The sequence below is a fragment of the Ancylobacter sp. GW821-FHT10E12 genome (genome assembly GCF_058809335.1).
The window spans coordinates 114,163-170,937 of the sequence record NZ_JBXASN010000006.1 but is presented as its reverse complement, the minus strand read 5'-3'; the positions used below and the strand labels follow the sequence as shown (position 1 = coordinate 170,937).

Here is a 56,775-nt window from a genome sequence, read left to right as displayed (position 1 = left end):
CATAATCATTGACGACAAAAATTTCCGTGAGCTTCGGCCGCTCCGGGGTGCCTTCACGTGCAAAGACGCCTGTTACCCCGCCGGCGTTCTGATCAAAGCCGATGCGGTTCGCCCAGGGGCCTTTCCAGCCATAAAGCGACATGTCGACATGGATGACTCCGGGTTTTAGTTCAGCCATCTGTTCGGCCGTCAGATTGAAGGCCTCAAGATAGCCGGGGCGGCGATTGGAGAAAAAAATATCGGCGCCTTTGATCAGAGATTGTAGGCGCTCCATTTCGCTCGACCGCCCGAAGTCGAGAACCGAGGAACGCATTCCGACATTCGCGGTATAGTAGACCAGATCCATCTCGAAGTCGTTCGGGCGCCAGAGGTTCAGCACGTCGGCCCCATGATGGGCGAGGGCGCGGCCCAGACCAGAGCCGGCGATGACATGACCCAGACCGAGCGCACGCACGCCGTCCAGCGGCGTTTTGGGGTTGGGACTGAAGGGGACCGGTTCGCTCTCGCCGATTTTCTCGATTTCGACCAGCGGCATGTCTTTGAGGTATTGGAACTGCTCCTCGGCAAGGAACTCCTCGACAGTGCGGATCATCGTCGCCTGCAGTCCCGCCCGGTTGGCGGCTTCCTCGAGCGCTGGCGCGTCCCACCGTCGCACCGCAGCTCCCACCGCCCGCGAATCATCGTTGCAGCCGAGAAAAGCGAGTGCGGCCGTCTTGGTGCGGGGATAGATGTTGAGGAGTTGAATCCAGCGACCCTCGCGAGTCTGGTACATATGGCTTGGCATGAACGGATTGGAGGGATCGGACGGCGCGCCGGGGGCATAGCCGTTCAGCAACTCCCATTTCCGGTCATAAAACGGGCAAAGCCGATGCAGCACCTGCCCCAGATTGACGGACAGATCCTGTCCTTCCCCGGTGCGCACCCGCCAGATGTTGGCGAAGGCGACGGCCTTCGCCATCAGCGATACAGCTGCCATCGTCGCAAGGGGCCACGGGCTCGAGATGATCGGATCGCGTCCCGTGAAGCGGATCTCTCCTCCCGCGTCCTCCGGCGTGAAGCCGAGAGGGGCCAGAACCTCACGCAATTCGCTCAGCGCATCGATGTCCTTGTCCGAGGTGAGCGGTCGAGCGAGCGCGGCTTTGATACGATCTTCAATGGCGTTCATGGTTATCTTCCTAGCATCCGTCCATCGTCGCTCACGGCAGCGGCGCGGCCGCGGCCTTGAGCGACAGGAGTTGAACGAGAATGTCGTCGCGGGCGTCCGTGAGGGTGGCGAGCGATCGGCCGGCCAGTTCCTCCCCGACCCCCTCGATAGCCTTTGCCCTGACTTCGGGCGTGAAGGAGATGTCGCCAAGATCGCGCCACCAGCTTTCGATCGGCGGCCCCAGATGATCGATTACGTGGCCGATACCGGCTTCGCCACCGGAGAGATGCAGATTGAGGAACGGTCCGAGCAACGCCCAGCGCAGGCCCGGACCGTGCGCAATGGCCGTATCGATGTCGGAGACGCTCGCGACGCCCTGATCGACGAGATAGAAGGCCTCGCGCCACAGGGCCGCTTGCAGGCGGTTGGCAATATGCCCCTTGACCTCCCGCCGGATGTGGATCGGCTTCTTGCCTGCCGCCTTGTAGAAGGCGAGAGCGCGCTCGATTGCGTCCGGCGCCGTCTCCTTCCCGCCCACGACTTCGACAAGCGGGATCAGATGCGGGGGATTGAACGGATGGCCGAGCACGACGCGCGAGGGATTGCGCGCCGCTCCCTGCACGTCCGAGATCAGGATGCCGGATGAAGAGGTGGCGATGAGGACGTCCTCCGCGACGGCAGCGGAAATTTCGGCCAGCAGATTGCGTTTGATATCGACCCGCTCCGGGCCGTTTTCCTGGACGAAATCGACATCGGCGAGCGCGGCCACATCCTTGCTGAAGCTCAAGCGCTCTTTCGACGCGCCCTCCGCAAGTCCGATCCGGGTGAGCGGTGACCAGAACTGATCCACCAAGGCACACAGCCGGCGCTCGGCGCCCTCGGCAGGATCGGTTGCGACGACGTCGAAGCCCCGAGAAAGATAGTGGGCCGCCCAGCTTGCGCCAATCACGCCGCAACCAACAATGCCAATCCTCTGAACCTCGCTAGATGTTTTCGCCATTTCCTTCTCCTGCTGGCCGGCGTGCATTCGATCCGCTGCTTGACTGCGCCGGAAGTGACCCGATTGGTCGGTAGGAGGATCAGAGGTTGGGCTCGAGCCGTTTCCAAGACAGGTTGGCGAGCTTCATCGTGCCATTGAAGGGCATCGGCTTGTCAGGGGCGAGATGAAGCATGTCGTCAATATGGGCAACGCGGACTTGGCGCTGCCCGCGCCAGTTTGGAAAGAAGCACACGAACATTTCGTGTTCGAGCAGCCCTCGGCCTTCGTCGAGATAGAACGGCCCGCTATAGGCGATATAGGTCTTGCCGGCCTCCTCGTACTCTTGAGGAGTTCCGGCATAAGGATCGCTAGATCCAAAGCATTTCCTACCTGCTACCCCCAGTTGGGCAGACATGTAGCCGTCGGGCGTGTATATGATGATGCCATCAGGATGCTCGCCCATGGGGAATACTTCGATTCCCGTCTCGACATCGCGTTCTGTATAAGAGACAAGCTTCCAGGCGCCAATCAGGTCACTTCTCTTGATAGGTTTCATTTGGCCTCTCCTCATTGGAGGGAGATAGGCGCTAGTACCGCTTCCGACAAAGACTTGTTGGCGCTGGCATCCATGCCTGATAGGTATAGCTTCATGGAGCTCAGGCATATTCGCTATCTTGTGGCGGTTGCGGATGCAGGCAGCCTCAGCGAGGCTGCGCGCTCCCGCTTGCACACAGCGCAGCCATCTTTGAGCCGGCAACTGCATGAGTTAGAGTTGGAACTCGGCGTTCAGCTTCTGGAGCGCCGGGCGCGTGGAGTCAGTCTGACGCGGGCGGGGTCCATCTTTCTCGAACATGGACGGCGCATTCTTCATCAAGTCGATGATGCGATCGCTGCGACACGCAACGCCCCTGCCTTGTTGCGCGTAGGCAGCCTTCCCGGCCTGGAACCCGAAATTCTACCGAGGATACGGGCGTTGGTCGGCGCCGATGGAAGGGCCGTGGACGTGCGCGTCACGGGTGCTTCTTCACCGCGAATGCTCGAAGAACTACGCGCGGGCAATCTCGACATGGCGTTCATGCGCCAGGATGAGGATGCACCGGACATCCATTTCATTATTGTCGGAGAACATCGGATCGTCGCGGTTCTTCCCGTGGATCATCGGTTGGCCGGCAGGGACACGCTGGCCTTTTCCGATTTGGTGGGAGAGTCCTACATCGCCGTAAGTCGCAAGGCTGCGCCGTCCATACGAACCGCTATAGATGCCTGGGGCCAGCAGAGAGGTCTCGCTTTAGAGCCCATCCATACTGCCGCAAACATTGCATCGGCTCTATCGCTGATGCTGACGACGCGCGCATTTACTCTGATGCCGGAGTACGCCGCAAAGCTCGCCTCATCCGAGATCGTGACACGACCCCTTGTCGATGGTCCGCATCCATTGCCGCTCGCGATAGCTTATCGCCCAGCGAACGGCTCGGCTGTCCAAACACTGGTCCATACGGTCGCTAGCAGTTGGATCTGACGTGCCAAGGCTACCCGGAAACAACCATCGGATTTTTCGAAGTGTTGGCGTGTGAGCAGCGCTTCATCATCTTGGAACTCCGGAGCCAAGGGCAATTCGAGCATGCTGCTAGAAGGCGTCGTAGACCGCTCCCGCAAAGACTTCCGCTGTCGCCAAGTCCCCTGCCCGAGGCGGTTCCCGTAACCAGTCGACCCTGGCAGAGACCCCAAGGAAGACAACGCGCCATTCATCTTGAGATCAGAACCGGCACAGGTATTTGCGCCAATAAGGTCCGTGTCACACCACCGAGTACAAGTTCACGCAACCGGGCATGACTATAGGCGCCGACGACAAGCAGGTCCGAAGAGCTCTGCACGGCGTAGCGAAGAATAACCTCAGCGATCGGAGCACCGTGCGAAGCGATCTGTTCGACATTAACATGTGCACCATGCCGCGCCAATTGCAGACCTATGTCGGCGCCGGGTTCTTCGCCGTGTCGGTGGTTCGCGACCGGACCCACCACCAGCACCGTGACGGATTCGGCCGCGACAAGGAAAATCATGGCGTCTGATACGGCGCGCCGCGCCTCGCGAGTTGCGTTCCAACCGATCAAGATGTTGTCGCCGATGGTCTCGCCTTTCCAGGCGTTGGGAATCACGAGAAGTGGAACACCGCTAGCTAGCAGGATCCGTTCGGCGGACATGTCGTCGGGAAGGCCATGCGGCTCGGGATGCCCCACGATGACGAGATCGGAATGCAACGAGTTGAGGATCGCATCCTCCTCGGTTTTCCCTCGACCAATTGCACGAAACTCTCCGAGCACATTCAATCGGCTGCAGAGAATGCTAAAGTCTTTCCCTAACCGATCCGCAGCCGCTTCGGCGTCAATATCGCGTTGCCGCTCATGGGCGATGACCTGTGCAATTGCCTTCTCGCCACGGGCATAGGATGCGGAAGGATGCACCGTTACGCCAGCAAAAATCACGTGAACACCGATGAGATGGGCGTTCCAGCGCTGAGCGAGGGCGGCTGCGTGGAGCGCCCGCCTCTTCCCAGACGCGCTTGGGTCGAGAAAGACCGTGATCGTCTTCGGATCAATAGGCATAGTTGCGCCCGCCCGTTGAATGACGGCGGGGGCCGCGGTCACCTCCGAAGTCATTCTCCGGATTCGGGCCCGTCTTCACGGCGCGCCAGAACGTCCGCACGGCGTGCTGAATGTTGCTTTCGATGGCTTGCGCAAGGTTCTCTGGTGGCAAACCCGCGAGCACGCGCAGATGCAGTTCGCCACGGACGATATCAAGGAACTGGGTGGCCATGCGCTTGGGATCGTCCACACGGATGAGGCCGTGGCTTGCCCAGATACCGAGCGCCTCGGCTACGCAGGCCGTCACACGATCCTGGCCGGCATTGTAGAACCTCTTGGCCAGATCGGGAAAGCGCGGCCCCTCCGCTAGGATTAACCGATAGAGCCCAATGACCGCCGGACTCATCACCACACCCATGTATTGACGTGCAATGTCCGTCAAAGTCGCGGGGACGTCGACACTCTCGGTCGCTGTGCTAGGAAAGCCGGCAAGAAGACGTTCAGTTCGTTCATCGACCAAAGCGCCGAAGAGGCCTTCCTTGCCGCCGAAGAAACTATAGATGGACGCTTTGGATGCTCCCGCGCGAGCAACCACTAGTTCGATCGTCGCGCCTGCATAGCCATGTTCGAGAAACACCACGGTGGCGGCGTCAAGTATCTGGATCCGCCTCGTCTCGCCGCGCGGCCGGCTCTGTCGGGAAACGACACCGCCCACTACAACTCCTCCCGATAATAGTAATGTACGTTACGTTCTATATCGGCCGAATCTGATGTAGTCAATGAGCAATAAATGTCTCCGGTACGCACCTTCGACGGCGGGGGGCACGTCCGTCAGGCTCAGGTCGCTAATCGTAGCGCTGCCAAGGTTGCCGACGTGCTCAAGCGCAATACGGCATCCGAGTCCGGTGAGGTTGCTCAGTCTGCTCACATCGCGGGGGCGGGAGCCGCGGCTATTGCAATCTTCCTGTGATGGCTCGAAGCGACCTCGGGAAACGTCAGACCGAACTCGCTCGGCGCATTCGTGTGATCTCGTGGAGGCCTTCGGCTAAGGCTCAGCTTGCGGCAAGATCGCACGCAGGGTTCCGGCCGCCGTAGAATCGTCGAAGGGCGAGGGTATTGGCAAGATCGTCACCGCGGATACAGGCAAGCGCTTGCTTTGGGGAGCTTGCTATCACCTGAAAGCTAGAGGACGTCCCCGACTTGGTGGCTCCGGTCGATGAGATTTTCAACGGCGGTTCGGCGGAAGACGGATTGTGGAACGTCGTCCGTCCGATCGGATCGCTGCCGAGCCCGCGCGGTATCGGTATTGTCGAGGGCGACGTGGACGGTACTGCCGACATCGCGCTGAACAACGCCTACGTCGATCCGCGCCTTTTCGGCCGTGCGTCCATCCGCATCTGCTGCAGGTGGTGTGGGAAGGGCGTCGCTCCGGGCCGGCAAGATCAACGCAGCAGCGGACGAAGCTCCGCCTGCGTCGCCAGTAACGCCGGCAGGAAGCGGGGAACGAGTTCCGTCGCCGGGACCTGCAGCGCGGAGACGCCGATATTGATGGCCGCCACCACCTTGCCGGCGGCATTCAGGACCGGCACGGCGATGGAGCACAGGCCGAGCTCCAGCTCCTGATCGACCAGCGCGTAGCCCTGTTCGCGCACGCGGGCGAGCTCCGCCGTCAGCGCGTCGTGCGAAACCTTGGTGAAGGGGGTGAGCGCGCGGATTTCCGAACGGTCGAGGATCGCCTGCGCCTCGCCCTCGGGCCGCGCGGCCAGCAGCACCCGGCCCATCGAGGCGCACCAGGCCGGCAGGCGCGAGCCCGGCGTGAGGTTGATCGACATCACCCGCTTCTGCGAGGCGCGGGCGATATAGACGATCTCCGTCCCCTCCAGCACGCTGGCCGAGGCGCTCTGGCCGACCTTTTCGGCCAGCGCGTCGAGATGGGGCTGGATCAGGCGCGGCAGCGGCGTCGCCGCCAGATAGGCGTGGCCCAGCCGCAGCACCCGCGGCGTCAGCTCGAAATGCTTGCCGTCGTAGCGGGCATAGCCGAGCTCCACCAGCGTGAGCAGGCAGCGGCGGGCGGTGGCCCGGTCGAGCCCGGTGGCGCCGGAGATGTGGGCGATGGTCAGGCGCGGGCTGTCGGCGTCGAAGGCCTCGATCACCTTCAGCCCCTTGGCGAACCCGCCGACGAAATCGGTCTGCTTCATGCGCGCTCGCGAATGTGCGTTATATGAACAAATCTCACATATCGCACATATCGCTTGCTGTCGAGCCCGCCCCGTCCTATCTCTCGTCGCATCGAAGACGTCCGGCATCGCGGACGCACGCCAGGCTTTGGAGACAGCCGGTCCCCTGCGGGTGGATGCGGCTCCAGCGGAGACGGCCCATGGACAAGACGATCGGGGACGTGGCGCACGCCGTCTCCGGCATTGGCGACGGCGCCAGCGTGATGATCGGCGGCTTCGGCGGCGCCGGCGCGCCGATCGAGCTGATCCACGCGCTCATCGACAGGCGCCCCCGCGGCCTCACCGTCATCAACAACAATGCCGGCAATGGACGCATCGGCATCGCGGCGATGATCGACGCCGGCATGGTGGCGAAGATGATCTGCTCCTTCCCGCGCTCCTCCGATCCGCGCGCCTTCACCGAGCTGTATCTGGCCGGCGGGATCGCACTCGAACTGGTACCGCAGGGCACGCTGGCCGAGCGCATCCGCGCGGGCGGGGCGGGCATTCCCGCATTCTACACGCCCACCGCCTTTGGCACCGAGCTCGCCGAGGGCAAGGTCATCGCCGAATTCGACGGCCGGCACTATGTGCAGGAGCGCTGGCTCAAGGCCGACTTCGCGCTGGTCAAGGCCGAGCTGGGCGACCCGCAGGGCAACCTCACCTACAACAAGGCGGCGCGCAATTTCAGCCCGCTGATGTGCATGGCAGCGGCGACCACCATCGTCCAGGTGTCGCAGATCGTGCCGGCCGGCGCGATCGACCCTGAGGCCGTGATCACCCCCGGCATCTTCGTCGACCGGGTGGTCGAGGTCGCCCATCCCCAGCAGGAAGAAGAGCTCATCCGGGCCGGAGCGGTCTACGCATGACGACCATCGACACCCGTGTGAACAGCCGGCTCAGCAACGCGCAGATCGCCTGGCGGGCGGCGCAGGACATCGCCGACGGCGCCTATGTGAATCTCGGCATCGGCTTCCCGGAAATGGTGGCGAGCTATCAGCCACCGGGCCGCGAGGCCATCTTCCACACTGAGAACGGCATTCTCAACTTCGGTGAGCCGCCCGCGCCGGGCGAGGAGGACTGGGACCTCGTCAACGCCGGCAAGAAGGCGGTGACGCTGAAGCCGGGCGCCTCCTTCTTCCACCACGCCGACAGCTTCGCCATGGTGCGCGGCGGCCATCTCGACGTGGCAATCCTCGGTGCCTATCAGGTGTCGCAGAATGGCGATCTCGCCAATTGGCGGGTCGGCAGCACCGGCGTGCCGGCGGTGGGCGGCGCCATGGACCTGGTGCACGGCGCCCGGCAGGTCTTCGTGATTACCGAGCACCTGACCAAGGCCGGCGAGCCGAAACTGGTCGAGGCCTGCAGCTTCCCGCTCACCGGCGTCGCCTGCGTCACCCGGATCTATACCAGCCACGCGGTGGTCGACATCGCCGATGGGGGCTTCGTATTGCGGGAGAAACTGCCGGCGGTCTCCCTCGACGCGCTTCAGGCCATGACCGGGGCCAAGCTCCATCTCGACGGCCCGGTCGCCGATCTCGTCGCCCCCGAGCTGTGAGGACATCATGAGCGAAGCCTATATCTGCGACTATGTCCGCACGCCGATCGGCCGCTTCGGCGGTGCGCTGGCCTCGGTGCGGGCCGACGATCTCGGCGCGGTGCCGCTCGCGGCGCTGATCGCCCGCCAGCCCGGCGTCGACTGGGAGGCGGTGGACGACGTCATCTTCGGCTGCGCCAACCAGGCCGGCGAGGACAACCGCAACGTCGCCCGGATGTCGCTCCTTCTCGCCGGCCTGCCGGTCTCGGTCGGCGGCACCACCATCAACCGGCTGTGCGGGTCGGGCATGGACGCGCTCGTCACCGCCGGCCGCGCGATCAAGGCGGGCGAGGCGGAGCTGGTCATCGCCGGCGGCGTCGAGAGCATGAGCCGCGCGCCCTTCGTGCTGCCCAAGGCCGACAGCGCCTTCTCGCGCAAGGCGGAGATCTACGACACCACCATCGGCTGGCGCTTCGTCAACCCGCTGATGAAGGCGCAGTACGGCGTCGATTCCATGCCGGAAACCGGCGACAACGTCGCCATCGACTATCAGGTCTCGCGCGCCGATCAGGACGCCTTCGCCGTGCGCAGCCAGGAGAAGGCGGCGAACGCGCAGGCCAATGGCCGGCTCGCCCGTGAGATCACCCCGGTGAGCATCCTGCAGAAGAAGGGCGACCCCCTGCTGATCGACAGGGACGAGCATCCGCGCGTCACCAGCCTCGAGGCGCTGGCCAGGCTGAAGCCGGTCAACCGGATCGAGGGCGCCACCGTCACCGCCGGCAACGCCTCCGGCGTGAACGATGGCGCGGCGGCGCTGATCGTCGCTTCCGAGGCGGCGGCGCGCCGGCACGGGCTCACCCCGATCGCCCGCATCCTCGGCGGCGCCAGCGCGGGCGTGCCGCCGCGGGTGATGGGCATCGGCCCGGCACCGGCCAGCCAGAAGCTGCTGGCCCGCCTCGGCCTCACGCCCGACCAGCTCGACGTGATCGAGCTCAACGAGGCCTTCGCCAGCCAGGGGCTCGCCACGCTGCGCCTGCTCGGCATTGCCGACGATGATCCGCGCGTCAACCGTAATGGCGGGGCGATCGCGCTCGGCCATCCACTCGGCATGTCGGGCGCGCGCATCGCCGGCACGGCGGCGCTGGAGCTTGCGATTTCCGGCGGCCGCCGGGCGCTGGTCACCATGTGCATCGGCGTCGGCCAGGGCATCGCGGTGGCGCTGGAGCGCGGATAGGGCGTTGTTCTGAGCGACGCAGGCCCGAGGTTCGCGCGTGATGCGGCGGTTCGCCCGCCGCCGGTCCCCGGGACATCGTCGCGGACAACCCGAGGCGCAAGCGGCTGTCGCGGCATGGCCTGTCGAGCAGGCGATGTCGCGGTCGAGCTCGCACGCCATGCTTTGAAAGACCACAGCCTGGAATGAACAAAGTCGCCCCCGTGTCAACGGGGACGTTTAACAATCCACCTCCCCTATTCCTGACATTTTGACCGCGATTTCTCAAGGTAATTTTTCCTTCGATACTCAACGAGTATCGATATATACCTAATTGATCTTTGATCCGGCCTGAAACCGGATGTACCTCCATCATGAGAGCCGCCGCCTGTTCGGAGGAGCCCAAACCTCCGCATAGGAAGAAACGCGGCCTCAGGAGGAGCCATGCCAGCCACTCATCGGACGGGGATCGACGGCCCACACTTATCCGGAGGGCCACGGCCAGGACAGCGTAACGCCTCGCTCCGGCACATGGTTGGATGTCGCGGCGTTTCGGCGGTCACCGCGCCACGCCCGCCGAGGAACCTCCGCCCTGTTCCTTTCGCCAGCCTCCTCTCATGGCCGCACGCGTGCCTCTGGTGACGCCGGCGCCGGGCCGCAGCCCATCGCGCACGATGCCGCCCGCGCGCCGGCATGACCCGCGTCGCCTTCGGCCGCTTCCCTAACCAGCCGACTGCGCCTGCCCAACGTCGCGTTCGCACCCATCGCCCACAGTCATAAAAAATGAGGAAACCTCCGATGCCAAGCAGTCTTCCGCAGACGCGAGATATCAAGGATATCATTGACGCGGGTTCGATGACCGGCCGCCGGTGGGCGGTCGTCGGTCTGTGTTTCATCATCGCCCTGCTGGACGGCTTCGATACGCAATCGATTGCCTTTATCGGGCCGGCGATCGCACAGGAGTTCCAGATGAATCCCGCCGATATGACGTGGGTCATCACGGCGAGCATCATCGGCATGGCGATCGGCGCGATCGGGCTGGGAAGCTTCGGCGACCGCTTCGGCCGCCGCAAGGCGGTCATCATCGCTGTCTTCTTTTTCGGCATTTTCTCGCTCGCGGGAGCTTACGCGACGTCTCCCACACAGATCATTGTCCTGCGTTTCCTCATTGGCCTCGGCATGGGCGGAGCGACGCCCTCGCTGCTCGCCCTGGCGAGCGAATACAGTACCGCGTCCAAGCGGGGTATCATGATGACTGGCGTGCTTCTCGGCCTACCTGCCGGCGCCATGTTGGGAGGACTGATCGCGGCAAGCTGGCTACCAGTCCTCGGCTGGCGCGGCATCTTCATGCTCGGCGGCGCGTTGCCCCTCGCGCTCATGGTCGTTATCTACTTCCTGCTGCCGGAATCCCCCGCCTTTCTCGTTTCCCGCCAGCAGAGCGGGGGACAGCAGAAGGCGAAGCGCCTTCTGGAGCAGATGACTGGGCAGGCCATTCCCGCCGACGTGCAAGTGGTGAGCCCTGCCGAAGTCGAGCATGGGGCGTCGATCACGGGCCTGTTCGAGGAGCGCTATCGAAACGTCACGCTGGCGATCTCGGCAATCTACCTCTTCAACTGGATCGCCTGGTTCCTGCTCCTTCAGTGGCTGCCCACGGCGCTGACGACGCTGGGCCTTGAGAAGGCGCAGGCAGCCTATGGTACCGTGGTGGTCAATGCCGCATTCATTCTCATGGCTCTTCCGCTGTCTTGGATCCTGCCGAAGGTCGACCCGCGGAAACTGCTCACCGTCATGTTCACGGTCGGTATCGCGGTTGCGGTCGGCCTCGGTTTGGCGGGGGACCGCTGGGCGGTGGTGTTCGTCCTGATCGCATTGGCCGGATTTGGCATCGGCGGGCAGCAACTCGTGCTCAACTATTTGATTGCCGGCGCTTATCCAACCCAGCTGCGCGCGACCGCCACGGGCTGGGGCATCGGTATCGGCCGCACGGGCGCCATCGTCGGCTCCGCGACCGGAGGGCAGTTGCTGTCCAGCGCCGGCCCGTCGGGATATTTCATGGCCCTGGCCATTCCCCTCGCCGTGGCGGCGTTTGCCACCTTCACCGTGCGCACCACGCACCGGGAGAAAGGGGGCGTGGCCGCGGCCTCTTCGCACTGATGCTCTGGCCGTCCGGTCGGGTCGAAGCGACCAGACCGGAGCCTCCGCGGTCTTCCGAACAATGCCACCCAGGAAAGGGGTACACGTGTCAGACCAGAGCGCCCGCTCTCGACGCTTCGAGGGCATGAGCCTGATTGTTACCGGCGCAGCCCAGGGAGTGGGCAAGCAGGTAGCACTTGATGCCGCGCGGGAAGGCGCCAGTCTTCTCGTCGTCGACCGTTCACCCATCGTGGAGGAGGTCGCCAGCGAGATCGGAAACACACATGGTGCCGGCCGCGCGGTGGCGATGGTGGAGGACCTCGAGACCTATGTCGGCAACGAGCGCGTCATGGCGCGCGCTCATGGCGCTTTCGGTAAGATCGATGTTCTGGTGACGAATGTCGGCGGCGCGATCTGGATGAAGCCGTTTCAGGAATTCGACGAACACCAGATCACGGCCGAGATCAGCCGATCCCTGTTCCCGACATTATGGGGATGCAGGACCGCGCTTCCCTACATGCTGCGCCGGGGCCGCGGCGCGATCGTGAACGTATCCTCCATCGCCACCAAGGGCATCAATCGGCTTCCTTATTCGGCCGCCAAGGGAGGCGTGAACGCCCTCACAGCTTCGCTTGCGTTCGAACTCGCAGGAACAGGCATTCGCGTGAATGCCGTCGCTCCCGGCGGCGTGAGCGCGCCGCCTCGCCGTGTCCCGCGGGGAACCGATCCGGTGTCCGAACAGGACAAGGTGTGGGCGCAGCAAGTGGTGGATCAGACGATCCGGTCGACGCATCTCGGGCGGTATGGCGAGCTGCATGAAATCGCGGCGGCGATATTGTTCCTCGCCTCCGAGGAGGCCTCCTATATCACCGGGACCGTTCTGCCTGTTGGCGGCGGAGATCAAGGTTAGCCAGCGCGAATGTGGTCATGGGCCGATTCGTCAGGACCGTCCCGGGGGCTGGTCGCTGCCGGCTGTCCGGTGAGGGATAGATGCGACGGGAGATTGTGCTCAAGGCTCAGCCAGGGCGGATTCTCCGCATACATCTCTCGGATCAGGTCCTTGACCAGGTCGATATAGTGCGAGCTGTCGCCGACCCGGTGATACAGGATGATCGGCGAGGTGGTCCGTTCGCCCTCGAGCAGCCGGTAATGCACGTCAGAGCGCATCTGGCGGGCGGATGAGGGAATGATGCATACGCCGGCTTCCGCGGCGACCAACCCGAGAGCGGTCTGGATCTCGCGAACCTCCTGCACCTCGGCCGGGCGGGCGTCATGACCATGCACCAGGTTGAGCACATGGTCGGCATATCCCGGCCGCGGTTCCTTGGGATAGACGATCAGCTTCTGGCCCGTCAGAGCCGCCACTGGCAGGGGACCGGCATGCTCTGCAAGCGGCGTACCCTTCGGGATCGCGGCCACCAGGCGTTCTTCGCGCAGCACGATCCCGACGACGTTCGGGTCGGTGTGATGCATGCGGCCGAAACCGATGTCGATACGCCCTTCCTTCAGGGCGGGAATCTGCTGGACCGACATCATTTCCAGCACCTGGATCTCGAGGTCCGGCGCACGCTGTCGGAGCTTTCGAACCAGCGACGGCAAGCCGCCATAGAGGGTGGAGGCGACAAATCCGATCGATAAAACACTGTTCTGGTTCAGTCCGACGCGCCGCGTCGCCGTTCGCATCTGCTCGACACGGCCGAGCACTTGCAGGGCCTGCTCGTAGAACAAGCGGCCAGCCTCGGTCAGCCGGACAGGTCGGCTGTTGCGCATGAGGAGGGCGACGCCAAGCTCCTCCTCCAGCGACTGGATTTGGCGGCTCAGGGGCGGCTGGGCGATGTTCAGCAGCTGGGACGCCCTGGTGAAATTGCGCTCGCGGGCGACAGCGACGAAGTAGCGAAGCTGGCGAAGGTCCATGCTTTGAGCTCCGGCCGGCGCACATCAAGCACCGCGTTTTCGGTATGTTGCAGCGCGGGAAGGCACGGATTTTCTAGGTTCTTTCCGTGCGCCATACCTTATCAGTATAATTAGAAACATAAAAGGTTTTGGACGTCCACACCTTGCCCGTCGCAAGGTGCGGTGATGAACACGACCTTTGCACATGCTGCCCCGGTCTCACCCCTCCGCCCTGTCATCGAGCGGGTGGAAACCGTTCTGGTCGATCTGCCGACGATCCGACCGCACAAATTGTCGGTCGCGACGATGAACGGCCAGACCCTGATGCTCGTGAAAATTCACTGCTGCGACGGGATCGTCGGCATTGGCGAGGGCACCACCATCGGCGGTCTTGCCTATGGCGGGGAAAGCCCCGAAGGCATGCAGCTGGCCATCGAGACCTATTTCGCCCCGCTGATGATCCGCGAGGACGCGACCGCCGTGCGCGCGCTCATGCTGCGCATCGGCAAGATGGTCAAGGAAAACCGCTTCGCGAAATGCGCGGTGGAAACCGCGTTGCTCGATGCGCAGGGCAAGCGGCTCGGCCAGCCGGTCAGCGAGTTGCTGGGTGGTCGGCTGCGTGATCGCCTGCCGGTGGCGTGGACTCTGGCGTCAGGAGACACCGCGAAGGATATCGCCGAAGCGGAGAGGATGCTCGATCTGCGCCGGCACAAGATCTTCAAGCTGAAAATCGGGGCGAAGACGCTGAATGAGGACATCGCCCATGTCGCCGCCATCAAGCGCGCATTGGGTGACCGCGGCGCGGTGCGCGTCGATGTCAACATGGCTTGGAGCGAGACAGAGGCGACCTATGGCATGGCGGCGCTCGCCGACAACGGCTGCGAACTCGTCGAACAGCCGGTCAGCTCCGCCTCTGCACTGGGGCGTCTTATGAGGCGCTTTCCCGTGGCGCTGATGGCGGACGAGTCGTTGCAAGGCCCCGAAACAGCGTTTGAGATCGCCAGGAACAGCGGCGCCGACGTGTTCGCAATCAAGATCGAGCAAAGCGGCGGACTGTTCGGCGCCCAGCGCGTCGCGGCGATCGCGGACGCGGCCGGCATCGGCCTCTATGGCGGGACGATGCTGGAAGGCGCCGTCGGCACCATCGCGTCGGCCCAGCTGTTCTCCACCTTCGACCATCTGCAATGGGGCACCGAGCTGTTCGGGCCGTTGCTTCTGACCGAGGAAATCCTCGCCACCCCGCTCGACTACAGCGACTTCGAGCTGACGGTCCCGCGCGGACCGGGGCTGGGGATCGAACTCGACGACGATCGCGTCGCGTTCTTCACGCGCGACAAGCTCCGCAAGACGACCGGTGTTGCCGTGTAGGGAGCGGCAACAACCGGGTCCACGAGAAGCGCGAACGCGCCACATGACCAGTGGAAAATTACCTTTCAAGGGAGGAACGCCATGACAGAGGTTGTCGAAAAGACCACGGATCTCGATCACCTGCTCGCCACGGCGGTGCAGGACGACAAGGAGGCGGGCGTCTTCCGCTGCCGCCGCGACATCTTCACCAATGAAGACCTGTTTGAGCTGGAGATGAAGTACATCTTCGAGAGCAACTGGGTCTACCTGGCGCATGAGAGCCAGATTCCGGAGAAGAACGATTACTATACGACCTATATCGGTCGTCAGCCGGTGGTCGTGACCCGCGACAAGAATGGCGAGCTGCACGCGGTCATCAATGCGTGTGCGCATCGCGGCGCCATGTTGTGCCGGCGCAAGCACGGTAACAAGGGAAGCTTCACCTGCCCCTTCCACGGTTGGACCTTCGCCAACACCGGCAAGCTGCTCAAGGTCAAGGACGAGAAGAACACCCAGTATCCGCAACAGTTCGACACGGACGGCTCGCACGACCTTCGGCGCGTGCCGCGCTTCGCGAGCTACCGGGGTTTCGTGTTCGGCAGCCTGAACGCAGACGTGGCGTCGCTCGAGGATTATCTCGGCGAGACCAAGGTCATCATCGACCAGATCGTCGACCAGGCCCCCAACGGGTTGGAGGTCCTGCGCGGCAACTCGTCCTACATCTATGACGGCAATTGGAAGCTGCAGATGGAGAACGGCTGCGACGGGTATCACGTCAGCTCGGTCCATTGGAACTATGCCGCAACCATGGGGCGCCGCAAGGAGGAAGGCACGAAGGCGGTCGACGCGAACGGCTGGAGCCGCTCGATCGCCGGGGTCTACGGCTTCGAGAACGGCCACATCCTTCTGTGGACCAACACGATGAATCCCGAGGTCCGCCCGGTCTATGGCCACCGCGACGAGATCGTTACCCGCGTCGGCAAGGACAAAGCGGAATTCATCGTCAACCAGACGCGCAATCTCTGCCTCTATCCGAACGTGTTCCTGATGGACCAGTTCAGCACGCAGATTCGCGTGACCCGCCCCATCAGCGTGGACAAGACCGAGATCAGCATCTTCTGCTTCGCCCCGAAGGGCGAAAGCACGACCGATCGGACGCTCCGCATCCGCCAGTACGAGGATTTTTTCAACGTGTCCGGCATGGGCACGTCCGACGACCTCGAGGAATTCCGCGCCTGCCAGGCCGGCTATGCGGGGATTTCCGCGCTGTGGAACGACCTGTCGCGGGGCGCGCCTCTGTGGATCGACGGCCCGGACGCCAATGCGAAGAAGATGGGCATCCAGCCCCTGCTGTCCGGCGAGCGGAGCGAGGACGAGGGACTGTTCGTCCGCCAGCACGAATACTGGGCCAAGGTGATGCGCACCGCGCTCTCCGCCGAGAAGAGCGGAGTTGAGGCATGAGCATTTCCTATGAAGCCGCGCGGGCCTTCTTCTACCGGGAGGCGCGTCTGCTGGACGATCGCGAGTGGGACGAGTGGCTCACCTGCTATGCGCCCGACGTCGCCTATTGGATGCCCGCCTGGGACGACGACGACCGGATCACCGAAGATCCGCAGTCGCAGATTTCGCTGATCTATTATCCCAACCGCGACGGCCTCGAAGATCGGGTCTTCCGCATCAAGACCGAGCGCTCCGGTGCATCCACGCCGGAACCGCGCACCAGCCACAACGTGAGCAATATCGAGTTGCTCGCAGCCCGAGCGGATGAGGCCGACTTTCGGTACAATTTCCTCACGCTCAACCATCGCTACAAAGTCACCGACCAGTTCTTCGGCACGGTGTTCGTCACCTTGCGCAAGAGCGAGGCCGGCCTGCTCATCTCGAACAAGAAGATCGTTCTGAAGAACGACTACATCCGCCAGGTCATCGACGTCTATCACATCTGAGAGGCGTCGCCGGCCGGCATAGGGAGTGTTCTATGTCCAGCTACAGGATCGCACTGAACTTCGAGGACGGAGTGACCCGCTTTGTCGAATGCAAGGCGGGAGAAAAGGTGCTCGATGCTGCCTTCCGCAGCAAGATCAACCTACCGATGGATTGCTCCGACGGGGTTTGCGGCACGTGCAAGTGCCGCGCCGAAAGCGGTGAATACGATCTTGGCAGCGACTATATCGACGATGCCCTGACGCAGGACGAGGCGGCGCAGGGGCTGGTGCTGACCTGCCAGATGATCCCGTCGAGCGATTGCGTCATCAACGTTCCCGTCAGCTCGGTCGCTTGCAAGACCGGGCAGCAGACATTCGCTGCCACGGTGGCACAGGTGACGCTGCACAACGATGCCGCGATCGTGCTCGAGTTGGACGTGGACGCCGCCGCGCCGGCGCCGGTCTTCCTGCCGGGGCAATATGTCAATATCGACGTTCCGGGCAGCGGCCAGAGCCGGTCCTATTCCTTCTCCTCAGCGCCGGGCGCAGGGCGGATCGCCTTTCTGATCAAGAGGATTCCCGATGGGGTGATGAGCGGCTGGCTGGCGCGCGCCAAGCCGGGCGACAAGCTCAACCTCACGGGCCCGCTGGGGAGCTTCTATCTGCGCGATGTCCACCGCCCGCTTCTTCTCCTCGCCGGCGGCACGGGGCTCGCCCCCTTCCTGTCGATGCTGGAGGTGCTCGCCCGCGCCGGCTCGCAGCAGAGGATCCATCTGATCTACGGCGTCACCCGCGACCTCGACCTGGTGCTCGTGGAGGCCCTGGAGGCCTATGCGGCGCAACTGCCGGGCTTCAGCTACACGACCGCGGTGGCCGACGCGGCGTCCAGCCATCCGCGCAAAGGCTGGGTAACGCAACACATGCCCGAGGACATCGTCCGCGAGAGCCATCCGGATGTCTATCTGTGCGGCCCGCCTCCGATGGTCGATGCCGTGCGGAAGTATTTCGACGCCAATGGCGTCGAGCCCAACAGCTTTCACTACGAGAAATTCACACCGAACGTCGCGTTGAAGGAAAGCGCATAGGAACGCTTGAGAATTTCAGCGCGGAGAATCTCCGCGACAATGAACAATCATAAAAGCTTCAGGAGGGACAACAATGCGAAACATCGAGGTGACCGAGGCGATCGACAATACGCCGTTCGGGGGATTCCAGTGGATGGTGGCGGTCGTCTGCGGTCTGCTGCTGATCGTCGACGGCTATGACGTCTTCGTCGCCGGCACCGTGTTGCCGGCACTGATGACGGAATGGGGTCTGAGCAAGCCGCAGGCGGGCACCCTGCAGGCATGGGCGCTGTTCGGAATGATGTTCGGCGCCCTGATCTTCGGCTCGCTGGCCGACAAGATCGGACGGAAGATGGGCATCGCCATCTGCTTCGTCCTGTTCACCATGTCGACGCTGCTCGCCGGCTTCGCCAGCTCTCCGACCCAGTTCGGGGTCTTCCGCTTCATCGCGGGCCTGGGATGCGGCGGTCTGATGCCCAACGCGGTGGCGCTGATGAACGAGTACGCGCCGAAACGCCTGCGCAGCACCATGGTCGCCGTGATGTTCTCCGGCTATTCGGTGGGTGGCATGGTCGCGGCCGGCCTCGGGATCGGATTGATCCCGAACTACGGCTGGAAGCCGATGTTCTTCGTCGCCGCGTTCCCGCTCCTGATGCTTCCCCTCATCCTGTGGAAGCTACCGGAATCCCTCGGCTTCCTGATCAGGCAGGGCAAGCAGGAGCAGGCCAGGGAAATCTATGCGAAGATCGCGCCTTCCGCGCCGCTCGGCGCCGATGATCGCCTGGTGTTCACCGAGAGCAAGGGGGCATCGGCCTCGGTGGCCGAACTGTTCCGCCATCAGCGCGCGGTGAGCACGCTGATGCTGTGGGCGGCGTTCTTCTGCTGCCTGCTGCTTGTCTACCTGCTGTCCTCGTGGCTGCCGAAGGTGCTCCAGGAAGTCGGATACGCCGAACAGGCCAGCCTCCTGAGCCTGTTCTCGCTCAATTTTGGCGGTATGCTCGGAGCGATCATGGGCGGCTGGCTCGGCGACCGGTTCGGCTTGCCGAAAGTAGTGGTCGGCTTCTTCCTCGCCGCCGCGGTGTCCATCGCCCTTATCGGCTTCGGCCTGCCGACTCCTCTGCTGTTCACGATGGTCTTCATCGCCGGCGCCACGACCATCGGCACGCAGATCCTCCTCTATGCCAGCGTGGCGCAGCTCTACAATCTCTCGGTACGCTCCACGGGCCTCGGCTGGGCCTCCGGTGTCGGGCGCATCGGGGCGATCGTCGGACCCACCCTCGGGGGCGTGCTTCTGGCACAGGAACTTCCACTCCAGCACAACTTCCTGATCTTCGCCACTCCGGCGGCGCTCTCCGCCCTGGCGATGCTGGTGTTCGCGGTGAGCAATGTGCGCCGCTCCGCAGCCGTCCAGGTGGCGGCGGCTTAATGAGCCAGCAAGCGGCAGGCCCGGAGCGTTTCGGGCCTGCCGCTTCGATTTGACGGCCTGATCAAGGTCACCGAGTGGGGCAGGAGGAACAACGGAGATGCTTTTCCATGTGCGAATGGACGTGAATCTGCCACTCGACATGCCGGCGGGCGTCGCCAATGAGATCAAGGCACGCGAGAAAGCGTATTCGCAGGAACTGCAACACAGTGGCAAGTGGCGACATATCTGGCGCATTGCCGGCGAGTACGCGAACTACAGCATTTTTGACGCAAAGGACAATGCCGAGCTGCACGAGATCCTGATCGGCCTGCCGCTGTTTCCGTACATGAAGATTTCGGTGACGCCGCTATGCCGTCACCCCTCGTCGATCCGTGAGGACGACGCCTGAAGCCAACCGGCGCGGCGGGTCTCCGTGAGAACCCAGCCAGCGCATCCAAAGGAGGAAGCAAGGATGAGCGTGAAGATTTACGACAGCAATGACGTGCAGGACTTCCTGCGCGTCATTGCCAATCTCGATGGCGCTGGCGGCAACGAGCGCGCAAAGCAGCTCGTGCATCGCATCGTGTCCGACCTGTTCAAGACCATCGAGGATTTCGACCTCACCCCGGACGAAATCTGGGCGGGCATCAACTACGTCAACAAACTCGGGGCCGAGAGCGAGGGGGCCCTGCTGGCCGCGGGTCTGGGTCTTGAGCACTACATCGATCTGCGCCTTGATGCCGAGGACAAGGAGCTGGGCATCACCGGCGGCACCCCGCGTACCATCGAGGGTCCGCTCTACGTGGCCGGCGCCCCGATTGCCGAGGGCAAGGCGCGGCTCGACAAGAACCCCGACCCGGATGCGGCTCCGTTGCGCATCCATGGCACCGTCACCGGCCCGGACGGCGCGCCGGTCGCCGGCGCGCTCGTCGAAATCTGGCATTCCGATTCCAAGGGCTTCTATTCGCACTTTGACCCGACCGGCCGGCAGAGCGAGTTCAACCTGCGCGGCGCGATCCGGACCGGCGCGGACGGCAAGTACGAAGCGCTGACGAAGATGCCGGCCTCCTATGGCTGTCCGCCGTCGGGGTCGACCCAGACATTGCTGAACCAGCTCAACCGCCACGGCAATCGCCCGGCGCACGTGCATTTCTTCGTCACCACCGACAAGTTCCGCAAGCTGACGACGCAGTTCAACATCGAAGGCGATCCGCTGATCTGGGACGACTTCGCCTTCGCTACGCGCGAGGGGCTGATCCCGCATGTCGTGGAGAAGAACGACGGCCGGGCCGTGGGCTTCGACGAGGATGCCTACAGGGACATCGAGTTCGATCTCGAACTGACCCCTCTCGTCCACGGCAAGGACAACCAGGTCGTCGAACGCGCCCGCGCCGCGGCCTGAGCGCTCGATCCGGCGGCAGCGCCCAGGCACTGCCGCCGCCCCCATCACGCATTATCGGGAACAGCCATGCGCCATTGAAGCCGTGACCATGTTGCCGGAACGACCGGAGAGCCGCGGCATGCCCGACGACGCCTTTCTCGCATTGCCCACCCACAATCTGCACTTCCGCGTCGCGTGCGAGGCAGCGCCCTCTTCGGCACCGTGGCTGCTGTTCTGCAATTCCCTCGGCACCGACCTTCATATGTGGGACGCGCAGACGACGGAGCTGGCGCGGCATTTCCGCGTGTTGCGCTACGACCGCCGCGGCCACGGCCAATCGACCACGCCGCTGCCGCCCTATTCGCTCGCCGATCTGGGCCGCGACGCGCTGGCATTGTTGGACGCGCTGAAAATCGAGCGTGCCCATTTCTGCGGCCTGTCGATCGGCGGGCTCACCGGGCAATGGCTGGGCATCCACGCCGGCAGCCGGCTCGACAGGATCGTGCTCTGCGCCACCGCGGCGAAGATCGGCACCGCCGAGAGCTGGAGCGCCCGCATCGCCGCGGTGCGGGCAAACGGGCTGGCGGCCCTGGCCACGGCAACCGCCGAGCGCTGGTTCTCCCCCACGTTCAATGCCGAACACGCCGACGTGGCGGCGAAGATCCTGGACAGCTTCGTGAAGGTCAACCCCGATGCCTACAATGGCTGCTGCGCGGCACTGGCAAACGCGGATCTGCGCGAGCAGATCCAGGCGATTTCCAACCCGGTGCTGGCAATCTCCGGCGACGACGACCAGGTCTGCCCGCCATCCGACCTCGAATACATCGCCGACAAGGTCCGGGCAGGCCGGCACGTCTCGCTGCCGGGCCGGCACATCGTCAATCTGGAATCGGCAGCGGCATTCAATGCGGCGTTGCTGGGATTCCTGAGGAGCTGAGCGCCCGCCGATGGACAGCCGAACCCGCGAACAAGCACAGCATGATCTTGTGTCGGTGCTGCCGAACCGAGCGCACGACCTTGCCCGCTTGCGGGAGTTGGCCGCCAGCGGCGAACCCGTCGTCACGGTGATCGGCAAGTACAACCACGGCAAAAGCCGCCTGCTCAACGAGCTGGTAGGTCGTGACGTCTTTGCCGTGGCCGACAAGCGCGAGACGGTGAAATTGTCCGAGTGCCTGCATCACGGCGTGCGCTGGCTGGACGCACCGGGCCTGGATGCGGATGTCGGCACCGAGGATGACTGCCAGGCGCTGCAAGCCGCCTGGTTGAAATCGGACATCCGGTTGTTCGTCCATTCTGCAAAGGAGGGCGAGCTGGACGCGAAGGAACTGGCGTTGTTGGAAGAGCTGCGCACGGACGCGCTTCGCACCCATCGCCAGACCTTGTTCGTGCTCACTCAGGTGGACCAGCTGGCCGACGAGGGAGAGCTCGGAAAAGTGCGGTCGGCCATCCATGATCAGGCGGCCGACACCGCCGTGCATGCCGTCTCCGCCACACGCCATCGCCAGGGCGTCGAGGGTGCGAAGGCGCTGCTGGTGGAAAGGAGCGGAATCCCTCTGCTGCGGGCGTTGCTGGAGGAAGCAGTAGGTCGCGTCCCTGATGCGCGCGATCATGAAGCCCGGCTGCTGTTCGGGGAAATCCACGAGGAGCTGGAGCAGCTTCACGCCCGGCAGCAGCAGACGCTGGGATCCTTGCGGAGGAACCAGGTCCAGCAGCGCCAGAGCTTCGACGAGGGGCTCGACGCGATCCTCGACAAGGTCGGGCGGGACGTCGAGGAGGTCGTGGATGCTCCGGTTCCAGACTATGCCGTGGTCAAGGACACCGCACAGGACAAATACAAGCTGACCCAGGCGAAGCTGGAGCGCGCGCGCATCCAGATTGCCTACTCGCGTGCCTGCATTCAGATCGACAGCTTCCTGGTCGGGCACGGCGTGGTCGGCTTGCCCAAGGAACAGCAAATCGCCGCCGGCAGCCTGAACACCGTCATGGTGGCCGTCATGGGCGTGTCGGTGAAATTCCGAAAGGACCTGCGCAGGCGGTTCTGCGAGGCGACGGGCCGCGAGGGCATTCGGTGCGCATTTGCCTATTATTATGAGCTGTCCAAGGACAGAAACGCGTTGAGAACGGCGATTGCGGATGTCGAAGCGGCCGGCGCCGCGGCGGCGCGTGCCTTGACCGCCTTACAGGCAATGGAAACGGATGCATGAAAGCGGATACGAGCTGCGAGCAGCGCTTCATCGCTGAAATCGATGCCTTCGAGTTCCTTGAGCAGGATCTCAAATCGGTCCTGCGGCGACTGAATGACTGGCTGGCGCAGTTCTCCATGGACCTGCGGGCCAATCGTCTGACGGGCTCGGGATTAAGTGAGAATAGTGCGCTAGCCCGCCAGATCAAGGCCATTGACGCCATGCTGCATACCGCCATGTCGACGTGGTCGCGCCAGTGGACCGACCTGCAGCCGGCCTTGGGGCTGGCCGACAGCTTCGACGACAGGGCCATCCTGCTTGTGTTCGGCAAGTTCAATGCCGGGAAGAGCTCCTTCTGCAACTTCCTCGCCGATCGCTTCTCCGCGCAGGGCAAAATCGTTCGGTACTTCCACCTCGATGCCGGCCGCATCGTGGAAACTACGGAACGCTTGAGGGAGGGCGTGACCGAGACCACAGCCCGGCTCCAGGGCGTACTCCTGGGGGAGAAGCTCATGCTGGTGGACACGCCAGGTCTGCATTCGGTGACGCAGGAGAACGCGGCGCTGACCCAGCACTTCACGGACAGCGCCGATGGCGTGCTGTGGCTCACGAGCTCCGCGTCGCCGGGTCAGGTGCAGGAACTTGACGAACTGGCCCGCGAGCTTCGTCGTGCCAAGTCGCTGCTGCCCGTCTTGACGCGCAGCGACCTGTACGAGGAGGACGAGGTCAATGGCGAACTGGTGAAGCGCCTGCGCAACAAGACCGCCGAGAACCGCGCGCTGCAGGAAGCGGACGTCGTTTCGCGCGCGCGGGAAAAGCTGGCGGCAATGGGCGTGAAGGTGACGAAGCTTAGACCGCCGGTCTCCATCTCGGTTTACATGGCGCGCGAGCCGCGGCAGATGCCGGCGGTGATGAAGGAGGCCGGATTCGAGCGTCTCTACGCTGCCTTGCTGGCCATCGCCGAGTCGGCGCTTGCCTACAAGGGGCGCAAGCCGGCCGAAGTGCTGCTGCACCATCTGGAGGAAAACGTGATGGGCGGGCTGCACGATCGGTTGCTGCCGGCGCTGGCCGAATTGAAGGAAGCCGCACGCGAGTCACGCGGCCGACTGGTCCAGCATCATGACACGATCAGCGAGTCGACATGGCGCGAGGTGGTACCGGCCCTGGTCGAATTGCTGGAACGTCACGCGGCAGCGCGCGACGTGAAGGCCGTTTGCCGGGAGCTATCGCGATCGCTGTTTGGCGCGTTTCTCCGGGCGGAACGGGAGTATCTGGGCGACTACACGGTTCGCTCCGATGAAGCACGTGCAGAAATCGAACTTGCGACGGACATCAGCTTTGAAGCGGTTGCGGTCGAAGCGGGAGGCCTGTGCGAAGTCGTAGGCGTTGATTATGCGCGCCTGTACGCCGAGCTGGAAAGGCAGGTGCGCGCCCGCCTGCTGGCATTGACCAGCGCGGCTCTGGATCAATGCCAGCGTTCGCTCGCTGGCCTGATCCAGAGCGTCACACGCAAGGAGAGCATCCTGCGCGACTACGAGTGGCGGCTGCTCGAAATGAAGGCCGAACTTCGCGCGGACATGGCCTGACGCGGCAATCCGAAGCAGAGACGGAGGGAAGACGCCCGGCACGTCACCGAACTAGATTCACCGTTGGATACGCTGTTCGCGGGGGAAGGAGTATTTGCCATGGACTGGGAGAGCGTGACCGATCACGAAGCTCGCAGCCGGGTTGAGCGGCCGGAGGATCCCATCGGCGATTTCCTCCGCGTCCCCAACATGGCCCATTGGCGCGCTCCTTCTGTCTCAGTGCGCCACGAAGCCGCCGTCGACGGGGAGCGCCACGCCCAGCACGAAGCTGGCGCCCGGGCTGCACAGCCAGAGCACCGCCTGTGCGACCTCCTCGGGCCTGCCCATGCGACCGATGGGCTGCTCCTTCAGAAATTCCTTCATCGCGGCGGGATCGATTTCATCGCCCATCGGCGTATCGATGCAACCGGGGCAGATGGCATTAACGCGGATGCCCTCGGCGACGACGTCGAGCGCGGCGCTCTTGGTGAGACCGATCACGCCGTGCTTGGTCGCGTGATAGGCCGCGCGGCCCGGAAGACCGACAAGTCCGCCCAGCGACGAGCAATTGACAATCGCGCCTCTGCCCTGCTTCTTCATCTGAAGAAGCTCGTGCTTCATGAACGTCCAGACGCCTCGCAGGTTGACCGCGTTGACGCCGTCGAACCCTTCGGCCGTTTCCTCGACCATCGGGCACATCGGCCCCAGGATGCCGGCATTATTGTAAGCCATGTCGAGCCGGCCGAACTCGGCAACGGTGCGCGCGACGGCGGCCTGCGCCTGCGCCTCGTCGGAGACGTCGCAGACGATGCCGATCGCCTTGCCGCCGGCGGATGTCAGCTCGTCGACGGTCGCGAGGAGCTTCTCCTCGTTGCGGTCCACGAGCGCGACCGCCGCGCCGGCCTCTGCAAACGCCTTGGCGGTGGCGCGGCCAATGCCGGTGCTGGCACCTGTGACGAGCGCGACCTGCCCCGTGAAATCGTAGCTGGGGTTCATGGCGTCTTCCTTTCGTTCACGCAGTCAGCGTGGCGTTGTCGATCACGAAGCGGTATTTGACGTCGCTGCGCTGCATGCGGTCATAGGCCTCGTCGATCTGCTGGATGCGGATCATCTCGATCTCGGCGACCACGCCGTGCTCGGCGCAAAAATCCAGCATCTCCTGCGTCTCGGCGATGCCGCCGATCATCGAGCCCGCGATTGACCGGCGCCTGAAGATCAGCGGAAAGACATTGGGCGACGGGTGCGGACGCTCGGGCACGCCGACCAGGGTCAGCGTTCCGTCGCGCTTCAGGAGGTTGGTGTAGTCATCGAGATTGTGGCTCGCCGCGACGGTGTTCAGGATGAAGTCGAAGCTCTCGGCATGGGCCGCCATCTCCTCGGCGTTCCGCGACACGATCACCTCATCGGCGCCGAGGACCTTGGCGGCCGCGCGTTTGCTCTCGGAATGGGTCAGCGCGACCGTATGTGCGCCCATGGCATGCGCGAGCTTGATGCCCATATGGCCGAGGCCGCCAATACCCACGATGCCCACCTTCTTGCCCGGCCCCGCTTTCCAATGGCGGAGCGGCGAATAGGTGGTGATCCCCGCGCACAACAGCGGCGCGACCGCCGCAAGCTGCTCCTCGGAGTGGGTGACCTTCAGGACGAATTTGTCGTTCACCACGATCCGCTGCGAGTAGCCGCCGAGCGTATGCCCCGGCGGATCCGCGATCGGCGAGTTGTAGGTGAAGGTGGCCCCGTGCTGGCAATATTGCTCCAACCCGTCATCGCAGGCGAGGCAGTGCTGGCAGCTGTCCACCATGCAGCCGACGCCCACGGTATCACCGACCTGGAACCTACCGACGTCGCGGCCGACTGCGGTGACATGGCCGACGATTTCGTGGCCAGGCACGCACGGATAGATGGTGCCGGCCCATTCCGAACGAACCTGGTGCAGATCTGAGTGGCAGACGCCACAGAAGGCGACATCGATCTGCACGTCGTGGGGACCGGGCGCGCGGCGTTCAATGCCGATGGGTTCAAGCGGCCGGTCGCCGGCATAGGCTCCATAGGCTTTGACGGCCATGGAAAGACTCCTGATTGCGATAGGACTTGATGAGGCGTCGCGACAGGCGGCGTCAGCGTCCGACCGAACATAGAAGCCGGGACGCTCGTTGATTATCTGCCTGAAGTGGCATGCGCTTATGAGCACGCCTCATCATTCTCAGCGAAGGCGAAACTGATTGTTGCGCGCGGGCAAGGGGAGGTACTGCAATGATCCATGCTTGCTTCGCAGACAAGCTGCCAGGAGACTTGGGGCGCGTATCTCAGTTTGCAGTCGCAGGAAGCCCAAGCCTGCGCCGTAGCTCAGTCGCTGACAGATGCGCTCGCCAACCGGGTCCCCCCTGCTCGAAGACCCTTGCCGAGGCCAGGTTTCCGACGATGACCGGATCACAGCCTGCGTCGACGACAAGGCCGGCGCCAAGTTGCATGGCTTCCGGGTCATCGCTCGCGACCGGAACGCCGACGCGGCCGCTACTGCGCGTGCCTGACCCTTCAATGACGGTAGCATCCACGCAGCTGAAGGCTCTGACCAGTCGAGCCCCGGCAAGATACTTCGCCATCGTTTCGGCGACGCCGTTCGCCCGGGCTTCTCGGATCAGGTCGCTCGATCCTCCGGACAGAGGAGGATTGCAGGCGTCCACAATGATCTTACCGTTGATCGACTGACGCAGATCGCGGCCGAGCTGTGGAACGGCTTCGAACGGGACGGCAAACAGCAGCACCGACCCAAATTCGGCCGCGGCCGGAGGAAGGCCCACGGATGCGCGCGAACCGAGCTGGTGTGCCATCGGTTCCAATTCCTCGGGATGGCGGGACGAGAACATGACTTCATGGCCGGCCCGAACCCAAAGTCGTCCGACCGTGCCCCCCAACGATCCCGCCCCGATCACACCGATACGCATCGGCGGAAGTGCTCGGGCGCGAGCGGGAAAGAGGACAGGCAGCGCGGCGAGCATGCCGAGCGCACCGATGGTCGATCGACGTGAGATGGACATGTGTTCATTCCTCTCGATTTGGGATGGGCACGGGCTTTGCGTGCCTCGTCAGTAAACCTTCGCCGGGCATGGGATCGCGGCGAGCGACGCGCGCTCTTCTGCCAGCCGCGCTTCCTTCCGGGTGTGTGTCCGCCCCAACCAAAGGCTCAGCGCCAGCCAGATGAGGGACAACGGCACCGCGATGATCGAGATCTGGGTGATGCTGAGGCCAAGGCCCATCAGCCCGGCATAACTCCAGCTCCCGACCTGATCGCCCCCGCGATAGATCACCGTGTCGATGAAGTTCTTCGCCTTGTAGCGGTCCTCCCGCACGCTGGACGTGAACAGCACTTCCCGGGCCGGACGGGCGAGTGCAAAATTGCTCACCCTCCTGCTGACCTGGGCGACAACAAAGACGCCAACCGTTGGGTAGGCGGCGAGTGTGCTGAAACCCAGCACGCTGACCAGCGGAAGCGCGCAGAGCGTGGCCAGCACGCCGAGCCAGCCCATGAGCCGGCCGGTGAAGAAGAGCTGCAGGATCAAGGTGATCGCGTTCACCCAGAGGTCGATGCCGGCGAAGAAAGCGGTTCTCGCCGCACGGTCGGGGAAGTTCGCCTCAGCGATGCTGGCCTGCTGGAAATAAAGAACGGTCGAGGTGACCGAATAGATCAGAATGAAAATCGCAAGCCCCAACAGATAAGGCGAGCGGAAGGTGTGAACGAGCCCGGCGAATATGCCGCCGCCCAGCGGCGTGTGGGGGTCTTCGGTCTTGATGGGCTTGTGGAAAGTTTCGCTGACGCGCGACAATTTGCGTGAGGCGAGTACCGCGACCTCGATCAGCAGGATGGAGATCACGAGAAGCCAGGTTCGCCCGACCTGCTCGATCAGGCCCGCGGTGAGTGCCGATCCGATCAGACCGCCAAACGTCGCGCCCGCTGCGAGAACACCGAACAGCCGCTTGCCTTGTTCTCCATCGAAGATGTCAACGATGAAGGACCAGAAGATCGAAACCACGAACAGGTTGAAAACCGAAACCCATATGAAGAAGGCTCGGCCTATCCAGGCCTGCTGGCCCAACGGAGCGACCGCCAGGAGGACGACGAACACTATGAGGTTCGCCGTGAAGAACCTGTAGGAAATGGCGATGAATCGTTCCCGCGGAAAGCGGCGCACGGCATAGGCGAACAAAGGGCTAGCTGCGAGCATGGCAAGCAGCGTGCCGGTAAAAAGCCAGGGCAGGTTTCCCACGCCGCCGGCTACGCCGAGTTCGTCCCTGATGGGACGCAAGACATAATAGGCCAGGAAGAGGGCGATGATGTAGACGACGGACCATGCGACTGCAGGGATCTCTTCCGATCGTGCGCCGGTAATACGTTGTAGAAGTAACTGCACAGGCTTCTCCGGCAGCATAATTTGACTGGAGTCTTGACGGAGCGTTCCCGCAACGCATTTAACGTAGGTGACGATCCGAAGCGCGATTAGGCGGCCGAATGCGCATGGGCCTATGAGGCATCTTCATGAGTTCCGCGTTGCTCCTGGGCCGCAGAAATGCCCTCGGCAAGCGCCCGAAAAGCTTGTGAATCCAGGCAAGTGCCGCGAAGCGCGGAAGCAGCGCCAAATTCGCTAGCTAGAGCGGCCTCCGACCTGACTGAATCGCGAAAGTGCTTCCTCGACGCGGCGCAGATCGGATTCAAGCTGTCCATCGGGAGGGGGCCGACAGGCATGTCGAAGGCGCTGTCGGTGGATCTTCGGGAGCGTGTTGTCGCGGCGATCGAGGCTGGATCCTCGTGCCGGGCAGCCGCTTCACGCTTCAGCGTCGGCATCTCGAGTGCGATCGGCTGGGCGTCCTTGAAGCGTGCGGTGGGCTCGGTGGCGCCGGGGCCACTTGGCGGGGATCGCCGCTCGGGGCGGATCGAGGCCCATGCGCCGCCGATCGTTGAACTGCTGGAGCGGAGGCCGGACATCACGCTGAGCGAGCTGCGCGTGGAACAGGCCGAGGCGGGCGTGCCGGTCGGCGTCGCCACCTTGTGGCGGTTCTTCGCACGGCGGCGGATCACGCTGAAAAAGTCGGCGCACGCGGCCGAGCAGCAGCGCCCCGACATCCTGACGCGGCGCTGGGAATGGTTCGAGAGCAGTTGGACCTCGATCCGGACCGCCTAGTGTTCATCGACGAGACCTGGACTTCGACCAACATGGCCCCGCGGCCGGTCACCGCGCGGCGAACGGCTGCGTGCCGCTATCCCGCACGGCCACTGGAAGACGACAACCCTCGTCGCCGGCCTGCGCAACAACGGCATGGTCGCGCCGATGGTGCTCGACGGGCCGAGAGTGATGAATCGGAGAACTACGTTTACACTATAGCCCTACAAATGGAGCCTGAAGTGCGGCCCGTAACCTTATGAAATGAAATAGGTTTTCCGGCCGCCTCATCTTCATTCGTATGTTTTTCGGGAGGAGGCGGACCCAGCGCTAATGCGCCGGGGCTTTGTCGCTGGCAGCCCACCGGCTCACTACATCGCAATGAGGAAGCGCGCTCGCCTTCGGCCGGTGCGGCTGTCAATCAACCGCCGGCCAAGCCGCCATCGCCGTGTCCGCCATGCGCAGCAGCCGTTCTCGGGAAGCGCCGTCGCAGGCGAGCACCGACATGCCTTCGACGACCGCGCTGAAGAAATCGGTCAGCGTTTGCGGCGAGACATCCTTACCGAGTTCCCCTTCCTTGCAGGCGCGCTCGATCCGCAGATGCACCGCCTCGGCCGAGAGCCGGCGAAGTTCGGCCGTGGCCTCTTCGATGACCCTGTTCTCGCCTGCGCAGCGCAGCGCGCCAACGCCCACCATGCAGCCTGGAGGCAGGTCCGGTTGGGTGAACGCCTTTGCCGCGTTCCGCAGCATGGCGTGGACTCCTTCCTTCGCGCTGGCACTCTCTTGCAGGCGTTCGATGCCGAGACGACCCAGGGAGAGATAGAGCCGCACGGCCTCGCGATAGAGCGCCTCCTTGGACCCGAAGGCGACATAGAGGCTCGCTGGCGCGATCCCCATCGTCGTCGCAAGCTGGGCCACCGGCACCCCGTCATAGCCGTGCCGCCAGAACAGCAGCATCGCCGTCTTCAGGGCTTCGTCGCGGTCGAATGCGCGGGGGCGTCCACGGGTTCTCGGGCTGGCTGTCATTTTTTGAGTGATCCGAAAACAATTCTTGTCAGGGAGGCGTTTGGATGTTTTTATAGTGCTTCGAAAATAATTCACGAGGCCGCCGAATGGAAGCCCTGGAAATGCATGTCGCCAAGGCGGGCGGCGCTGACGTCCTCCGGCCGCGGCAGGTCATCTTACCGCCGCCTGGGCCGGGCCAGGTGCGCGTGAAGATCGAGGCTGCCGGCGTCGCCTATGCCGACATCGTCATGCGGCGCGGGCTCTATTCCAGCGCCAAGCCTCCGGTGACGCCGGGCTATGATTTCGTTGGCCGGGTTGAGGAGACCGGCGCTGACGTTTCCGAATTTCAGGTGGGCCAGCGCGTGGCCGGTGTCACCGTGTCGGGCTCCTATGCGGACCGGCGCAATGTCGAGGCGCGCTGGCTCGTCCCTGCGCCGGAAGCTGCGGATGCCGCCGCATTGGCCGCCGTCGTGCTCAATGGCATCACCGCCTGGCAGATGCTGCATCGGGTGGCGCAGGCAGAGGCCGGAGAATGGATACTCGTCCACGGTGCCGCCGGCGGGGTTGGCAGCCTGCTGCTCGACTTTGCCCGCCTCGGCGAGGTGAAGACGATCGGCGCTGCGTCGCGCGGCAAGGCTCAGATCGTGCAAGGGCTGGGCGGCGTTGCGCTGGACTATCAGAGCGAAGACGTTGCCGCCCGCACACGGGCCATCAGCGGTGGCGGCGTCGTGGCGGCCTTCGATCACATCGGCGGGCGGCATTTCAGAAAAATCTCGCTACCGGCCCTCAAGCCGACCGGCGTCGGCGTCCTCTATGGCGGCTATGACGCGACACGGGGCGGCAAGATCCACCTGCTCGCCATCGCCGACATGATGCTGGGCAGCCGCTTCTCCGCCTTCGGCCTGTTCGGCAAGAGCCAGAGCGTCGCGACCTACGCGATCCCGGCTTGGCGCGAGGTGCGCGCGCAAGCCTATCGGGACGACCTCGCAACCGTCCTCAAGCTGGTGGCCGAAGGCGCTATCGCGCCGCTGGTCGGCGAAGTGCTGCCGCTGCGCGACACCGCGAAGGCTCATCGCGCGATGGAGAGCCGGTCGGTGAGCGGCAAGATCGTGCTGGTCCCATGAAGGCGGCGGTCAGGCCCGACAAAACACTGTCCTCGATAAATGGAGAATTTCTGATGCCAGTCCTGAACACCGTGACCTTCGTGCTCACCCTGCTGCTTCTCGTAGCCCAAGCTGCCCTGGCGGTGCGGGGGATCATTGACCCCGGCGCAGGAGCGACGGGCTTCGGCTTGCCTGCCGACGGAAAGACGGCGGAATTCTATCACGCGGTCTACCGCGACCGGAATCTCGTGCTGTCCGTGATCGGTCTGCTGCTGCTCGTCTTCGGCATGTGGCCGGCGCTGGCGGTGGTCTTCGTCGTGAGCATTACCTTGCCGCTCTTCGATATCATCACCCTGAAACAGGCTGGCGTGCCCGTCCTGCCGGTCCACTACATCACGCTTGCGGTTCTCGTCGTCCTCGCCGGGCTGATTGTCGCGCGCGCCTGGCAAACGCCCTCTTAGGACGCAAACCATGGCGGATACAGTGCTCCTCTCCGGCGTCTCGGGCTTCCTGGGCAAGCACATCGCCCTTGGACTGCTCGCCGCCGGTTATCACGTTCGCGGAAGCGTCCGCGCCATGAGCAAGGCAGAGCAGGTTCGCGCGGCGCTGTCGCGCGCAGGCGCCGACATCGACCGCCTCAGCTTCGTTCAACTCGATCTATCGAACAGCGCCGGCTGGGACGCCGCCGCCGAGGGATGCCGGTTCATTGTCCACACCGCTTCTCCAGTCGTGCTGACAAAAGTGAAGAACCCGCAGACCGTAATCGGCCCGGCAGTGGCGGGCGTGCGCCACGCGATCTCCGCAGGACTCGCGGCAGGCGCGGAGCGTATCGTGCTGACCTCGTCGACGGCTGCAATACAATATGGCCATACCGACCCGAGCGCGCGACTGACGGAGGCGAATTGGACCGATCCGCAAAGCAGGCGCACGACTACCTACGCGGCGTCCAAGACGCTGGCCGAGCGTGAAGCCTGGCGGCTCGCGGAGAAGGCGGGTCGGCGAAGTGTTCTGTCCGTCATCCATCCTGGCGTCCTGCTGGGACCGCTGCTCGATTCGCACGCTCCGACATCGGCGGCGGTGGTCGCGATGCTGCTCGACGGCAAGACGCCCGCCGTGCCTAAGCTATCGCTTGCCATGGTCGACGTGCGCGACGTCGTTGCGCTGCATGTCGATGCGCTGACCAATCCCGCTGCGGCCGGTCAGCGCTGCATCGCGGCTGTGGAAACCCTGTCCCTGATCGAACTGGCGCGAAGGCTGAGGCCGCTTTTTCCCGATAGGAAGCTGCCCAAGGCCACGTTGCCGGATTGGCTTGTGCGCACGGTCGGCCGGTTCAGTCCCGAAGTCGCCTCGGTCGTGCATGAGCTGGGTTGGCCGCAAAATGTCGACGGCAAGACGGGCGCGTCGCGGCTCGACCGTCCTCTGATCGACGCCAGCACAGCCGCCGAGGCCATGGGGCGCAGCCTCATCGCGTTCGACCTTCTTTGACATGAACGGTTGGGCGTCGATCATACAGCCGGGGGCGATGTTGGATGTAAAAACGGTCTCTTGATATGCAACGATGCAGCCTATGGACGTGATTATTTACGCCGCCAATGCCGGTGACAGAAATGAACGGGGGATGCTGGGCGCTTTGAGCCTCGGAGCCGAAATTGCCCATCGGCTCGGCGTGGAGACGCGGACTATCGGTTCGCCTTTCGCTATTGTGGAAGGAGGTTGGGCCGAGCAGCTGAAAGCCGTGACACCCGATCTTCGCCTGCTCACCCGCTCCATCGCCGAACAACTCGAAGGCAACCGTCCCTTGCTTCTCACGATGGGCCGTTGCGCCGCAAGCATCGCCGCGCTACCGCCGGTTGCAACCTGCTTCCCCGACGCCGCGATCGTCTGGTTCGACGCGCATGGGGATTGCAACGTCCCGACCGGGCAAGGTGCTTCCGACATGAACTATCTCGGCGGGATGGTGATTACCGGCGCGGCTGGCGAGTGGAATACGGGCTTTGGACACGGCGTCGATCTGGCGAATGTCATCCTTGTCGGCGCGCGCGACCTCGATCCGCCCGAGCAGGAGCGGATTGATGCCGGACAGATTGCCTTGGTTCCGGTCGGTCCTGACTTGGGAAGTCGGCTTGTGCAGGCCATCGGAGGCCGTCCTGTCTACATCCATCTCGATTGCGATGTCCTCGACGCCGGGTTGCTGGCAACGGAATATCAATCGCCGAATGGCCTTTCCTACGCCGATCTCCGTGAAGCGTTTAAAGCCCTCGCCGATCATGACCTGCTGGGACTTGAGATTACGGAATACGAAGCCTGTTGGCCGGATGGCCGGCCAAACCCACCCGACCGGCTGATTGACGCGATATTGCCGGCGGTCGAAATTATCCATTCCCATTAGAACTCGTGCTTCATCGGCAACTGCCCCGCTGCGAGCGCCCATGGGTATTTGCCGCTCTTCGCAGACTGAGACGTGTGGCGGCGGAAAGCTCGGGTCCAGACCCGTGCGGCTGCCGCCGCGTCTCATCGGATCGTTGTGGAAGAGATTGCTAAGCTGGAAATGTGCGATCGAGCTCGGCGAGATCTTGCTCGTCCAGCTTGAGGCCCAACGCGCTGGCGTTCTCGCGGATATGATCGACTGAGCCGGATTCCGGGATGGAGATCGTCTGCCCGTTGCGCATGGACCAGGCGATGGCGACGGCCGCGGGAGCAATCCCGCGCCGTGCCGCGACTTGCGCCAGGACAGGATTGCGAAGCAGGCCGCTATTACCTGTGCCGAGCGGCGAATAGGCCATCAGCGGCACGCCATGCCGCTCGCTCCACGGAAGCAGGTCCGCCTCAATTCCCCGGTCGACGAGACTGTAGGAAACCTGATTGGTCGCGCAGGCCGCGCTGCCGCGGACACGGAACAGTTCTTCCATGTCCGGAACTCCGAAGTTGGAGACGCCCCAGCGCCGAATATGACCTTCCGCCCGCAAAGCCTCGAACGTATCGACAACGACACCGAGGTCCCGCACGCTTCCGCGCCAGTGCAGCAGATAGAGATCGATATAGTCGGTTTTCAGACGCGCGAGGCTGGCCGCACATGCCCGGCGGATACTGTCGGCGCGTGTCGCGTTGGACGGCAGGACCTTGGAGACGAGGAAGACCTTCTCCCTCTGCCCGGCGATGACGCGACCGATCATCTCCTCCGAGGTGCCATTCCCGTACATCTCGGCGGTGTCGATCAAGGTCATGCCGAGAGAGAGGCCGGTTCTCAGCGCCTCCTCTTCCGCCGCGGCCGGGCGCCGCCCCTGAGCGAGGCGCCAGGATCCCATGCCGAGCGCCGGCGCACTGCCTCCCCGCGGCAGTCGAACCATGGGCGCGGACTGCTGTGCCCGCGCCATTGTGGTGGAAACGACGCCGGCCGCGCACACCATGCCGAACCGCCTACGTGTCATCGCTTCCAAGGCTCCGACTCCCAGATTCCCGCAGCAAACGTCGTCCACCCGGCACCAACCGCGCGAAGAACTGCGGCGCGATTATTGCCGATGCCTCTAGCGGCCTGTGCGCTCCGCCTCCGTTTGAGGATAGCGGTCGCCTTCCACCGTGATCTGCGAGACCGCGTTCTCGATGCGCCGGAGATCATCTGGCGTGAGCGCGATCGAGGCGGCGGCGATATTCTCCTCGAGGCGATTCAGCTTGGTGGTGCCCGGGATCGGCACGATCCACGGCTTCTGCGCCAGCAGCCAGGCCAGCGCGATCTGCGCCGGCGTCGCGCCTTCCTGCGCGCCGATCTCTACCAGGAGGTCGACCACGGGACGGTTCGCCCTACGAGCCTCAGGCGTGAAGCGCGGCAAGGTGCTGCGGTTGTCGTTGCCGCCGAAGGTGGTGGTCTCGTCGATCTTGCCGGTGAGGAAGCCCCTGCCCAGCGGGCTGTAAGGGACAAAGCCAATCCCCAACTCCTCGCAGGTCGGCAATACCGCCTCTTCGGGAGCGCGCCACCAGAGGGAATACTCGCTCTGGATCGCCGTGACCGGCTGAACTGCATGGGCGCGGCGGATGGTCGAAGCGCCCGCCTCGCTGAGACCAAAGTGTTTGACCTTGCCCTGCGCGATCAGGTCCTTGACCGCGCCGGCGACGTCTTCGATCGGCACGTCGGGATCGACGCGGTGCTGATAGTAGAGGTCGATCGCCTCAACCCGCAGCCGCTTCAGCGAGCCTTCGGCCGCCTGCCGGATGCGTTCGGGGCGGCTGTCGAGCCCGATGGACCTGCTGCGACTGAAGTCGTGGCCGAACTTGGTGGCGATGATGACGTCCTTCCGGAACGGCTCCAGCGCCTCGCCGACAAGTTCCTCGTTGGTGAACGGCCCATAGACTTCGGCGGTGTCGAAGAAGGTGACGCCGCGCCCGACCGCCGCGCGGATCAGCGCGATCATCTCCGCGCGCTCCGGCGCGGGGCCGCGATGATGGTTCATGCCCATGCAGCCAAGGCCGATGGCGGTCACCTCGAGACCGCTGTTTCCAAGCTGGCGGGTTTGCATATCAAGTGCCTCCTGAGCGCGGCCGCGTCCGACGCTTGGACGCTGATCCGTCGAAGATTTCACGGGCGGTGCCATATTGATGCCCGCATGCGGACCACCGCTCGCTGCGAGGAAATTGGGCCTGCGGCACCATCCCGCCGGTGAAAGCCGGCACACCAACAGCCCGGCCGCCGGGAGGAAAGGATGAGAAAGCTGCGGCTACCCGCCGTACTGCGCGTCGGTGACCGGCTCCATCCAGTCGACATTCTTTCCCCCGACCATGTCCTGAATGGCAATGTGCCGCATGCCGTTGGTCGCGGTCGCCCCATGCCAATGCCGAACGTCCGGCGGGATCGAGACGACATCGCCGGGGCGGATCACCTGCTTCTCGCTGCCTTCCTGCTGCACATAGCCCGTGCCGGAGGTGATGATCAGGGTCTGCCCGGCCGGATGGGTGTGCCAGTTGGACCGGGCGCCCGGCGCGAAGGTGACATGCCCGCCCGTGGTGGGCGAGTGCGCGGTCGCCCCGAAAAGCGGCTCCACCACCACGGCGCCCGTGAAGAAATCCGGCGATCCCGACATCGTCGACTGGGAGCCGTTCGGTACGACCTGGATACTCTGGGCGTGGGCCGGGGCCGCTCCCAGGAGCGCGAGCGAGAGCACGGATGCGACGACATTCTTCATGTTCTTCCTTTCTTTGGATGATGAGCGGCGTGGGCCGGCAGCGGCGTCGCCGACGCGCGCAAGGCGTGTTGCCTCAGCCCTGGCGCCCCGTCGTGAAGTCGATGACGAAGCGGTACCGGACATCCTTGTTGACGACGCGATCGTAGGCTTGACCGATCTGGTCGGGGCGGATCAGCTCGATGTCGGCGGTGATGTTGCGCGCCGCGCAATAGTCGATGACGTCCTGCGTCTCGGCGATGCCGCCGATCATCGAGCCGGCGAGACTCTTGCGGCCGAAGCCCATCAGCATGCCGCTGAGCTCGGTTCCGTTGAGACCGAGCAGCAACCCGACATTGACCAGCGTCCCGTCCAGCTTGAGCAGGTTCATGAAGGGCTGCATCCGGTAGGCGTAGGGAACGGTCGAGATCAGGAGGTCGAAGTGATTGGCGAGCCGCGCCATCGCCGCCTGGTCGCTCGACAGCACGGCTTCGCGTGCCCCGAAGCGTTGCGCGTCGGCGATCTTGGCTTGCGTCGTCGTGAAGATGGTGACGTCGGCCCGGCGCGCCACTGCGAGCTTCACGGCGACATGGCCGAGGCCGCCCATGCCGATGACGCCGACGCGCTGGCCCGGCTCCAGGCGCCAGTGCTGCATCGGCGAGAAGGTGGTGACGCCGGCGCACAGCAGCGGTGCGGTCGCGGCGAGGTTCACGCCCGGCGGGATGCGGATCGCGAAACGCTCGGTGACGACGAGGCGCTCCGAATAGCCGCCATAGGTATGGCCGCCGGAAACCTTGTCCGGCGCGTCATAGGTGAAGGTGGTGCCGTTGAGGCAGTTCTGCTCCCGGTCGGCGAGGCAGTTCTCGCACTCGCCGCAGGAATCGACCATGCAGCCCACGCCGGCGATGTCGCCCACGCGGAACTTGGTGACGGCGTTGCCGACACCCGCGACGCGGCCGATGATCTCGTGGCCCGGAACGCGGGGATAGTTGGCGGACCCCCAATCGCCATGGGCGGAGTGGATGTCGGAATGGCAGATGCCGCAATAAAGCACGTCGATCAGCACATCCTTGGGGCCGACCGCGCGGCGCTGGATCTGGATCGGGGCGAATGGAGCCTTGGCGCCGCCGGCTCCATACGCCCGGACCGGGAACGGACCGGTCTCAACGGGAGGCGCCGATTGCTGGGCTTGCGCGCCGGTTGGCATCGCGGCCAGCAAGGGTGCCGCGGCCAAGCCTGCGCCGGCGAGCAAGAATTTCCGGCGCCTGGGAGCCATGGGGTCGCCGTCATGAGCCGGATTGTCGCATCTCTCGCACATGGTGAAGCTCCGACAGGGTTGCAGGCCGGCGGCAGCGGGGTCGAAGTGCCTGGCGTTCGAATGCGATCGTTCCGTCGCCGCCCTCGGATGGCCGCGGCCGACGCCATGCACTCTCGACACAAAGCCTTCGGGCGCGCCGCGCGGGCAGCGGTTCGATGACCTAAAGTAACCTTGGGGAGGGCTGTTCGATTAGAGGGGAGGGTCCGCATGAGCCTATGAGGAGAATTCATGAAAGCTGGCCCCGAGATTCACGCTCGATCAACGGCGCGACAATCTCAGGAGACGATCCTGCGAAGGACCTTCCGCCCTCGGCGAGCGGTTGGTGGTGATGACGTAGAGATCCTGCCCGGCAGGCAGCACCTGCCTGAGACGGTCGCCTGAGCTGAACACCGGCCGGAGGGTTCCGGCTGCTTCGTCGTAGACGAGCAGCCCGCGCTGCCCGAGGGCGGCGACAAGCAGTTCTCCGCCGGAGAAGGCGAGACCGGACGGCGCCCATGTATTGCCGCCGGAATGCAGCCAGGCAGTCTCCATCCCCTCCCGCTTGGCGTCGCCGTCTATCACGGGCCAGCCATAGTTGGCGCCCGGCTTTATGAGATTGATTTCGTCGCGGGCCGACTGACCGTGCTCGGCGGCGAACAGTTCGCCGGCATCGTTCCACGCCAGCCCCTGCGGGTTCCGGTGGCCGTAGGAATAGACATAGGAACCGGCGAAGGGGTTGTCCGAGGGGACCTGGCCGTCGAGCGTCATGCGCAGGATCTTGCCGGCCAGGCTGCCGAGATCCTGGGGCCGCTGGCGGTTCTCGGTCCATCCCGTGGTGACATAGAGATGGCCGTCGGGGCCGATGGCGATCCGGCCGCCATTGTAGAGGCGGTGACCCGGTATCCCCGCCAGCAGCACCCGTGTCTCGCGCCAGGACTGGCCGTCGAACCGGGCCTGGATGACCTTGTTGGTCAGGCCGGACCCCGATCGGTAGGAATGGTACAGATAGGCGAGCCCGCTCGTCGGAAAGTCCGGCGCCAGGGCGATGCCAAGCAGGCCGCCTCCGCCTTCATTGACGATCGGGTCCGACGTCTGGACGGCGTAGCGGTGCAACTGGCCATTCCCGATCATGACGATATTGCCGGCGGCTTCGGTCAGGATGATCCGGTCACCGGTTCGGACGATGTCCCAAGGGTAGTTCAGATCCTCGGTCACGACCTCGACCGACCAGTCGCGCGTCGTCGAACCCAGGATCGGTCCGGTGCTTCCCGACGTTTGGGCACAAGCTGCCGGAATGGCGAGCGGACTCGCGAGCAAAGCGATCGCGAAGGCGACGTGAATGCGTCTCATCTTCGTTTCCTCATCTGGCACTGGACCGGGGACGCGGTCGTCGCGATGTGGCGAACCCCTCCGGCCGAGCGGTACCGGAAATCATGGGATGACGATGCGGAGTATCGGGCGCCGGGCGATCAGCCATCTTCGCGAGGCGAGATTCGGACGGTCGCGGATCGCGCGCGAGCGCCGATCATCGGGCTCAGATACCGGCTGCCCGCATATTTCTTCCGATAGGCGTCGTCGACGAGTTCGTTGATCGCCCCATCGACGGGTTCGAAGGTGACGTCCTGCGTCTTCCCAGCGGCGGTGATCCGTCCGGCCTTCTGCCGTTTCGCAGCCTGATACCAACGAGACTGCTGTCCGTTGTAGGCGCGCACGTACAGGGCACCATCGACCTCGACGGACCAGATCCAGGTCGGCGTGCCATAGGTCGCCCCATCCTCGCGAAATGGGGAGATGCGGAGATCGTCAGCCTCGACGATCGTGCGCAGTTCTTCCGTCGACCATGCCATCCTTGCGCCTCCGGGACGTCAGTTTTCCACGCGCTCGATGGTCACGCTCACCGATCCGGGCACATTGAGCGCCTCCACGGCGGCATCGGCCTTCGCGATGAGAATGCTGCCGGGCGAGGGAATGGTCTGCCCGTCATGATGGTAGAAGATCGCCACGTCAGGTCCGGGAGACCACAGGATGACGTCTCCAACCTCGTACGTGTACGATCTCGGTCCGGCCGTAGAGATCGCGCGCGGTAGCCTCGCATGTTTTTCTCGCCCGAACAGGTCCCTCATGGTCAGGGTGAGCGGGAGAAGGGAGGCGAAATCCTCGGCCGTCTCGTTGTCGGCCAGAGCGGCACTGATCACGCGACCATTGGCGGATATGCGGATTCTCATGGCACCCGCCTGCTGTTCGGCTGAAGCCTGAGCCGACGCTTGGCCGGCCGCTCCGACCAGGCATGAAACGCTCATCACGACGGCGCCAAGGAGGGCTGCCGCATACAGCCTGCGGCGCGCCGGTCCGGGCGTCGTTCTCCTTCCCGGCTGTGGGGAGTTGGCGCGGGATGAAGGTGTCATCGGCCGTACTGCGCGTCGGTCACCTTCTCCATCCAGTCGACGTTCTTGCCGTCGAGCCTCTCCTGGATGGCGATATGCGCCATGGCGGTCGTCGGCGACGCGCCGTGCCAGTGCTTCTCGCCCGGCGGGAACCAGATCACGTCGCCCGGCCGAACCTCCTCGACCGGCCCGCCGTCGCGTTGTACCCGACCGCAGCCGGCCGTCACGATGAGCGTCTGGCCAAGGGGATGCGTATGCCAGGCGGTGCGGGCGCCGGGCTCGAACGTCACGCTCGCACCCGAGACCCGGGCCGGATCGTCCGCCTGAAACAACGGGTCGACGCGGACCGTGCCCGTGAACCACGCCTCGGGACCTTTGCCGGACGGCTGCGAACCGCATCGCTTGATGTCCATTGAACCATCTCTCCGGCGGGGCGTCGCATATTGCGCCCGTCCGCGTGTCCCCACCACTCCAATATGCGGCGGCGGAAGGCCGAAGATTAGGTCTTTGGGTTCGCATGTAGCTATGAGACCGGCTCATGAATGCCAGCCGCCCGAGCGGCGGTGTACCGCGCCTTCTCGCCGGAAGGCGGCCAGGCACCATTCATGAGCTTGCTTCATAGGCTCGTGCCAAATCCAGAAATAGTGGTGCTCAGTGGCGGAAATTAACATTGTCCCCCGGCGCCATCCGACAATCTCGGCGCGCCGTATGTCAGGCTCGCCCCGCTCTCCCTGCTTCGGATGGCGCACGCGGCGCCAACAGAGAGGGCGATCCCATTTCTCAGCCAACATCAATCCGCGTGGGAGTTGTTGCGCACATCGGCCTCGGCCTGACGATCCTGGCGGCCGGCCTGTTCATGCTGGGCGGCGGTGTCCATCTGATCAGCCTCGGCGGTTCATGGTACTTCGCGCCGGCGGGCCTCGGCCTCACGGTGGCCGGCGTCCTGATCGCCATGCGCCGCCCGGCCGGCGCGGCGATGTACATGCTCGTCTTCGCCGCGACCGTCATCTGGGCGCTCTGGGAGGTCGGCCTTGCCTTCTGGCCGCTGGTTTCCCGCCTGTTCGCGCCTGCCGTGCTTGCGCTCCTCGTATGCTTGCTTGTACCGGCCCTGCGCTTCCGCGGGCGCTCGGCTCCCAAGCTCCCGGCCTATGCGCTCGCCGCTGTTCTCGCTCTGGCGCTGGGGGCGACGGTCTACAAGGCGTTCCAGCCCATGCCGCTGGTGACAGCCGAAGGCGCTCCGCCGCCGGTGGCGGGTGCCGCCGTGAACCCGATCAGTGGGCAGGACTGGCCCTATTGGGGGCGCACGCCGTCGGGCACGCGCTTCGCGCCGCTGGACCGGATCACGCCGGCCAACGTCGCCGGACTGCAGGTTGCCTGGACCTATCGGACCGGCGAGATTCCGAGGCCGGAGGCGGGCGAGGGTTTCGTGGTCACACCCCTGCATGTGAACGGGCTGCTCTACGGCTGCACGCAGTCCAATGTGATCTTCGCGCTCGATGCGGATACCGGCGGGGAGCGCTGGCGCTTCGATCCGCAGGCGCGCGGCAACCTGCGCCCGCGTTGCCGCGGCGTGGGCTACCATGACGCGTCCGCCGGCGGCGTTTTAGAAGCTCCCGCTGCCACGTCCGGTGCCGTCGCCTGCACGCGCCGCATCATCTCCACCATGGTGGATGCGCGCATGATTGCCGTCGATGCGCTGACGGGATCGCCCTGCGCCGACTTTGGCGACAACGGCGTCGTCGGCCTGGGTCCGGGAATGGGCGAGATCAAGCCCGGCTTCTACTTTCCGACCGCCGCGCCGACCATCGTGCGCGACTTGGTGATCGTCGGCGGATTGGTGTGGGACAACGCCGAGGTCGGGGAGCCTTCCGGCGTCGTCCGCGCCTTCAACGTGCGCACCGGCGCGCTGGTCTGGGCCTGGGACCTCGGCAACCCGGCCGTCGCGCGCCTGCCGCCCGAGGGCGAGAGCTACACCCGCGGGACGCCCAATGTCTGGTCCACGCCGGCCTATGACGACGCCCTCGGATTGATCTACCTGCCCACCGGCAACGCCACCCCGGACTTCTGGGGCGGGCATCGCACGGAGGCGGCCGAGCAATATTCGTCGTCCATCGTCGCACTCGACATCGCGACCGGTCGCGAGCGCTGGCGCTTCCAGACCGTCCATCACGACATCTGGGACTACGACGTGCCCTCGCAGCCGGCGCTCTACGACGTGCCCGATGGTCGCGGCGGCACGATCCCGGCGCTGATCCAGACCACCAAGACCGGGCAGATCTTCATGCTCGACCGGCGCAACGGCACGCCCATCGCCGAAGTGCAGGAGCGGCCGGTCCCGCAGGGCGGCGTGGCCGACGACCGAACGGCGCCGACGCAGCCTTTCTCGGTGGGGATGCCGTCCATCGGCACCGGGCCGCTGAGCGAGCGGCGCATGTGGGGCATGACCCCGCTCGACCAGCTGGCCTGCCGCATCGGATTCCTTAAGGCGCGCTACGAAGGCGCCTTCACGCCGCCGGGCGAGCGGACCACCATCCATTTTCCGGGTTGGTTCGGCGGCATGAACTGGGGCTCGGTCTCGATCGCCGAGAACCTCGGCTACCTGATCGTCAACGACATCCGCATGGGCGTGACGACCCGCCTCGTCCCACGCGCCGAATACGACGCCCGGCTCCGGGGACCCGGCGCCGAGGGCACCGGCGCGCCTCAATTGGGCACGCCCTGGGCCATCGAGCAGGGCAGCTTCGTCTCTCCGCTCGGCATTCCCTGCCAGGAACCGCCTTACGGCACACTGACGGCCATCGACCTCGCCACACGGCGGATTGCCTGGCAAATGCCACTGGGCACGGTCGAGGACCTCGGCCCGCTGAACATCGCCACGCACCTCCCGATCCCGATCGGTATGCCGACGCGCGGCGGACCGGTAACGGCCTCCAGCGGCATCGTCTTCATGGCGGGCACCCAGGACTACTATCTCCGCGCCATCGACGTGCGCACGGGGCGCGAACTCTGGAAGGGACGGCTGCCGGTCGGTGCAGAAACCACGCCGATGACCTATGTGTCGCCGGGCAGCGGCCGCCAGTTCGTGGTCATCAGCGCCGGCGGCACAGGCGCCAGCGGTCAAATGGGCGACTATGTCATCGCCTTTGCGCTGCCGAGGTGAGGGGCCGGGCAAGCCGCGCGCTCGCTAGAAAGCTGCGCGGAGGGCCTCGCAGAGAGGCCCGCCGTACTTATCTCTCGAACCTTCAGTCTAGCTGCGGCGATCCAATCCGTGACGCTCATGCCGCGAGATGCTGATCGAAGAAGGACTGCAGTTTGTCCCACGGGATGAGGTCCACCTTGTCGTACAGGTCGACGTGTCCGGCGCCGGGGACGATGAACAGCTCTTTCGGTTCGGCGGCCTGCTTGAATGCCTGCTCGCTGAAGAAGCGCGAATGAGCCGTTTCACCCGCGACAAGCAGGATCGGCCGCGGCGAGATCATGTCGACATGATCGAACGGGCGGAAGTGGAGGTAGGACGGGTCGCCCGACATCGCCATCGCCGTGGTCGCGCGAGGATGGCGTCCGCGGGGCGTACGATAGTAGTCGAAGAATTCCCGCGTGATCGGGTCGGTTTCTGCAGTCAGGACTTCCGGCAGCGCGCCGTAACGCACCTCGGCGCCCGCGGCTTCCGCCCAACGCTGCTCGCCGACGGCGGTCAGGGTTTCGAGGCGGGCCTCGGCGTTCATCGGCTGGCCGTTCCAGGCCCACTTGGCGCCGCCCATATCGTACATGCTGACCGTGGCGACCGCCTTCATGCGAGGGTCGATCTGCGCGGCGGCCAGCGCGAAGCCGCCGCTGGCGCACACGCCGATGACGCCGATGCGGTTGCGGTCCACCAGCGGGTTCACGCCGAGGAAGTCGACGCCGGCGCTGAAATCCTCGACTGTGGCTTCCGGCGACGAGATGAAGTGCGGCTGGCCGCCGCTCTCGCCGTTGTAGGAGGCGTCGTGCGCGATGGTGACGAAGCCACGCTCGGCCATCGTCTGGGCATAGAGGCCGGCGGTCTGCTCCTTCACGCCGCCGTAGGGATGCCCGACGACGAGAGCGGGATGGCGTCGCGAACGGTCGATGTTCTTCGGGACGTACATGTCCGCGACGAGGTTGATGCCCAGACGGTTCGAGAAGGAGACCTTCCGGTGATCCACGCGCTCGCTCAGCGGGAAGGTCTTGTCCCAGGAGCCGGCATATTGCGCGATGGCTTGTCCGTTCGTAAGCGACAGTGCCCCAAGAGCCGCGGCGCTTACGCCGGTCAGTTTCAGGAGATTGCGCCGAACGACATTCAGATCGGTCGGTTGTTCAAGCGTATGTCCGGTTTCGTCCTGCTTGCTCATGACCTGACTCCGTAGCTGTTGGATTGACCACTCTCATCAAAATCTAGGTAAGGCGAAGCGCTCGGATTAGATCACCTGCTTCGCTTGTCGTTATGAGCTGCGCTCATCAATTGGCGGCGTTCGGCGATAAGGCGTGCGTCCGCGTCGAGCTTCGATGCTGATCAGTCGCCGCTCCCTGTTGCGGACACCTCCAGTGCCTTCCGTCCCGCCTCAGACGAGCTGATTCCGGAGCGGCAAGCTGCGTATGCGCTTGCCGCTGGCGGCATGGATCGTATTGATCAAGGCCGGCGCAACGGGAGGCACGCCGGGCTCGCCGACGCCGCCGAGGGGCGCGTCACATCCCGTCGTCGACGCGAGATGCGTGTGAATCTCCGTCGGTGCGGCCTCGATGCGCGTTACATAGGTATCGAAATTCGACTGCTCCGGCCTGCCGTCATTGAAGGAGATCTCGCCGACCGTCGCAAGGCTGATCCCCTGGAAGACCGTTCCCTCGAGCTGCGAGCGCACGTGATCGGGGACAACGAAGGCTTCGCAGTCGAAGGCGATATCCACGCGCGGGATCGTCAATTCTCCGTTCGCTCCAACCTCCACCTCGACCACGACAGCCGTATAGCTCACGAAGCTATGATGGTCGGCGATGCAGATGCCGAGGCCGCTGTCGCGTAGCATGGCGTGCCCTCGATTTTCGGCGCCCGCCGTAGTTTGGATCATCCGGCGCAGGCGTCCGGTGTCGAAGGGATAGAGCCTCGGATCTAAGCGAATTTGTTCGAGATGGATGCCTGTTCGATCCGGCGATCCACGCCGACGATTCCGGGCCGAGCAGTTCTAGGAGATATTGATTGGGATCGCGCCCGGCGGCGGCGGGCTCCGCCACGAAGCGCTGGACCGCGAAGGCGTGGGGAATGTTGGCGACGGATCGGAACTAGCCGATACGGGTGTGCGCCGTTGCCTCGGGGTTTTCGACCCTCAGATTGGGAATGGTAAACGGCACTTCCACGGTTCCCATGCCGGGCTCGAGAGGGGTCTCGTGGGTGACGTTCGGCTCGAAGATCGATACGATGCTCGGCGCGACCGTGCGGTGCAGCCACGCGACGCCCCTGCCGAAGTCCGGCTCCGACTTGCGGCCAAAGCCACTGCCGAGCAAGGTCGTATGGACGATCACCTTCTCCGGGAGAGTGTTGAAGCGCTTGGTGAGGTCGGCCCTGATCGCCTCCGGCGCCTGGACACTACTCCGGACTTCGCAGGATCTATCGGCGACGCGTGCGGTAGCGGTCGGCGGCTCCATCGGTGCCTGTGCAAGGCGCGGGATGCAATAGGAGGCCTCGACGCGGCGGGCGGCACCGGCGAGCGCGGCGTCCACATCGCCGTCATTGCGCATGACGGTTCCGGGCTTGCCCGGACCACTTTTATGGCCCCGCGATACTTGGCCGAATTGTAGCTGACGTTCGGCCCGTCATCCCATTGGATATCGAGAAGGGATCGCTCTTTAATCGCAGCGAGTATGTTTTCCGCGACCACACCGATCGCTCCAGCGGTTGAAATGCGGATGGAATGGCCGGAGCATCTATGGCCACGACCTTCAAGACACCCGGCACCTTGAGCGTTTCGGCATCATAGCTCTTCACCTTGCCGCCATAGACACGAGGGCGTGCGATGAACGCGACGACCATTGCATCAACCTGAGCGTCGATGCCATAGATCGCCTTGCCAGTCGTTATGTCATAGTTGTCGGCAAGGCAGATGCCATCCTTGCCGACGTCGCGGAACTTGTCGGGAGCCTTGAAGACGAATGCCCCGCGTGCCGGTACCGACTGCTCCGCCACCCCCCTGTGCAAGCTCCCCGAAGCCGAGGCGGCGGCCGCTCGGGCCGTGCACGATCTCGTGGTTCGTCGCAGATACGTCAGCCACCGGCACGCCCCACCGCGCCGCCGCTTCCTGTTCGAGAATCTGCTTGGCCGCGGCGCTGATGCGCCGAAGCGGCCGGAAATGCTGCCGCATGCTGCGCGAGCCGTCGGTGTTCTGGTTGCCGTATCGGGCCTCGTCACCTGGCGCCTGCCGCATCCTGAAGCGGCCCAGATCGGCCTCCAGTTGTCGGCAACGACCATGGCCCAGATGGTGCGAACGCCCTGTCCGATCTCCGCGCGATTGCAAAGGAGATTGACCGTACCGTCCCCTTCGATGGCGAGGAAAACGCGGGGGTCATCCTTGAGACCGCGCGGCATTGCGCCACCGCCATAGGGTCTTTCTCTTGCGCATATGCCGGCGACGGCAGTTGGGCTGCGAGCACGAGAGCACCAGCCGTCAACCCGAACATAAACGCGCGCAGGCTCACACTAGCAAGCGCGTTGGCGTGGCCGGGTTGTTGCTCTTGCGGGGAAAGGATCGTAGTGGCGTTCATCACCCGACCCTCCCCGCGGCGAGCCTGATGGTGGCGCGAATGCGAGGATACGTGCCGCGGCGACAGATATTCCCGCTCATGGCGGCGTTGACGGTCTCGTCGATCGGACGCGGCGTGTCCCGCAGGAGAGACGCCGCCTGCATAATCTGCCCAACCTGGCAATTGCCGCGTTGCGCGACGTTCGACTCGCGCCACGCGACTTGGACGGGGTGCGTTCCATCCGGCGACAGCCCCTCGATCGTGGCGATCGACGCACCGTCAATGTCGCTGACCAAAGTCTGGCATGAGCGAACGGCAGTCCCATCAAGATGAACGGTGTACGCGCCGTAAAGCGCTTACCCGCATCCGAATTTGATGCCGACCATGCCCGCGACATCCCGAGGATACCAAAGCAGCGGCATTTCCGGATCGCCATCGAAAGTATGCAAACTTCTGTTGATGGTGAACGTGCTCATATCTCTCCCTCGGTGAGATCGCGCAATCGAACAGAGTGTTGTTGGTTCGTACTTCGAGACTGCCTCTTCAGTTGGCCGGCCAGCTCACGGGTGATCCCAACTGACGACGCACCTCCGCCGTCTTGGAGTTGGAAAAATCTACACTGATATCTACCCCGTGATTAGGCGAATAGATGGCATGAAGCTATGAGTGAGCTTCATGAATGTGATGCTTATTCAGCTTGCAATGATGTGCAATAATATTCATGTTTATATGAGCAGGAATCATGAATGATCCGTGAGAATGTCAACGATCTCATCGCTTTCTTGGCTGTCGCCCGCGAGCGCAGCTTCACGCGGGCCGCGGCCAAGCTCGGCGTATCGCAGTCGGCGCTCAGCCATGCGATGCGCCAGTTGGAGGAGCGGCTCGGTATTCGACTGCTGACCCGCACCACGCGCAGCGTGTCCCCAACGGAAGCGGGTGAGCGTCTCCTGCAGACTATCGGCCCGCGGTTCGAGGAAATCGAAGCTGAGCTTGAGGCCGTTACGGCCTTGCGGGAAAAGCCCGCCGGGATGATCCGAATTACGGCAGGCGATCATGCCGTCGAGACGATCCTCTGGCCGAAGCTCGAGACGTTTCTGCGGAGCTATCCAGACATCAAGGTTGAGCTCATCATCGACTACGGCCTGTCCGACATTGTCGCCGAGCGGTATGACGCGGGCGTGAGGTTCGGCGAACAGGTCGCCAAGGATATGATCTCGGTGCGAATCGCGCCGAGCGTCCGGTTCGCGGTGGTCGGGTCTAAGTCTTATTTCGCGGAGCACTCACCTCCCGAGACCCCGCAGGATCTCGTCCGTCACGCCGGCATCAATCTGCGTCTCCCGACCTATGGCGGGATATATGCTTGGGAGTTCGAGAAAGACGGCCGTGAACTCAAGGTGCGTGTCGACGGCCAACTGGTCTTCAACAGCATCTTCCGCGTCCTGAATGCAGCGATGGCCGGTTTCGGGCTCGCCCATATGCCGGAGGATCTCGCCGAGCCCCATATCGCGAACGACCGTCTCGTCCGGGTGCTGGAAGACTGGTGTCCCTATTGGTCGGGCTATCACCTCTACTACCCAAGCCGTCGACAGCACTCGCCAGCCTTCGCCTTGTTGGTTGACGCATTGCGCTATAGAGGGTGAAAGTGTTGACGGAGAACGTGGCAGGCGTCCCCTAAGACCTGGAAGACGCCCTCCATCGTCAGGCGCCACATTCTTGTCGATGTCCATTGCAGGATCAGATCGGCGATGTGCAGGTTGTTCCTTTCCTGCATGATCATATGGCTGTTGCCGTGGATGCCCAATGAGGGCTGATGCGGCATCTGCGCGTTTCCGCTCGCATACCGATGAACGCCTGGTACAGGTCGAAGCTGCTCTTCCAGGAGCCGCAGGGGATGCCCCATGCCTCGCCGCGCGCAATACTCATTCCAGCCCATCCTGCGGTCGGGTGTCGTTTCTTACGTCTTGCCTGTCAAACGGCGTTGGAACGGGACCCTTGATCGGCGCGCAAAAGGGGCTCTGACGCAGATTTGGTGGTGTGGTGCTATGCTGGCGCGACGAGGCGAGCCTCCAGCAGGTCGAGTTTGCCGCGACCGTACATCTGGCGCTTCACCAGCTTGAGCTTGGTGATCTGGCCCTCGGTCTGGCCGTTGGACCAAGAAGACGTGATGGCCGCGGCGACGGCAGCGTGATCCTTTCTCACGCCGCGGCCGAACGCGGCCACGAGGCTTGAGCTCGCACGTTCCAGCCAAGGGCCGAGATCGGGAAGAGCCTTCTTGCGGATTATGGTCTGGAAGGCGGCGATGATCTCGCGGGCCTCGACAAGCGAGGGTACGCTCTCGATCGCCGCGATCAACACGGTTTCGGATCTGGAGAGTTGATCGCGGGCGAGGGTCATCAATCGTGCAAGGGTTCGCGCCGATGGCGTCCGGTTCAGGGCGCCGCCCTCGACCGCCTCGGCTCGCCGGCGGCGCGTGGCCCATTCCGTGACGACCCTGAGGCTGCCACGGAAACCGTGGTGTCCGAGCCGACGCCAGAGCTCGGCACCATTGCGCTGCCCAGCCGCCCACTGCGCGTCGAGCCAGGGCAGGAACAGCTCGAGAGAACTTTCGCGAGTGCGGAAGACGTCCGAGCGCTGCCCGCGTATGACGCGCTGGACGAGGCCGCGGCTGTGACCGGTGCGTCGCACGATATCTTTGATCGTCACCCCCGCCTTTGCGAGGTCGAGAATGGCTACGTTGGTCTCCTCACGGTGTAGATATCCTTCATATTGGATGCGTTCGGCAGCGGTGAGCAGATCCGCATTGATGGTGGATGCGCCGACGGCGGCACGGATCTGGCGCATGGATTTGCGAACGGCGTCGACAAAGGCCCGGCTCGCGTTCTCCATCAGGTGCCAGCGATCAGCGACCTGTGTCGCGGCTGGTAGGGCTTTCGCCGCAGCCAGTGCATAGCCGCCGCCCCGGTCTCGGGCGACAATGGTGATCTGTGGCTGCTGGGACAGCCAGGCTTGAGCGGTTGCCGGCTCCCGGTCAGGCAAGAGGGCGATGGTCTGGCGCCGCTCCAGATCGCGGATCAGCGATCCATAGCGCTGATTGCGTCGCCAGGCCCAGTCATCGATCCCGATCACCGCAGGCGGCACGAAGGGCGGTCGACCTCGCCTTCGGATCACCCGGAGCAGCGTGTCGTTGCTCGCCGGCAGCATCAGTCTTTGCGCAAACCGCGCTGCCGGCCGGCCACCCAAAGCGAGCCCGAGATGGTGGACGAGGTCATCGAGCCGAGCCGTGCGCCGGGACCATGGCAGCAGGGCCCCATTATCGAAGCGCTCCGTGAAGATGCGGCGTGGGCACAGCACCGCGTCGCAATGAAAGCGCCGCGCCTGAATGACGAGACGGACCGGCCTGCCGGAAAGCGGCAGATCTGCCAGCTGCCGAGCATAGCGGCTGTGAACGCGCATCGAGGCTGCCCCGCATCCCGGGCAACAACTCCTTGCACTGGAGGCACGGAGGCAGATCTGGATGCCGGAATCCGCGTCGACCACTTCATCGACGACAAAGCCGCGCGGCACCAGCTCCGAGACCCGTAAATCCTGGCCCATGGCATTGATTCTCCACGTGAACCAATGCCAGCCAGACCCTCAACTCCATCAAAAGTGAGTCAGAGCCCTTATTCCACGCCGATTCACATCTTGCCGTTCAGGGGGGCGCCATGAACCATGACGACCGGAACGCCGCCTTTCTCAAAAGGGCCAAGAGGCGAAGACAACCGGACTGCTGTTTCCGCCACGGCTTCTCCCCGACCAAGAAGTTGCCCTGTTCCTTGAGCACAAGAGGAGAGGTATGCGTGTAAACTTGATCGACGGACTGTGCAGGGGCGGGCGCGACGCCGATCACGGTGCGGGCCGTGAGGGCGAGCACATGCCACATGGTGCGGGAAGCTGACCTTGTGATCACGGCGGCTTTCCCTCGTCGCTGTTATCGCGACCCGAGCCGCCGAACAAGAAATTGGGTGGAGGAGCCACGACCTCGCCGTGAAACGGACCCTAGTTCGGACGCGCGTCGAACACCGCCTTTGCCACGGGAACCGCGGAGAAGGCATTCGGCCAACCGGCATAGAACGCGACATGCGCGATCACCTCCGACGCCTGCTCTTTCGTCAGTCCGTTATCCATGGCCCGATTGAGGTGATAGGTCATCTGCGCCACTTGTCCGTTCGCGATCAACGAGGTGACGGTCACGAGGCTCCGATCCCGCGGCGCCAGGTCAGGGCGTCGCCACAGGTCCTCGAACAGAACGCCATTGGTGTATTCCACGAGCCCTTCGGACACGGGTCCGACATTCTGCCGGACGCCGGCGGCGCGCTGTTCGTCGGTGGCCCTATCGATGGGGAGAAGTGTCGGAGATGCGCTGGGAAGTTGATCGGCGCTAATGTCGCGCTGGGCGAAAACATCCTTCGCGACAGCGATAGCCGACATGGCGTTCGCCCAGCCCGAGTAGAAGGCGAGATGGGTGATAATCTCGGAGATTTCGCTGGGCTTGAGGCCATTATCGAGTGCCAGGTTGAAGTGGTACGGCATCTCGATCGTCTGAATGCGCGCGATCAGAATCGCCAGGGTGACGATGCTACGGTCCCGGGGGGCGAGGCCTGGGCGCTTCCACACCCCATCGAGAAGCGGCCCCTGCGTGTATCTTTCAAGGGCCGGGGACACGGATCGGACTTCATCGAAGGTCAAAGACCGTACGCCTGACACCGGCCCGGCTCCATGATTGCTGTCCTGCGCGAAGGCCGGAGTGGCCAGCGCAAGCGACAGGATAGCTGTGGCGAGAAGTTTCATACGGCCTCACTTTGACGGTTTGGAATGTGGGTGCCGGGTCTCTCTGCCGCCCTGCAGCAGGCGATCACAAATTCCCGTGAATTGGCCACAAGCGTCTCCACAGAATGCCGCAAGGTTAGGCGCGCTTGCCGTGACATTTTAGTGGGGTTCGATCGATAGGGCCTATGAGCCCTTCACATAAATCCTCACTGCTCAATGAGCGAGAAGAGCGGTCACGACACGAGCCAGTCGTCGATAGCCTGCAACTCGGCCTGCTTCCGGCTTCGCGGACACCGAGATTGGGTGTTTCATGAAGCCGGAGGTGGCAGATGCAGCAAAGACGATTTGGGCGTGAATTCAAGATCGAGGCGGTTCGCCTGATCAGGGAACGCGGTGAGCGTCGCGCAGGCGTCTCGGGATCTGGATATCCGCGAGAACGCGCTGCGCAAATGGGTAACAACGGCTCAATGGCATGCCGAACGATCGGGCCGGCGTCCGAAAGCTGCGAAGCTTGTGCAGAACCCGGCTCTACGCACCTATGTCGAGGAAAAGCTCGCCGGAATGATCGCGGCGCCGAATGGTATTGCCGTTCCTGGCCCTGAGGTTCCCTGGAATGGGCGCCGGCATGACCAACGAAAGGACCGACGGGCCAAAGCATGGAGCACGGAGCAGATCGCCCGGCGCCTCGTCGTCGACTTTCCGGATGACGAGACGCTGCGCATCAGTCACGAAGCCCTCTATCAGGCGCTCTTCATCCAGGGTCGTGGGGCGCTGCGCCGTGAACTGACGGCGTGCCTGTGAACTAGCCGGGGCGTTGCGGACGCCGCGGGCCGGAGCGGGGCAGCGCGGCAAGGGTTTCGTGACACCCCCGATCATGATCAGCCAGCGTTCGGCCGAGGCGTCCGATCGGGCAATACTGGGACACTGGGAGGGCGATCTCATACTGGGGCTGGGCAGTTCGGCGATCGGCACACGGGTCGAACGCACGACGCGCTTCACGATGCTGTTGCATCTCCCGCGACTGACGGCCACGGGGAGGCGCCGCGAGCCAAGAATGGACCGGCACTCGCTGGTCATGGTGCCGAGGCTGTTCGCGACGCGATCACTCGCCCCATCGTGAGCCTGCCTCAGGAACTACGTCGCTCGCTGGCCTGGGACCAAGGCGCCGAAATGGCCCAACACGTGGCGCTCAAGATCGACGCGGGCATCCAAGTCTACTTCTCGATCCTCAGAGGCCTTGGCAGCGTGGCACCAATGAACACACCAATGGATTGCTGCGCCAGTACTTTCCCAAGGGGACGGACCTGAGCGCGCATAGTACCGAAACGATCGCCGCCATTGCTGCAACCCTCAACGCCGGGCGCCGAAAAAACCCTCGGCTGGAAGACCCAGCCGAGGCACTTGACTAGTGGCTGGCATAGGACGGAATGTCCCCGTTGCAATGACCGCTTGAATCCGTCCAATATACCAGCCAGCACTTTCAGTAGCTGCTGGCCGAGAACGGCGTCACCTGCTCGATGAGCCGATCTGGCAACGTCTGGGACAGCACTTCCATGGAGAACTTCTTCTTATCCCTGCAAACCGAGCGGATCCGGGGCCAACTCTACCGGACGCGTGACGCGGCCGGGGCCGATTTGTTCGATTACATCGAGAGGTTCTACAACCGCGCATCAGAACACCCATCTGGCTATGTGATTGAAGTGAAGAGGTTTTGCTGTGCGGGCGGCGATCCCGCGGGGTATTTTGGGTTTTGCCGCGCCCGTGCGGTGATGGATTGGGCGGCATCTGTGCCAAGAGCGGCTCGTGCGAAGACCCACGGGCCATCCGGCAGGGGATGGATGGCTTCGATCTCGCCGCCCTCGGCGGCCAGTCTGAGCGTTCTGGTCGAGACCTTGAGGAGCTTGGCGGCGTCGGTGAGGTTGAGCCAGGGCTCGAGGCCATCGGCCGCAGGCTTGAACACAGGGATCCTGTAGTTCGACCGCATGGAGGTGACGCGCTCACGCGTCCAGCGATTGCCATTGCCGGTGTTCAGGGCGTTGCGATTGAGAAGGCCGGCGATCAAGTCGTCGCTGGCGATCAGCACCAGTTCGCGCACCGCCGCGACGATATCGGTCGATGTGCTGTTGCGCTGCCCGCGCCGGCGCTTCGGCAGGCGCATCTCGCTATGGGCGCCGCCGGCCCAGAGGATGATCAGAACGATCTCGGAGGTGGCATCGTCGATATTGGCGACTACTTCGTTGATCAGGATACGGACGATCCGCTTCTTCAGCCGAGCGTTGGTGGTCGGTGCCGACCACACGGTCTGCAGGTTCGACGCGAGCAGGCCGAGCATGGCGGGATCGATGCTTACCGCGGGCTTGGCCGCATCATGTGCCGCGATCTTGCTCTCGATCTCCCCCACCTTGGCGAGCGCCCTGTTCCAACGCGCTTCGAGTTCGCCGGCCACCAGCCGGTTGGCCGGATCCGCGGCATCGTATTGCCGGAAGGCACGGTCGGCAGCATAGCGCGCCGCTTCCAGGTCGCGGCCAAGGGCCTCGTGGACCTGATCCCGCTGCCCAGCCGCCTGTGACGCGACTTCCTGCGCCGCGGCGACGGCGCCAGGGCCGACCACGCCCAGGAGCGCCTCCTCGATCGCGTCGTCGACGCGCAGGCCGCCGAAGGCGATGCAGGACGGGCCGCCATGGTCCATCCAAGTGCGCGAGCAGCTGTAACGCGGGATGCCGTGCCTGGCCCCGGTGTAGCGAAGCGTCAGCTTGCGGCCGCAGCGCCGGCAGCGGACCAGGCCAGCGAGCAGCGCCTCGCCATGCTTAGCGGCGCCATGATGCCTACCGGTCGGAACATTGCTTGCCACCATCGCGCGGATCGCTTCGAACCTCTCCCAGCTCACATAGCCGTCATGGGCACCGGGCTTCAGGGCGAGCCACTCATCTCGTGTCCTGCGGCGAGTCTTCACCCTGATGCCGTCGGCAGCATAAGCCGCCGCCGCGCTCGTTTTACCATAGGCATAGGCGCCGCCGTAGACCGGGTTCGCGATGATCCGGTGGATGGAGGCGTAGTTCGGCCGGCGCCAGGCCGTGTCGCCATTGCGCTGCTTCCCAGGCAGATCGAGCCGATGTTCATGCAGCCAGCACAGCGCCTGGCGTGCGCTGCCGAGTTCCTGGACCTTGTCGAAGACGAGCGAGATCGCCTCATGAACGCGCCGATCCGGATCCTTCTCATAACGGTCATCCGCCTTCACGAAGCCGATCGGCGCGGAGACGACCAGCTCACCGCGGCGCGCCTTGGCGTAGCGGGCGGCGAGAGAACGCTGACGCAGAAGATCGAGCTCGTACTCGTTGAGGCTGCCCTTGAGGCCCAGCAGCAGGCGATCGTCGCCATGGCGCGGCGCATAGACCGTCTCCTGATCGACGAGCACAGTGTCGACGACCCGGCACATCTCGATCAGCTGCTGCCAGTCGCGGCTGTTGCAGGCGAAGCGCGAGACCTCGCGGGCGCAAACCGCGCCGACCTTGCCGAGGCAGGACGACTGCGCCGTTTTCGGCGTGGTGGCGCAGCTGGTGGCTCCGCTGCCGTGACAGGTTCGGGTGCAACGACCGCCGGCACAAAGGCCGGCAGCGTCTGCGCGGCCTTGCGCGCCTCGCGGCGCCATGTGAACAACTGCTGCGGCGTCAGGCCATGCCGGCGTGCAACCTCGGACACGACCGCTCCGGGAACCAGCGTCTCCTCAAGAATCCGCGCCCGAACGTCGACACTCCAACGCCGCCGGCCCAGCGCCCCGTTGATCACCTCGAAACGCCGGACCTCGCCCTCCGGCTCAAGTCTATGGTCAAGCCCAGACACAAAACGATCCTCCAAATCGGATCGTCAGCCTGCCTCGTCAAACCGTCGCCAAAAAGGTGCGACCGCGACACCGCTTACAGCGATCCAGCATATGGCGAAAGATCTCATCAGGCCGGCATCCTGCCAGGCCCGGAGCCTGCGCCAGCAGGTCATTCCGGAACAGCCGGCCACCTCGAAGGGTAGCCGCTCCCACGGGATCGCTGTGTACAGCGCGAACAGGATGCCGACCAGTGCCTCACAGTTCTCCACCCGAGGCCGCCCGCCCTTCGGGCGCGGCAAAGCGGAAGGAAACAACGGGGCGATTTCGGCCCAGAGGGCATCGGGCAAAAGCTTCTTGGCCATGCCAAAGGTTCGGCCGCATATGGTTAACAAACAGTTTTGTTAGGTGCTCTTAATCGAGACGATCGACACCGCAGTTGCCATGGGCCCATGGGCATCGATTGTGACCAGTTGGTCAAGGTCGATGGTGTCGTTGAGCCGCTCTCAATAGCTGAACTCCTGATGGCCGAATCTATAGGAATCTGCAATCCTGAGCTTCTCCCTACATGCAAAAAAAGCTGCCTCCGTTCAAGGAGGGCAGCCAATTAGCACCCGGGAGGAAGCGGGCGTCGAAAACACAGCGTAGCGCCGGTCGGCGATGGTTCAGCCTTGGAACACAGCCTTCTGCTCAACCAGACTCGCTATCTGCTCGTCCGATAGCCCCAGGCCTCGAAGCGCATC

At 64.1% G+C, this 56,775-nt stretch carries 50 protein-coding genes and 6 pseudogenes (2 of these 56 cut by a window edge); 25 read left to right on the top strand and 31 right to left on the bottom strand.

What is annotated here, in order from left to right; translation table 11 throughout:
• The 3 genes in view from AC1RU4_RS10040 to AC1RU4_RS10030 are tightly spaced (at most 52 nt apart) and all read right to left on the bottom strand, a layout consistent with a single transcriptional unit that may run on beyond the window.
• Positions 1-1,165, bottom strand: partial view of a CoA transferase gene (locus AC1RU4_RS10040; protein ID WP_492890930.1) — the 5' portion only. The gene continues 335 nt to the left of window position 1, outside the view; the window shows 1,165 of its 1,500 coding nt (coding positions 1-1,165); it begins with the start codon at positions 1,163-1,165; the stop codon falls past the left edge of the window.
• Positions 1,166-1,196: 31 nt separating this feature from the next.
• Complete coding sequence (locus AC1RU4_RS10035) at positions 1,197-2,171, bottom strand: 3-hydroxyacyl-CoA dehydrogenase NAD-binding domain-containing protein (RefSeq protein ID WP_492890929.1); 975 nt, start codon at positions 2,169-2,171, stop codon at positions 1,197-1,199.
• Between the two features lie 52 nt (positions 2,172-2,223).
• Complete coding sequence (locus AC1RU4_RS10030) at positions 2,224-2,679, bottom strand: lipocalin-like domain-containing protein (RefSeq protein ID WP_492890928.1); 456 nt, start codon at positions 2,677-2,679, stop codon at positions 2,224-2,226.
• A 93-nt stretch (positions 2,680-2,772) separates the two neighbouring features.
• On the opposite strand from AC1RU4_RS10030, the gene AC1RU4_RS10025 reads away from it, so the two are divergent.
• Positions 2,773-3,642, top strand: coding sequence for a LysR substrate-binding domain-containing protein (locus AC1RU4_RS10025; RefSeq protein ID WP_492890927.1), 870 nt, complete (start codon positions 2,773-2,775; stop codon positions 3,640-3,642).
• A 226-nt stretch (positions 3,643-3,868) separates the two neighbouring features.
• On the opposite strand, the gene AC1RU4_RS10020 is transcribed toward AC1RU4_RS10025, so the two are convergent.
• The 3 genes from AC1RU4_RS10020 to AC1RU4_RS10010 form a co-directional block, all read right to left on the bottom strand.
• Positions 3,869-4,780 carry a universal stress protein gene (locus tag AC1RU4_RS10020; RefSeq protein WP_492890926.1) on the bottom strand — a complete coding sequence of 304 codons (912 nt, stop codon included), beginning with the start codon at positions 4,778-4,780 and terminating at the stop codon, positions 3,869-3,871.
• On the bottom strand, positions 4,716-5,420 hold the full coding sequence (locus AC1RU4_RS10015) for a TetR/AcrR family transcriptional regulator (RefSeq protein ID WP_492890925.1): 705 nt from the start codon (positions 5,418-5,420) through the stop codon (positions 4,716-4,718). The genes AC1RU4_RS10020 and AC1RU4_RS10015 overlap by 65 nt, the downstream gene beginning before the upstream one ends.
• A gap of 727 nt (positions 5,421-6,147) precedes the next feature.
• Positions 6,148-6,903: an IclR family transcriptional regulator gene (locus AC1RU4_RS10010; protein WP_492890923.1), complete on the bottom strand. Its 756-nt coding sequence runs from the start codon at positions 6,901-6,903 to the stop codon at positions 6,148-6,150.
• Between the two features lie 179 nt (positions 6,904-7,082).
• On the opposite strand from AC1RU4_RS10010, the gene AC1RU4_RS10005 reads away from it, so the two are divergent.
• From AC1RU4_RS10005 to benD, 5 genes are all read left to right on the top strand, one after another.
• On the top strand, positions 7,083-7,790 hold the full coding sequence (locus AC1RU4_RS10005) for a 3-oxoacid CoA-transferase subunit A (RefSeq protein ID WP_492890922.1): 708 nt from the start codon (positions 7,083-7,085) through the stop codon (positions 7,788-7,790).
• Entirely contained in the window at positions 7,787-8,479 is a 693-nt protein-coding gene (locus AC1RU4_RS10000) for a CoA transferase subunit B (RefSeq protein WP_492890921.1), read from the top strand. The genes AC1RU4_RS10005 and AC1RU4_RS10000 overlap by 4 nt, the downstream gene beginning before the upstream one ends.
• 7 nt (positions 8,480-8,486) lie before the next feature.
• Positions 8,487-9,692 carry a 3-oxoadipyl-CoA thiolase gene (pcaF, locus tag AC1RU4_RS09995; RefSeq protein ID WP_492890920.1) on the top strand — a complete coding sequence of 402 codons (1,206 nt, stop codon included), beginning with the start codon at positions 8,487-8,489 and terminating at the stop codon, positions 9,690-9,692.
• A gap of 774 nt (positions 9,693-10,466) precedes the next feature.
• On the top strand, positions 10,467-11,822 hold the full coding sequence (locus AC1RU4_RS09990) for an MFS transporter (protein ID WP_492890919.1): 1,356 nt from the start codon (positions 10,467-10,469) through the stop codon (positions 11,820-11,822).
• An 85-nt stretch (positions 11,823-11,907) separates the two neighbouring features.
• Positions 11,908-12,711 carry a benzoate diol dehydrogenase BenD gene (benD, locus tag AC1RU4_RS09985; RefSeq protein WP_492890918.1) on the top strand — a complete coding sequence of 268 codons (804 nt, stop codon included), beginning with the start codon at positions 11,908-11,910 and terminating at the stop codon, positions 12,709-12,711.
• Here the strand turns inward: benD and AC1RU4_RS09980 are convergent.
• On the bottom strand, positions 12,708-13,715 hold the full coding sequence (locus AC1RU4_RS09980) for a LysR substrate-binding domain-containing protein (RefSeq protein ID WP_492890917.1): 1,008 nt from the start codon (positions 13,713-13,715) through the stop codon (positions 12,708-12,710). The genes benD and AC1RU4_RS09980 overlap by 4 nt on opposite strands.
• 165 nt (positions 13,716-13,880) lie before the next feature.
• Between AC1RU4_RS09980 and AC1RU4_RS09975 the strand changes: the two genes are divergently transcribed.
• The 10 genes from AC1RU4_RS09975 (at position 13,881) to AC1RU4_RS09930 (ending at position 24,585) form a co-directional block, all read left to right on the top strand.
• Positions 13,881-15,062, top strand: a complete 1,182-nt coding sequence (locus AC1RU4_RS09975) for a muconate/chloromuconate family cycloisomerase (RefSeq protein ID WP_492890916.1) — start codon at positions 13,881-13,883, stop codon at positions 15,060-15,062.
• A gap of 81 nt (positions 15,063-15,143) precedes the next feature.
• Positions 15,144-16,502 carry a Rieske 2Fe-2S domain-containing protein gene (locus AC1RU4_RS09970; RefSeq protein WP_492890915.1) on the top strand — a complete coding sequence of 453 codons (1,359 nt, stop codon included), beginning with the start codon at positions 15,144-15,146 and terminating at the stop codon, positions 16,500-16,502.
• Positions 16,499-16,987 (top strand): benzoate 1,2-dioxygenase small subunit, encoded by a 489-nt coding sequence (benB, locus tag AC1RU4_RS09965; protein ID WP_492890913.1) that lies wholly within the window; start codon positions 16,499-16,501, stop codon positions 16,985-16,987. Before AC1RU4_RS09970 ends, benB begins: the two co-directional genes overlap by 4 nt.
• Before the next feature lie 32 nt (positions 16,988-17,019).
• Entirely contained in the window at positions 17,020-18,051 is a 1,032-nt protein-coding gene (gene benC / locus AC1RU4_RS09960) for a benzoate 1,2-dioxygenase electron transfer component BenC (protein WP_492890912.1), read from the top strand.
• A 73-nt stretch (positions 18,052-18,124) separates the two neighbouring features.
• On the top strand, positions 18,125-19,456 hold the full coding sequence (locus AC1RU4_RS09955; protein ID WP_492890911.1) for an MFS transporter: 1,332 nt from the start codon (positions 18,125-18,127) through the stop codon (positions 19,454-19,456).
• 97 nt (positions 19,457-19,553) lie between these two features.
• A complete protein-coding gene (gene catC / locus AC1RU4_RS09950; protein ID WP_492890910.1) occupies positions 19,554-19,844 on the top strand; it encodes a muconolactone Delta-isomerase in 291 nt (96 codons plus the stop codon).
• A gap of 63 nt (positions 19,845-19,907) precedes the next feature.
• On the top strand, positions 19,908-20,837 hold the full coding sequence (gene catA / locus AC1RU4_RS09945) for a catechol 1,2-dioxygenase (RefSeq protein WP_492890909.1): 930 nt from the start codon (positions 19,908-19,910) through the stop codon (positions 20,835-20,837).
• A 118-nt stretch (positions 20,838-20,955) separates the two neighbouring features.
• Positions 20,956-21,753, top strand: a complete 798-nt coding sequence (gene pcaD, locus AC1RU4_RS09940) for a 3-oxoadipate enol-lactonase (RefSeq protein WP_492890908.1) — start codon at positions 20,956-20,958, stop codon at positions 21,751-21,753.
• Between the two features lie 10 nt (positions 21,754-21,763).
• Positions 21,764-23,020, top strand: a complete 1,257-nt coding sequence (locus AC1RU4_RS09935) for a GTPase (protein ID WP_492890907.1) — start codon at positions 21,764-21,766, stop codon at positions 23,018-23,020.
• Positions 23,017-24,585 carry a dynamin family protein gene (locus tag AC1RU4_RS09930; RefSeq protein ID WP_492890906.1) on the top strand — a complete coding sequence of 523 codons (1,569 nt, stop codon included), beginning with the start codon at positions 23,017-23,019 and terminating at the stop codon, positions 24,583-24,585. The genes AC1RU4_RS09935 and AC1RU4_RS09930 overlap by 4 nt, the downstream gene beginning before the upstream one ends.
• Before the next feature lie 216 nt (positions 24,586-24,801).
• Here AC1RU4_RS09930 and AC1RU4_RS09925 read toward each other — a convergent pair whose 3' ends face one another.
• The 4 genes from AC1RU4_RS09925 to AC1RU4_RS09910 all read right to left on the bottom strand — a co-directional run bounded on the left by AC1RU4_RS09925 (position 24,802) and on the right by AC1RU4_RS09910 (position 28,991).
• Positions 24,802-25,560: an SDR family NAD(P)-dependent oxidoreductase gene (locus tag AC1RU4_RS09925; protein WP_492890905.1), complete on the bottom strand. Its 759-nt coding sequence runs from the start codon at positions 25,558-25,560 to the stop codon at positions 24,802-24,804.
• 16 nt (positions 25,561-25,576) lie between these two features.
• Positions 25,577-26,629 (bottom strand): NAD(P)-dependent alcohol dehydrogenase, encoded by a 1,053-nt coding sequence (locus AC1RU4_RS09920; RefSeq protein WP_492890903.1) that lies wholly within the window; start codon positions 26,627-26,629, stop codon positions 25,577-25,579.
• Positions 26,630-26,870: 241 nt separating this feature from the next.
• Positions 26,871-27,602: an NADPH-dependent F420 reductase gene (locus AC1RU4_RS09915; RefSeq protein ID WP_492890902.1), complete on the bottom strand. Its 732-nt coding sequence runs from the start codon at positions 27,600-27,602 to the stop codon at positions 26,871-26,873.
• Between the two features lie 48 nt (positions 27,603-27,650).
• Positions 27,651-28,991, bottom strand: coding sequence for an NTP/NDP exchange transporter (locus tag AC1RU4_RS09910; RefSeq protein WP_492890901.1), 1,341 nt, complete (start codon positions 28,989-28,991; stop codon positions 27,651-27,653).
• Positions 28,992-29,303: 312 nt separating this feature from the next.
• Between AC1RU4_RS09910 and AC1RU4_RS09905 the strand changes: the two are divergent.
• Positions 29,304-29,906: pseudogene (locus tag AC1RU4_RS09905) on the top strand (transposase); the annotation flags it as partial.
• Positions 29,907-30,137: 231 nt separating this feature from the next.
• Here AC1RU4_RS09905 and AC1RU4_RS09900 read toward each other — a convergent pair.
• The gene (locus AC1RU4_RS09900) at positions 30,138-30,746 is read right to left on the bottom strand and encodes a TetR/AcrR family transcriptional regulator (protein WP_492890900.1); all 609 of its coding nucleotides are present in this window, start codon (positions 30,744-30,746) and stop codon (positions 30,138-30,140) included.
• An 86-nt stretch (positions 30,747-30,832) separates the two neighbouring features.
• Here AC1RU4_RS09900 and AC1RU4_RS09895 point away from each other — a divergent pair, with 86 nt between their 5' ends.
• From AC1RU4_RS09895 to AC1RU4_RS09880, 4 genes are all read left to right on the top strand, one after another.
• The gene (locus tag AC1RU4_RS09895) at positions 30,833-31,849 is read left to right on the top strand and encodes a zinc-binding dehydrogenase (protein WP_492890899.1); all 1,017 of its coding nucleotides are present in this window, start codon (positions 30,833-30,835) and stop codon (positions 31,847-31,849) included.
• A 53-nt stretch (positions 31,850-31,902) separates the two neighbouring features.
• Positions 31,903-32,289 carry a DUF4267 domain-containing protein gene (locus AC1RU4_RS09890; RefSeq protein ID WP_492890898.1) on the top strand — a complete coding sequence of 129 codons (387 nt, stop codon included), beginning with the start codon at positions 31,903-31,905 and terminating at the stop codon, positions 32,287-32,289.
• A gap of 10 nt (positions 32,290-32,299) precedes the next feature.
• A complete protein-coding gene (locus tag AC1RU4_RS09885) occupies positions 32,300-33,313 on the top strand; it encodes an NAD-dependent epimerase/dehydratase family protein (RefSeq protein ID WP_492890897.1) in 1,014 nt (337 codons plus the stop codon).
• 82 nt (positions 33,314-33,395) lie between these two features.
• Positions 33,396-34,217, top strand: a complete 822-nt coding sequence (locus tag AC1RU4_RS09880) for an arginase family protein (RefSeq protein WP_492890896.1) — start codon at positions 33,396-33,398, stop codon at positions 34,215-34,217.
• A 148-nt stretch (positions 34,218-34,365) separates the two neighbouring features.
• On the opposite strand, the gene AC1RU4_RS09875 is transcribed toward AC1RU4_RS09880, so the two are convergent.
• From AC1RU4_RS09875 to AC1RU4_RS09840, 8 genes are all read right to left on the bottom strand, one after another.
• A complete protein-coding gene (locus AC1RU4_RS09875) occupies positions 34,366-35,175 on the bottom strand; it encodes an aldo/keto reductase (protein ID WP_492891051.1) in 810 nt (269 codons plus the stop codon).
• Positions 35,176-35,352: 177 nt separating this feature from the next.
• A complete protein-coding gene (locus AC1RU4_RS09870; RefSeq protein ID WP_492891050.1) occupies positions 35,353-36,339 on the bottom strand; it encodes an aldo/keto reductase in 987 nt (328 codons plus the stop codon).
• Between the two features lie 198 nt (positions 36,340-36,537).
• Positions 36,538-37,002 carry a (R)-mandelonitrile lyase gene (locus AC1RU4_RS09865; protein WP_492890895.1) on the bottom strand — a complete coding sequence of 155 codons (465 nt, stop codon included), beginning with the start codon at positions 37,000-37,002 and terminating at the stop codon, positions 36,538-36,540.
• 73 nt (positions 37,003-37,075) lie between these two features.
• A complete protein-coding gene (locus AC1RU4_RS09860) occupies positions 37,076-38,212 on the bottom strand; it encodes an NAD(P)-dependent alcohol dehydrogenase (RefSeq protein ID WP_492890894.1) in 1,137 nt (378 codons plus the stop codon).
• Between the two features lie 342 nt (positions 38,213-38,554).
• Complete coding sequence (locus AC1RU4_RS09855; protein ID WP_492891049.1) at positions 38,555-39,625, bottom strand: PQQ-dependent sugar dehydrogenase; 1,071 nt, start codon at positions 39,623-39,625, stop codon at positions 38,555-38,557.
• 119 nt (positions 39,626-39,744) lie between these two features.
• Positions 39,745-40,122, bottom strand: coding sequence for a DUF2255 family protein (locus AC1RU4_RS09850; RefSeq protein ID WP_492890893.1), 378 nt, complete (start codon positions 40,120-40,122; stop codon positions 39,745-39,747).
• Between the two features lie 18 nt (positions 40,123-40,140).
• Positions 40,141-40,680, bottom strand: a complete 540-nt coding sequence (locus AC1RU4_RS09845) for a cyclophilin-like fold protein (protein ID WP_492890892.1) — start codon at positions 40,678-40,680, stop codon at positions 40,141-40,143.
• Entirely contained in the window at positions 40,677-41,072 is a 396-nt protein-coding gene (locus AC1RU4_RS09840) for a (R)-mandelonitrile lyase (RefSeq protein WP_492890891.1), read from the bottom strand. Before AC1RU4_RS09840 ends, AC1RU4_RS09845 begins: the two co-directional genes overlap by 4 nt.
• Before the next feature lie 386 nt (positions 41,073-41,458).
• Here AC1RU4_RS09840 and AC1RU4_RS09835 point away from each other — a divergent pair, with 386 nt between their 5' ends.
• Positions 41,459-43,819: a membrane-bound PQQ-dependent dehydrogenase, glucose/quinate/shikimate family gene (locus AC1RU4_RS09835; RefSeq protein WP_492890890.1), complete on the top strand. Its 2,361-nt coding sequence runs from the start codon at positions 41,459-41,461 to the stop codon at positions 43,817-43,819.
• Between the two features lie 115 nt (positions 43,820-43,934).
• On the opposite strand, the gene AC1RU4_RS09830 is transcribed toward AC1RU4_RS09835, so the two are convergent.
• From AC1RU4_RS09830 to AC1RU4_RS09810, 5 genes and pseudogenes are all read right to left on the bottom strand, one after another.
• Positions 43,935-45,029, bottom strand: a complete 1,095-nt coding sequence (locus AC1RU4_RS09830; protein ID WP_492890889.1) for an alpha/beta hydrolase — start codon at positions 45,027-45,029, stop codon at positions 43,935-43,937.
• Positions 45,030-45,239: 210 nt separating this feature from the next.
• Positions 45,240-45,698 (bottom strand): molybdopterin cofactor-binding domain-containing protein, encoded by a 459-nt coding sequence (locus AC1RU4_RS09825; protein WP_492890888.1) that lies wholly within the window; start codon positions 45,696-45,698, stop codon positions 45,240-45,242.
• A 253-nt stretch (positions 45,699-45,951) separates the two neighbouring features.
• On the bottom strand, positions 45,952-46,407 hold the full coding sequence (locus AC1RU4_RS09820; protein ID WP_492890887.1) for a molybdopterin cofactor-binding domain-containing protein: 456 nt from the start codon (positions 46,405-46,407) through the stop codon (positions 45,952-45,954).
• A gap of 28 nt (positions 46,408-46,435) precedes the next feature.
• On the bottom strand, positions 46,436-46,852 hold the full coding sequence (locus AC1RU4_RS09815) for a hypothetical protein (RefSeq protein WP_492890886.1): 417 nt from the start codon (positions 46,850-46,852) through the stop codon (positions 46,436-46,438).
• Positions 46,853-47,426: 574 nt separating this feature from the next.
• Positions 47,427-47,882: pseudogene (locus AC1RU4_RS09810) on the bottom strand ((2Fe-2S)-binding protein).
• Positions 47,883-48,152: 270 nt separating this feature from the next.
• Between AC1RU4_RS09810 and AC1RU4_RS09805 the strand changes: the two are divergent.
• On the top strand, positions 48,153-49,046 hold the full coding sequence (locus tag AC1RU4_RS09805) for a LysR family transcriptional regulator (RefSeq protein WP_492890885.1): 894 nt from the start codon (positions 48,153-48,155) through the stop codon (positions 49,044-49,046).
• A gap of 400 nt (positions 49,047-49,446) precedes the next feature.
• On the opposite strand, the gene AC1RU4_RS09800 is transcribed toward AC1RU4_RS09805, so the two are convergent.
• Both AC1RU4_RS09800 and AC1RU4_RS09795 read right to left on the bottom strand, forming a co-directional pair.
• Positions 49,447-51,000 (bottom strand): ISL3 family transposase, encoded by a 1,554-nt coding sequence (locus tag AC1RU4_RS09800; protein WP_492890883.1) that lies wholly within the window; start codon positions 50,998-51,000, stop codon positions 49,447-49,449.
• Positions 51,001-51,444: 444 nt separating this feature from the next.
• Entirely contained in the window at positions 51,445-52,236 is a 792-nt protein-coding gene (locus AC1RU4_RS09795) for a carboxymuconolactone decarboxylase family protein (protein ID WP_492890882.1), read from the bottom strand.
• A gap of 308 nt (positions 52,237-52,544) precedes the next feature.
• On the opposite strand from AC1RU4_RS09795, the pseudogene AC1RU4_RS09790 reads away from it, so the two are divergent.
• Both AC1RU4_RS09790 and AC1RU4_RS09785 read left to right on the top strand, forming a co-directional pair.
• Positions 52,545-53,624, top strand: a pseudogene (locus AC1RU4_RS09790) (IS30 family transposase).
• Positions 53,625-53,675: 51 nt separating this feature from the next.
• A pseudogene (locus AC1RU4_RS09785) lies at positions 53,676-53,909 on the top strand (IS3 family transposase); the annotation flags it as partial.
• On the opposite strand, the gene AC1RU4_RS09780 reads toward AC1RU4_RS09785, so the two are convergent.
• From AC1RU4_RS09780 to AC1RU4_RS09765, 4 genes and pseudogenes are all read right to left on the bottom strand, one after another.
• Complete coding sequence (locus tag AC1RU4_RS09780; protein WP_492890881.1) at positions 53,903-55,864, bottom strand: recombinase family protein; 1,962 nt, start codon at positions 55,862-55,864, stop codon at positions 53,903-53,905. The pseudogene AC1RU4_RS09785 and the gene AC1RU4_RS09780 sit on opposite strands and share 7 nt — an antisense overlap.
• Positions 55,798-56,001: pseudogene (tnpA, locus tag AC1RU4_RS09775) on the bottom strand (IS66-like element accessory protein TnpA); the annotation flags it as partial. The gene AC1RU4_RS09780 and the pseudogene tnpA, both read right to left, overlap by 67 nt.
• 162 nt (positions 56,002-56,163) lie before the next feature.
• Positions 56,164-56,397 (bottom strand): annotated as a pseudogene (locus AC1RU4_RS09770) (transposase); the annotation flags it as partial.
• A gap of 300 nt (positions 56,398-56,697) precedes the next feature.
• On the bottom strand, positions 56,698-56,775 hold the 3' end of the coding sequence (locus tag AC1RU4_RS09765; protein WP_492890880.1) for a CaiB/BaiF CoA transferase family protein. Its footprint extends 1,134 nt past the window's final position; the window shows 78 of its 1,212 coding nt (coding positions 1,135-1,212); its start codon lies off the right edge, out of view; it ends in the stop codon at positions 56,698-56,700.

Coding starts and splice junctions, on each gene's coding strand:
- AC1RU4_RS10035 (WP_492890929.1), bottom strand. CDS start 2,171: ATGCACGCCGGCCAGCAGGAGAAGGAAATGGCGAAAACATCTAGCGAG.
- AC1RU4_RS10030 (WP_492890928.1), bottom strand. CDS start 2,679: ATGAAACCTATCAAGAGAAGTGACCTGATTGGCGCCTGGAAGCTTGTC.
- AC1RU4_RS10025 (WP_492890927.1), top strand. CDS start 2,773: ATGGAGCTCAGGCATATTCGCTATCTTGTGGCGGTTGCGGATGCAGGC.
- AC1RU4_RS10020 (WP_492890926.1), bottom strand. CDS start 4,780: ATGACTTCGGAGGTGACCGCGGCCCCCGCCGTCATTCAACGGGCGGGC.
- AC1RU4_RS10010 (WP_492890923.1), bottom strand. CDS start 6,903: ATGAAGCAGACCGATTTCGTCGGCGGGTTCGCCAAGGGGCTGAAGGTG.
- AC1RU4_RS10005 (WP_492890922.1), top strand. CDS start 7,083: ATGGACAAGACGATCGGGGACGTGGCGCACGCCGTCTCCGGCATTGGC.
- AC1RU4_RS10000 (WP_492890921.1), top strand. CDS start 7,787: ATGACGACCATCGACACCCGTGTGAACAGCCGGCTCAGCAACGCGCAG.
- pcaF (WP_492890920.1), top strand. CDS start 8,487: ATGAGCGAAGCCTATATCTGCGACTATGTCCGCACGCCGATCGGCCGC.
- AC1RU4_RS09990 (WP_492890919.1), top strand. CDS start 10,467: ATGCCAAGCAGTCTTCCGCAGACGCGAGATATCAAGGATATCATTGAC.
- AC1RU4_RS09980 (WP_492890917.1), bottom strand. CDS start 13,715: ATGGACCTTCGCCAGCTTCGCTACTTCGTCGCTGTCGCCCGCGAGCGC.
- AC1RU4_RS09975 (WP_492890916.1), top strand. CDS start 13,881: ATGAACACGACCTTTGCACATGCTGCCCCGGTCTCACCCCTCCGCCCT.
- AC1RU4_RS09970 (WP_492890915.1), top strand. CDS start 15,144: ATGACAGAGGTTGTCGAAAAGACCACGGATCTCGATCACCTGCTCGCC.
- benB (WP_492890913.1), top strand. CDS start 16,499: ATGAGCATTTCCTATGAAGCCGCGCGGGCCTTCTTCTACCGGGAGGCG.
- benC (WP_492890912.1), top strand. CDS start 17,020: ATGTCCAGCTACAGGATCGCACTGAACTTCGAGGACGGAGTGACCCGC.
- AC1RU4_RS09955 (WP_492890911.1), top strand. CDS start 18,125: ATGCGAAACATCGAGGTGACCGAGGCGATCGACAATACGCCGTTCGGG.
- catC (WP_492890910.1), top strand. CDS start 19,554: ATGCTTTTCCATGTGCGAATGGACGTGAATCTGCCACTCGACATGCCG.
- catA (WP_492890909.1), top strand. CDS start 19,908: ATGAGCGTGAAGATTTACGACAGCAATGACGTGCAGGACTTCCTGCGC.
- pcaD (WP_492890908.1), top strand. CDS start 20,956: ATGCCCGACGACGCCTTTCTCGCATTGCCCACCCACAATCTGCACTTC.
- AC1RU4_RS09935 (WP_492890907.1), top strand. CDS start 21,764: ATGGACAGCCGAACCCGCGAACAAGCACAGCATGATCTTGTGTCGGTG.
- AC1RU4_RS09930 (WP_492890906.1), top strand. CDS start 23,017: ATGAAAGCGGATACGAGCTGCGAGCAGCGCTTCATCGCTGAAATCGAT.
- AC1RU4_RS09925 (WP_492890905.1), bottom strand. CDS start 25,560: ATGAACCCCAGCTACGATTTCACGGGGCAGGTCGCGCTCGTCACAGGT.
- AC1RU4_RS09920 (WP_492890903.1), bottom strand. CDS start 26,629: ATGGCCGTCAAAGCCTATGGAGCCTATGCCGGCGACCGGCCGCTTGAA.
- AC1RU4_RS09915 (WP_492890902.1), bottom strand. CDS start 27,602: ATGTCCATCTCACGTCGATCGACCATCGGTGCGCTCGGCATGCTCGCC.
- AC1RU4_RS09910 (WP_492890901.1), bottom strand. CDS start 28,991: ATGCTGCCGGAGAAGCCTGTGCAGTTACTTCTACAACGTATTACCGGC.
- AC1RU4_RS09900 (WP_492890900.1), bottom strand. CDS start 30,746: ATGACAGCCAGCCCGAGAACCCGTGGACGCCCCCGCGCATTCGACCGC.
- AC1RU4_RS09895 (WP_492890899.1), top strand. CDS start 30,833: ATGGAAGCCCTGGAAATGCATGTCGCCAAGGCGGGCGGCGCTGACGTC.
- AC1RU4_RS09890 (WP_492890898.1), top strand. CDS start 31,903: ATGCCAGTCCTGAACACCGTGACCTTCGTGCTCACCCTGCTGCTTCTC.
- AC1RU4_RS09885 (WP_492890897.1), top strand. CDS start 32,300: ATGGCGGATACAGTGCTCCTCTCCGGCGTCTCGGGCTTCCTGGGCAAG.
- AC1RU4_RS09880 (WP_492890896.1), top strand. CDS start 33,396: ATGGACGTGATTATTTACGCCGCCAATGCCGGTGACAGAAATGAACGG.
- AC1RU4_RS09875 (WP_492891051.1), bottom strand. CDS start 35,175: ATGGTTCGACTGCCGCGGGGAGGCAGTGCGCCGGCGCTCGGCATGGGA.
- AC1RU4_RS09870 (WP_492891050.1), bottom strand. CDS start 36,339: ATGCAAACCCGCCAGCTTGGAAACAGCGGTCTCGAGGTGACCGCCATC.
- AC1RU4_RS09865 (WP_492890895.1), bottom strand. CDS start 37,002: ATGAAGAATGTCGTCGCATCCGTGCTCTCGCTCGCGCTCCTGGGAGCG.
- AC1RU4_RS09855 (WP_492891049.1), bottom strand. CDS start 39,625: ATGAGACGCATTCACGTCGCCTTCGCGATCGCTTTGCTCGCGAGTCCG.
- AC1RU4_RS09850 (WP_492890893.1), bottom strand. CDS start 40,122: ATGGCATGGTCGACGGAAGAACTGCGCACGATCGTCGAGGCTGACGAT.
- AC1RU4_RS09845 (WP_492890892.1), bottom strand. CDS start 40,680: ATGACACCTTCATCCCGCGCCAACTCCCCACAGCCGGGAAGGAGAACG.
- AC1RU4_RS09840 (WP_492890891.1), bottom strand. CDS start 41,072: ATGGACATCAAGCGATGCGGTTCGCAGCCGTCCGGCAAAGGTCCCGAG.
- AC1RU4_RS09830 (WP_492890889.1), bottom strand. CDS start 45,029: ATGAGCAAGCAGGACGAAACCGGACATACGCTTGAACAACCGACCGAT.
- AC1RU4_RS09825 (WP_492890888.1), bottom strand. CDS start 45,698: ATGCTACGCGACAGCGGCCTCGGCATCTGCATCGCCGACCATCATAGC.
- AC1RU4_RS09820 (WP_492890887.1), bottom strand. CDS start 46,407: ATGCGCAATGACGGCGATGTGGACGCCGCGCTCGCCGGTGCCGCCCGC.
- AC1RU4_RS09805 (WP_492890885.1), top strand. CDS start 48,153: ATGATCCGTGAGAATGTCAACGATCTCATCGCTTTCTTGGCTGTCGCC.
- AC1RU4_RS09800 (WP_492890883.1), bottom strand. CDS start 51,000: ATGGGCCAGGATTTACGGGTCTCGGAGCTGGTGCCGCGCGGCTTTGTC.
- AC1RU4_RS09795 (WP_492890882.1), bottom strand. CDS start 52,236: ATGAAACTTCTCGCCACAGCTATCCTGTCGCTTGCGCTGGCCACTCCG.
- AC1RU4_RS09780 (WP_492890881.1), bottom strand. CDS start 55,864: ATGGCGCCGCGAGGCGCGCAAGGCCGCGCAGACGCTGCCGGCCTTTGT.